At 70.1% G+C, this 55,939-nt stretch carries 57 protein-coding genes and 1 tRNA gene (1 of these 58 cut by a window edge); 22 read left to right on the top strand and 36 right to left on the bottom strand.

All coding sequences use genetic code 11. The features are described from left to right. The 4 genes from RT323_RS05970 to RT323_RS05955 all read right to left on the bottom strand — a co-directional run. Window positions 1-973: the 5' portion of a cobyric acid synthase gene (locus RT323_RS05970; RefSeq protein ID WP_313405860.1), read on the bottom strand. 524 nt of this gene lie to the left of the window's left edge; 973 of the gene's 1,497 nt are visible here — the first part of the coding sequence; its start codon is at window positions 971-973; the stop codon falls past the left edge of the window. Window positions 974-1,109: 136 nt separating this feature from the next. After that, the gene (locus RT323_RS05965; protein ID WP_313405859.1) at window positions 1,110-1,967 is read right to left on the bottom strand and encodes an SDR family oxidoreductase; all 858 of its coding nucleotides are present in this window, start codon (window positions 1,965-1,967) and stop codon (window positions 1,110-1,112) included. A 682-nt stretch (window positions 1,968-2,649) separates the two neighbouring features. Further along, a tRNA-Leu gene (locus RT323_RS05960) sits at window positions 2,650-2,735 on the bottom strand. A 62-nt stretch (window positions 2,736-2,797) separates the two neighbouring features. After that, window positions 2,798-4,060 (bottom strand): DUF445 domain-containing protein, encoded by a 1,263-nt coding sequence (locus tag RT323_RS05955; protein WP_313405856.1) that lies wholly within the window; start codon window positions 4,058-4,060, stop codon window positions 2,798-2,800. A gap of 78 nt (window positions 4,061-4,138) precedes the next feature. Between RT323_RS05955 and RT323_RS05950 the strand changes: the two genes are divergently transcribed. The 4 genes from RT323_RS05950 to hrpA all read left to right on the top strand — a co-directional run bounded on the left by RT323_RS05950 (window position 4,139) and on the right by hrpA (window position 10,077). Then, window positions 4,139-4,723, top strand: a complete 585-nt coding sequence (locus RT323_RS05950) for a DUF937 domain-containing protein (RefSeq protein WP_313405854.1) — start codon at window positions 4,139-4,141, stop codon at window positions 4,721-4,723. Window positions 4,724-4,833: 110 nt separating this feature from the next. Beyond that, window positions 4,834-5,730, top strand: a complete 897-nt coding sequence (locus tag RT323_RS05945) for a neutral zinc metallopeptidase (protein ID WP_313405852.1) — start codon at window positions 4,834-4,836, stop codon at window positions 5,728-5,730. Window positions 5,731-5,734: 4 nt separating this feature from the next. Continuing rightward, window positions 5,735-6,478 (top strand): CPBP family intramembrane glutamic endopeptidase, encoded by a 744-nt coding sequence (locus RT323_RS05940; protein ID WP_313405850.1) that lies wholly within the window; start codon window positions 5,735-5,737, stop codon window positions 6,476-6,478. Window positions 6,479-6,489: 11 nt separating this feature from the next. Next, window positions 6,490-10,077: an ATP-dependent RNA helicase HrpA gene (gene hrpA, locus RT323_RS05935; RefSeq protein ID WP_313405849.1), complete on the top strand. Its 3,588-nt coding sequence runs from the start codon at window positions 6,490-6,492 to the stop codon at window positions 10,075-10,077. Between the two features lies 1 nt (window position 10,078). Here the strand turns inward: hrpA and RT323_RS05930 are convergent, their stop codons facing one another. Next, window positions 10,079-10,441, bottom strand: coding sequence for an FKBP-type peptidyl-prolyl cis-trans isomerase (locus RT323_RS05930; protein WP_313405847.1), 363 nt, complete (start codon window positions 10,439-10,441; stop codon window positions 10,079-10,081). Window positions 10,442-10,460: 19 nt separating this feature from the next. Between RT323_RS05930 and RT323_RS05925 the strand changes: the two genes are divergently transcribed. Then, on the top strand, window positions 10,461-11,480 hold the full coding sequence (locus RT323_RS05925; protein ID WP_313405845.1) for a zinc-dependent alcohol dehydrogenase family protein: 1,020 nt from the start codon (window positions 10,461-10,463) through the stop codon (window positions 11,478-11,480). 15 nt (window positions 11,481-11,495) lie between these two features. On the opposite strand, the gene RT323_RS05920 is transcribed toward RT323_RS05925, so the two are convergent. After that, window positions 11,496-12,710, bottom strand: a complete 1,215-nt coding sequence (locus RT323_RS05920) for an acyl-CoA dehydrogenase family protein (RefSeq protein WP_313405842.1) — start codon at window positions 12,708-12,710, stop codon at window positions 11,496-11,498. A 14-nt stretch (window positions 12,711-12,724) separates the two neighbouring features. Continuing rightward, a complete protein-coding gene (locus tag RT323_RS05915; protein ID WP_313405839.1) occupies window positions 12,725-14,032 on the bottom strand; it encodes an acyl-CoA dehydrogenase family protein in 1,308 nt (435 codons plus the stop codon). A gap of 118 nt (window positions 14,033-14,150) precedes the next feature. Between RT323_RS05915 and def the strand changes: the two genes are divergently transcribed. Continuing rightward, window positions 14,151-14,756: a peptide deformylase gene (gene def / locus RT323_RS05910; RefSeq protein ID WP_313405836.1), complete on the top strand. Its 606-nt coding sequence runs from the start codon at window positions 14,151-14,153 to the stop codon at window positions 14,754-14,756. Window positions 14,757-14,759: 3 nt separating this feature from the next. Here the strand turns inward: def and RT323_RS05905 are convergent, their stop codons facing one another. Further along, window positions 14,760-15,035 carry a hypothetical protein gene (locus tag RT323_RS05905; RefSeq protein WP_313405833.1) on the bottom strand — a complete coding sequence of 92 codons (276 nt, stop codon included), beginning with the start codon at window positions 15,033-15,035 and terminating at the stop codon, window positions 14,760-14,762. A 73-nt stretch (window positions 15,036-15,108) separates the two neighbouring features. Beyond that, window positions 15,109-15,909, bottom strand: coding sequence for an RNA methyltransferase (locus RT323_RS05900; RefSeq protein WP_313405830.1), 801 nt, complete (start codon window positions 15,907-15,909; stop codon window positions 15,109-15,111). 18 nt (window positions 15,910-15,927) lie between these two features. On the opposite strand from RT323_RS05900, the gene RT323_RS05895 reads away from it, so the two are divergent. Further along, a complete protein-coding gene (locus tag RT323_RS05895; RefSeq protein ID WP_313405828.1) occupies window positions 15,928-16,455 on the top strand; it encodes a YbhB/YbcL family Raf kinase inhibitor-like protein in 528 nt (175 codons plus the stop codon). Between the two features lie 10 nt (window positions 16,456-16,465). Here RT323_RS05895 and RT323_RS05890 read toward each other — a convergent pair whose 3' ends face one another. From RT323_RS05890 to RT323_RS05870, 5 genes are read right to left on the bottom strand one after another with little or no spacing between them, the layout of a single operon-like run. Beyond that, a complete protein-coding gene (locus RT323_RS05890) occupies window positions 16,466-17,632 on the bottom strand; it encodes a hypothetical protein (protein ID WP_313405825.1) in 1,167 nt (388 codons plus the stop codon). Window positions 17,633-17,656: 24 nt separating this feature from the next. Continuing rightward, window positions 17,657-18,364 carry a lytic murein transglycosylase gene (locus RT323_RS05885; RefSeq protein ID WP_313405822.1) on the bottom strand — a complete coding sequence of 236 codons (708 nt, stop codon included), beginning with the start codon at window positions 18,362-18,364 and terminating at the stop codon, window positions 17,657-17,659. Next, window positions 18,361-19,446 (bottom strand): SPFH domain-containing protein, encoded by a 1,086-nt coding sequence (locus RT323_RS05880; RefSeq protein WP_313405819.1) that lies wholly within the window; start codon window positions 19,444-19,446, stop codon window positions 18,361-18,363. The genes RT323_RS05885 and RT323_RS05880 overlap by 4 nt, the downstream gene beginning before the upstream one ends. Continuing rightward, window positions 19,447-19,896, bottom strand: coding sequence for an NfeD family protein (locus RT323_RS05875; RefSeq protein WP_313405816.1), 450 nt, complete (start codon window positions 19,894-19,896; stop codon window positions 19,447-19,449). 11 nt (window positions 19,897-19,907) lie between these two features. Beyond that, window positions 19,908-20,711: an ABC transporter ATP-binding protein gene (locus RT323_RS05870; RefSeq protein ID WP_313405814.1), complete on the bottom strand. Its 804-nt coding sequence runs from the start codon at window positions 20,709-20,711 to the stop codon at window positions 19,908-19,910. Between the two features lie 50 nt (window positions 20,712-20,761). On the opposite strand from RT323_RS05870, the gene serB reads away from it, so the two are divergent. Further along, window positions 20,762-21,985, top strand: a complete 1,224-nt coding sequence (gene serB / locus RT323_RS05865; protein ID WP_313405811.1) for a phosphoserine phosphatase SerB — start codon at window positions 20,762-20,764, stop codon at window positions 21,983-21,985. 17 nt (window positions 21,986-22,002) lie between these two features. Here serB and RT323_RS05860 read toward each other — a convergent pair whose 3' ends face one another. Further along, window positions 22,003-22,218 (bottom strand): dodecin, encoded by a 216-nt coding sequence (locus tag RT323_RS05860; RefSeq protein WP_313405810.1) that lies wholly within the window; start codon window positions 22,216-22,218, stop codon window positions 22,003-22,005. Between the two features lie 43 nt (window positions 22,219-22,261). Here RT323_RS05860 and RT323_RS05855 point away from each other — a divergent pair, with 43 nt between their 5' ends. Then, complete coding sequence (locus RT323_RS05855) at window positions 22,262-22,543, top strand: DUF3099 domain-containing protein (protein ID WP_313405808.1); 282 nt, start codon at window positions 22,262-22,264, stop codon at window positions 22,541-22,543. Next, on the top strand, window positions 22,544-23,281 hold the full coding sequence (locus RT323_RS05850; protein ID WP_313405807.1) for an SURF1 family protein: 738 nt from the start codon (window positions 22,544-22,546) through the stop codon (window positions 23,279-23,281). Between the two features lie 4 nt (window positions 23,282-23,285). Here RT323_RS05850 and abc-f read toward each other — a convergent pair whose 3' ends face one another. From abc-f to RT323_RS05805, 9 genes are all read right to left on the bottom strand, one after another. After that, window positions 23,286-24,887 (bottom strand): ribosomal protection-like ABC-F family protein, encoded by a 1,602-nt coding sequence (gene abc-f / locus RT323_RS05845; RefSeq protein ID WP_313405806.1) that lies wholly within the window; start codon window positions 24,885-24,887, stop codon window positions 23,286-23,288. Between the two features lie 216 nt (window positions 24,888-25,103). Then, a complete protein-coding gene (locus tag RT323_RS05840; protein ID WP_313405804.1) occupies window positions 25,104-25,463 on the bottom strand; it encodes a metal-sulfur cluster assembly factor in 360 nt (119 codons plus the stop codon). Continuing rightward, the gene (gene sufU, locus RT323_RS05835) at window positions 25,453-25,917 is read right to left on the bottom strand and encodes a Fe-S cluster assembly sulfur transfer protein SufU (protein ID WP_313405802.1); all 465 of its coding nucleotides are present in this window, start codon (window positions 25,915-25,917) and stop codon (window positions 25,453-25,455) included. The genes RT323_RS05840 and sufU overlap by 11 nt, the downstream gene beginning before the upstream one ends. A gap of 1 nt (window position 25,918) precedes the next feature. Then, on the bottom strand, window positions 25,919-27,151 hold the full coding sequence (locus RT323_RS05830; protein ID WP_313405800.1) for a cysteine desulfurase: 1,233 nt from the start codon (window positions 27,149-27,151) through the stop codon (window positions 25,919-25,921). Window positions 27,152-27,153: 2 nt separating this feature from the next. Then, the gene (gene sufC / locus RT323_RS05825; RefSeq protein ID WP_313405798.1) at window positions 27,154-27,912 is read right to left on the bottom strand and encodes a Fe-S cluster assembly ATPase SufC; all 759 of its coding nucleotides are present in this window, start codon (window positions 27,910-27,912) and stop codon (window positions 27,154-27,156) included. Continuing rightward, complete coding sequence (locus RT323_RS05820; RefSeq protein ID WP_313405797.1) at window positions 27,909-28,235, bottom strand: non-heme iron oxygenase ferredoxin subunit; 327 nt, start codon at window positions 28,233-28,235, stop codon at window positions 27,909-27,911. The genes sufC and RT323_RS05820 overlap by 4 nt, the downstream gene beginning before the upstream one ends. Then, on the bottom strand, window positions 28,232-29,434 hold the full coding sequence (sufD, locus tag RT323_RS05815; RefSeq protein WP_313405795.1) for a Fe-S cluster assembly protein SufD: 1,203 nt from the start codon (window positions 29,432-29,434) through the stop codon (window positions 28,232-28,234). The genes RT323_RS05820 and sufD overlap by 4 nt, the downstream gene beginning before the upstream one ends. Next, window positions 29,431-30,867: a Fe-S cluster assembly protein SufB gene (gene sufB / locus RT323_RS05810; RefSeq protein ID WP_313405793.1), complete on the bottom strand. Its 1,437-nt coding sequence runs from the start codon at window positions 30,865-30,867 to the stop codon at window positions 29,431-29,433. The genes sufD and sufB overlap by 4 nt, the downstream gene beginning before the upstream one ends. Next, complete coding sequence (locus RT323_RS05805; RefSeq protein ID WP_313405867.1) at window positions 30,864-31,580, bottom strand: metalloregulator ArsR/SmtB family transcription factor; 717 nt, start codon at window positions 31,578-31,580, stop codon at window positions 30,864-30,866. Before RT323_RS05805 ends, sufB begins: the two co-directional genes overlap by 4 nt. A 94-nt stretch (window positions 31,581-31,674) precedes the next feature. Here RT323_RS05805 and RT323_RS05800 point away from each other — a divergent pair, with 94 nt between their 5' ends. After that, window positions 31,675-32,238, top strand: a complete 564-nt coding sequence (locus RT323_RS05800) for a hypothetical protein (RefSeq protein ID WP_313405791.1) — start codon at window positions 31,675-31,677, stop codon at window positions 32,236-32,238. 16 nt (window positions 32,239-32,254) lie between these two features. Continuing rightward, window positions 32,255-33,313, top strand: a complete 1,059-nt coding sequence (locus tag RT323_RS05795) for a DNA polymerase domain-containing protein (RefSeq protein ID WP_313405790.1) — start codon at window positions 32,255-32,257, stop codon at window positions 33,311-33,313. A 12-nt stretch (window positions 33,314-33,325) separates the two neighbouring features. Here RT323_RS05795 and RT323_RS05790 read toward each other — a convergent pair whose 3' ends face one another. Both RT323_RS05790 and RT323_RS05785 read right to left on the bottom strand, forming a co-directional pair. After that, a complete protein-coding gene (locus tag RT323_RS05790; protein ID WP_313405788.1) occupies window positions 33,326-34,024 on the bottom strand; it encodes a GAF and ANTAR domain-containing protein in 699 nt (232 codons plus the stop codon). 99 nt (window positions 34,025-34,123) lie between these two features. Continuing rightward, entirely contained in the window at window positions 34,124-37,507 is a 3,384-nt protein-coding gene (locus tag RT323_RS05785; RefSeq protein WP_313405787.1) for a M14 family zinc carboxypeptidase, read from the bottom strand. A gap of 124 nt (window positions 37,508-37,631) precedes the next feature. Here RT323_RS05785 and RT323_RS05780 point away from each other — a divergent pair, with 124 nt between their 5' ends. Further along, window positions 37,632-38,261: a DUF2510 domain-containing protein gene (locus RT323_RS05780; protein WP_313405786.1), complete on the top strand. Its 630-nt coding sequence runs from the start codon at window positions 37,632-37,634 to the stop codon at window positions 38,259-38,261. Here RT323_RS05780 and RT323_RS05775 read toward each other — a convergent pair. After that, window positions 38,258-39,346 carry an ATP-dependent DNA ligase gene (locus RT323_RS05775; protein ID WP_313405785.1) on the bottom strand — a complete coding sequence of 363 codons (1,089 nt, stop codon included), beginning with the start codon at window positions 39,344-39,346 and terminating at the stop codon, window positions 38,258-38,260. The two genes, RT323_RS05780 and RT323_RS05775, sit on opposite strands and share 4 nt — an antisense overlap. Window positions 39,347-39,377: 31 nt before the next feature. Between RT323_RS05775 and RT323_RS05770 the strand changes: the two genes are divergently transcribed. Genes RT323_RS05770 through RT323_RS05760 form a run of 3 tightly spaced genes read left to right on the top strand, consistent with a single transcriptional unit; the run spans window position 39,378 to window position 41,949 of the window. Then, entirely contained in the window at window positions 39,378-40,322 is a 945-nt protein-coding gene (locus tag RT323_RS05770) for an ABC transporter ATP-binding protein (RefSeq protein ID WP_313405783.1), read from the top strand. Beyond that, window positions 40,319-41,086, top strand: coding sequence for an ABC transporter permease (locus tag RT323_RS05765; RefSeq protein ID WP_313405781.1), 768 nt, complete (start codon window positions 40,319-40,321; stop codon window positions 41,084-41,086). Before RT323_RS05770 ends, RT323_RS05765 begins: the two co-directional genes overlap by 4 nt. After that, a complete protein-coding gene (locus RT323_RS05760) occupies window positions 41,077-41,949 on the top strand; it encodes a COX15/CtaA family protein (RefSeq protein WP_313405779.1) in 873 nt (290 codons plus the stop codon). The genes RT323_RS05765 and RT323_RS05760 overlap by 10 nt, the downstream gene beginning before the upstream one ends. Here the strand turns inward: RT323_RS05760 and RT323_RS05755 are convergent. From RT323_RS05755 to RT323_RS05745, 3 genes are read right to left on the bottom strand one after another with little or no spacing between them, the layout of a single operon-like run. Further along, window positions 41,843-42,379 (bottom strand): GNAT family N-acetyltransferase, encoded by a 537-nt coding sequence (locus RT323_RS05755; RefSeq protein WP_313405777.1) that lies wholly within the window; start codon window positions 42,377-42,379, stop codon window positions 41,843-41,845. The two genes, RT323_RS05760 and RT323_RS05755, sit on opposite strands and share 107 nt — an antisense overlap. Continuing rightward, the gene (locus tag RT323_RS05750; RefSeq protein ID WP_313405775.1) at window positions 42,376-42,747 is read right to left on the bottom strand and encodes a hypothetical protein; all 372 of its coding nucleotides are present in this window, start codon (window positions 42,745-42,747) and stop codon (window positions 42,376-42,378) included. The genes RT323_RS05755 and RT323_RS05750 overlap by 4 nt, the downstream gene beginning before the upstream one ends. Before the next feature lie 35 nt (window positions 42,748-42,782). Beyond that, the gene (locus RT323_RS05745; RefSeq protein WP_396172071.1) at window positions 42,783-43,727 is read right to left on the bottom strand and encodes a heme o synthase; all 945 of its coding nucleotides are present in this window, start codon (window positions 43,725-43,727) and stop codon (window positions 42,783-42,785) included. 68 nt (window positions 43,728-43,795) lie between these two features. Between RT323_RS05745 and tkt the strand changes: the two genes are divergently transcribed. Genes tkt through pgl form a run of 6 tightly spaced genes read left to right on the top strand, consistent with a single transcriptional unit; the run spans window position 43,796 to window position 51,764 of the window. Continuing rightward, on the top strand, window positions 43,796-45,979 hold the full coding sequence (gene tkt, locus RT323_RS05740; RefSeq protein ID WP_313405772.1) for a transketolase: 2,184 nt from the start codon (window positions 43,796-43,798) through the stop codon (window positions 45,977-45,979). Between the two features lie 16 nt (window positions 45,980-45,995). Continuing rightward, on the top strand, window positions 45,996-47,084 hold the full coding sequence (tal, locus tag RT323_RS05735) for a transaldolase (protein WP_313405771.1): 1,089 nt from the start codon (window positions 45,996-45,998) through the stop codon (window positions 47,082-47,084). A gap of 1 nt (window position 47,085) precedes the next feature. Then, a complete protein-coding gene (locus RT323_RS05730; RefSeq protein WP_313405769.1) occupies window positions 47,086-48,645 on the top strand; it encodes a glucose-6-phosphate isomerase in 1,560 nt (519 codons plus the stop codon). Continuing rightward, window positions 48,642-50,159, top strand: coding sequence for a glucose-6-phosphate dehydrogenase (zwf, locus tag RT323_RS05725; RefSeq protein WP_313405767.1), 1,518 nt, complete (start codon window positions 48,642-48,644; stop codon window positions 50,157-50,159). Before RT323_RS05730 ends, zwf begins: the two co-directional genes overlap by 4 nt. Beyond that, window positions 50,159-51,067 carry a glucose-6-phosphate dehydrogenase assembly protein OpcA gene (locus RT323_RS05720; RefSeq protein ID WP_313405765.1) on the top strand — a complete coding sequence of 303 codons (909 nt, stop codon included), beginning with the start codon at window positions 50,159-50,161 and terminating at the stop codon, window positions 51,065-51,067. Before zwf ends, RT323_RS05720 begins: the two co-directional genes overlap by 1 nt. 1 nt (window position 51,068) lies before the next feature. Further along, window positions 51,069-51,764, top strand: coding sequence for a 6-phosphogluconolactonase (gene pgl, locus RT323_RS05715; RefSeq protein WP_313405764.1), 696 nt, complete (start codon window positions 51,069-51,071; stop codon window positions 51,762-51,764). A gap of 58 nt (window positions 51,765-51,822) precedes the next feature. On the opposite strand, the gene RT323_RS05710 is transcribed toward pgl, so the two are convergent. The 6 genes from RT323_RS05710 to whiA all read right to left on the bottom strand — a co-directional run. Then, window positions 51,823-52,179, bottom strand: coding sequence for an RNA polymerase-binding protein RbpA (locus RT323_RS05710; RefSeq protein ID WP_396172069.1), 357 nt, complete (start codon window positions 52,177-52,179; stop codon window positions 51,823-51,825). Further along, on the bottom strand, window positions 52,176-52,412 hold the full coding sequence (secG, locus tag RT323_RS05705) for a preprotein translocase subunit SecG (RefSeq protein WP_313405761.1): 237 nt from the start codon (window positions 52,410-52,412) through the stop codon (window positions 52,176-52,178). The genes RT323_RS05710 and secG overlap by 4 nt, the downstream gene beginning before the upstream one ends. A 13-nt stretch (window positions 52,413-52,425) precedes the next feature. Then, window positions 52,426-53,223 carry a triose-phosphate isomerase gene (tpiA, locus tag RT323_RS05700; RefSeq protein ID WP_313405759.1) on the bottom strand — a complete coding sequence of 266 codons (798 nt, stop codon included), beginning with the start codon at window positions 53,221-53,223 and terminating at the stop codon, window positions 52,426-52,428. A gap of 76 nt (window positions 53,224-53,299) precedes the next feature. After that, the gene (locus RT323_RS05695) at window positions 53,300-54,511 is read right to left on the bottom strand and encodes a phosphoglycerate kinase (protein ID WP_313405758.1); all 1,212 of its coding nucleotides are present in this window, start codon (window positions 54,509-54,511) and stop codon (window positions 53,300-53,302) included. A 10-nt stretch (window positions 54,512-54,521) separates the two neighbouring features. Further along, complete coding sequence (gap, locus tag RT323_RS05690) at window positions 54,522-55,520, bottom strand: type I glyceraldehyde-3-phosphate dehydrogenase (RefSeq protein ID WP_313405756.1); 999 nt, start codon at window positions 55,518-55,520, stop codon at window positions 54,522-54,524. Between the two features lie 96 nt (window positions 55,521-55,616). Then, on the bottom strand, window positions 55,617-55,939 hold a 323-nt coding region (gene whiA / locus RT323_RS05685), incomplete at its 5' end, for a DNA-binding protein WhiA (protein ID WP_313405754.1).

Here is a 55,939-nt window from a genome sequence, read left to right as displayed (position 1 = left end):
GGACGACAGCCCGGTCGAGTCCACGCGAGCGCAGCCACGCCAGGTCCGAGACCGTCGCCCGTGTCCCCGGCAGGACGACCAGGTCCGCGTCGGCGAGATCGCGCGGGTCGGCGGTGAAGACGACGTCCACGTCCGGCTCGAGGCCGAGCGCATCGACGTCGGTGAAGTTGCTGATGCGCGGCAGCCGGATCACGACGACCCGCAGGGCCCGGTCGGTGCTCGTCCGGCGACCTTCGAGGTCAAGCGCGTCCTCAGAGTCCAGCCACACGTCCGGGCTCCACGGCAGCGTGCCGAACACGCGGCGACCGGTGGCGTCCTCGAGCTGACGCAGTCCCGGCGCGAGCAGGGACTCGTCCCCGCGGAACTTGTTGACCACGAATCCCGCGACGAGCGCCTGGTCGGCCGGCTCGAGCAGCGCCACGGTCCCGTAGAACGCCGCGAACACGCCGCCGCGGTCGATGTCCCCCACGACGACCGTGGGGATGTCCGCGTGCCGGGCCAGCCCCATGTTGACGTAGTCGCCGGCGCGCAGGTTGATCTCGGCCGGGCTGCCCGCGCCCTCGGCCACGACGAGGTCGTAGCGGGACGCGAGATCGTCATAGGCGGCGTGCGCGGCCTGCGCCAGGTGCGTGCGGCCGCCGATGAACTCTCGGCTGCTGATCTCACCCGCCGGCTCGCCCATCACGACGACGTGGCTGCGTCGGTCGCCCCCGGGCTTGAGCAGCACCGGATTCATCGCCGCCTCGGGATCAGCACCGGCGGCGAGCGCCTGCACCCACTGGGCCCGGCCGATCTCGGCGCCGTCCGCGCACACCATCGAGTTGTTGGACATGTTCTGCGCCTTGTACGGCGCCACCCGGATGCCGCGGCGAGCGAACGCGCGGCACAGGGCGGTGGTCACCAGGCTCTTGCCCGCGTCCGACGTCGTCCCGGCCACGAGGAGTCGGCCTGTTCCGGACGTCGGTGCGTGCACCCGTCAAGTATCCCGGTGGCGTCGCCCGGCCCCCATGGCAGGTGCGCGAGCCGGCCGGCCGTGCGCCGATGATGAGGCACCAGCGCCCATATATGGGCCTGAGCGACACATCGTTGCGAACGGTGCTTCGCGATCCCTAGCGATGGTGACGGCGGAGGTAGGTCTCGAGGTCAATGGGAGGTGTGCCGGTGATGGTCTCGACGTCACTGCTCACTCCGGCCATGACGTTGCTGGCGATCGCGGTGTAGGTGCTGACCCAGGCGTCGAGCTGCCAGTCGGGTGCTCCGAAAGCGGCGCGCGAGCGGTACGCCTCCTCGATGCTCTCGTCGTGGAAGGTGATGGCGCGGTCGCGCTCCCGCGCGAGTGTGGCGGCAACCTCTGCGAGGGTGAGTGCTTCGGGACCGGTGAGGTCATACGTGCGCCCTGCGTGCGTGGATGGGTCGACGAGGATCGTCGCAGCGGTGCGCGCCACGTCGGAGCGGGCGACGAAGGACGCACGGCCATCGCCAGCGGGCCCACGGATGACATCGTCATCGCCGACGAGGGCTTCCAGGAAGTCGATGTAGAAGCTGTCACGCAGGAAGGTCCACTTCATCGAGGAGGACTTGATGTGCTCCTCGGTGGCATGGTGGTCGCGGGCCAGCGTGAAGGTCGCATCGGGCGCTGCGGCCGCGAACGACGTGTACACAACGTGCTCGACCCCCGCCGCCTCGGCTGCATCGACGAACGAGCGGTGCTGGTCGAGACGATCGACGCTCTCGGAGGCCGAGACCATGAAGAGCACGGCCACACCGTCGAGTGCGGCAGTGGAGGCTTCCCGGTCCGAGTAGCTGAACTGGTGCACGGTGCTGTCCGGCAGCCTCGGCGCTCTCGCAGGAGTGCGTACGAGGAGTCGCTGGGCGACGCCGCGATCAGCCAGGTCGCGGGCGACGTACCCGCCGAGGGCTCCCGTGGAGCCGGTGACGGCAATGGCCGTGCTCGTGCTGCTGGCCATGGTCAAGTCCTCTCGATGGCCCCTGTCGGTACGAGTGATCTTGGCACCCGAGGAACTGTGCGGCGACGCGGTCCACGTCCAGACGGATGCTCATCGCGCTGGTGCGTGGGCAGGACGTGACGCAACGCGGACGGCGAAACCCGATGGCACCTGAGGTCATTCCGTGAGCGACGTGGCGACCAGAGCGACCCGGAGTCCCCTGCGTGTGCACACTGCGACACACCCATGATCGACCTGAAACGCGAAAACCCAGTCCGAAGTGCCCCCGAGGGGTGTGACGCCGTATGCGCCGGAGCCGTCGCAGCGCGCGTGCGCGAAAGCGGGCTCCTGATTCTGATCCCTTTCATGCGTCCGCCGACATGGGACATGTTCTGCGCCTTGTACAGCGCCATCTTCACGCCGCGGCGGGCGAACGCAGCACAGGGCGCTGGTCGCCAGGCTCTTGCGTGCGTCCGACGTCGTTCCGGCCACGAAGAGTCGGCCTGTTCCGGACGTCGGTGCTTGCACCCGCCACGTATCCCGGTGGCGCCAGCGGATCTTCATGGCAGGTGCGCGACCCGGCCGGTGGCCCGATGATGAGGCATCTGGGCCCATATATGGGCCTGAGCGACACATCATCTCGAACCACACGACGAGGGAAAGACAAGACCCCCTCACCGGCGAGAGTGAGAGGGTCCTGTTGTGTCCGAGGGGGGACTTGAACCCCCATGCCCGTAACCGGGCACTAGCACCTCAAGCTAGCGCGTCTACCAATTCCGCCACCCGGACAGGTGCGTTTTCCTGCAGCACTGAACTCTAGCAAACCCCTCCGGCAGGGGTGTGCACGGGGCTCAGAGCAACTGGGCGAGCGCGTGGATCACCAGCCCTGCCAGTCCGCCCACGACGGTGCCGTTGATGCGGATGAACTGCAGGTCACGGCCGACGAACAGCTCGATGCGCTCCGCGGTCTCGTCGCCGTCCCAGCGCTCGACCGTCGAGGAGATGACGGTCGCGATCTCGCCGCCGTAGTGGTTGACGACGTAGGCGGCAGCGTCTCCGGCGGCGCGGTCGACGCGCTCGGCCAGGGCCGGGTCGGACTGCAGCCGCTCCCCCAGCCGTGCGATCTCCTCGACGAACCGGCGGCGCAGCAGGCCGTCCTCCGCCCGGAGCGCCTCCACCAAGCCTCGCCGCAACGACTCCCACAGCCGAACCGCCGTGGTCGCCGCCTTCGGCTGCGCGAGAAGCCGCTGCTTCAGGCGCTCGGCACGCGCCATGGTGTCCGGATCGTGCTGCAGGTCGTCGGCCAGCTCGATGAGCCAATGGTCCAGCGCCTGCCGTGCGTCATGGTGCGGGTCGAGGCGGATGTCCTCGATCCACTCCATGGCTTCGCGGAACAGCCGCTCGGCGATCAGGTTGGTCGCCCAGGTCGGCGACCAGCTGGGCGCCCGCTGCTTGATCAGGTCGGTGATCCGCTCGGGGTGCTGGTGGAGCCACGCCGTCATCTCGTCCAGACCCAGGTCCACGAGTCCGGTGTGGGCACCTTCGTCCAGCACCTCCGCCAGCAGCTGGCCGATCGCCGGACTGAGCGGCTCCTCGGTCAGGCGCGGGATGATCATCTCGGTGATGACGGCGCTGACGTCCTCCTCCTTGACCCGTCCGAGCAGGTCGGACGTGACGCGCGACGCCTCGTCCACCAGGCGGTGCGCCCGCCCCGGCGTCATGATCCAGCGACCGACGCGCTCAGCGGGCTCGGCCGTGGCGATGCGGTCGCGGATGACGTCCTCGCGCAGGAAGTTCTCCGCGACGAAGTCCTGCAGGCTGGCCGCCAGTTGGTCCTTCTTCTTCGGGATCAGTGCGGTGTGCGGGATCGGCAGGCGCAACGGGTGTCGGAAGAGCGCCGTCACCGCGAACCAGTCGGCGATGGCGCCGACCATCGCCGCCTCCGACGCCGCGTTCACGTACCCGAGGACGCCGTCCTGACCGTGCGTGAGCGCGAACACGACCGCGGCGACGACCAGCAGCGACGTCGCCAACACGCGCATGCGCCGAAGCCCCTCCCGTCGGGCCTCGTCGTCACCCGAGAGCGGCAGCAGTGGAGTCATCTCGGCGGTCATGAGGCAACAGTAGGGAAAAGGACGGGCTACGCTCGCCGTGGCGGCCCACCAGCGACCGCACGGACGAAGGAGCACCCCATGGCCGGCCTCGACGAACTGCGCTCGATGATCCCCGTCGACGACATCGCGAAGAAGCTCGGCGTCGAGCCCGCCGTCGCCCAGCAGGGCATCGATGCGGCGCTCCCCGGACTCCTGGGCGGACTCGGTGCGAACGCCAAGGATCCGGCGAAGGCGGAGTCGCTCGAGAAGGCGGTCGCGGCCAAGAGCCCCACCCTCATCGACAACGGCGTGGACGTCGACTCGATCGACACGCAGGACGGCGAGATGATCGTCAAGAACGTCTTCGGCGACAAGACCGACGACGTCGCGGTGGCACTCGGATCCGCCGACGGTGCGCAGGACGCCGGCCTGGTCAAGAAGCTGCTGCCGCTCCTCGCGCCGATCGTCATGGCCTACCTCGCGCAGCAGTTCTCCGGCGGCGCGAAGAAGGGCGGCGGAGGCATCCAGGACGTGCTCGGCGGTCTCATCGCAGGCACGTCCTCCGGGTCGTCCGGTGGCGGGCTCGACGACCTCGTGGGCGGCCTCCTGGGTGGCCGGTCCGGCAAGTCCGGCGGAGGACTGGGCGATCTGCTCGGCGGCCTGCTCGGCGGTGGCAAGGGCTGACACCGGTTCCCGGCGTGCACGGATCGTCCTGACTCGACGAGTCCGGACACGGGGTCCGGAGCCGGCTTCCGTCGCGCGACAGTCGGCGCACTCCGCCTAGAATCTGGCGCATGACCTTCAACGAGGGCGCGCGCCTCGACACCAGCCAAGTCACCGGCGGCAAGGCTGGCGGAGTGATCGGCGGAGGCATCGGCGGCCTGGTCCTGATGCTGCTCATCGCGTTCCTCGGCGGCAATCCGCTCGGCGGCGGGTCCGCTTCGGGATTCGACGTCAACCAGGTCCTCACCGGCGGCTCCCAGTCCGGGTCCGTCGACGTCAGCGAGTGCCAGACCGGCGCCGACGCCAACCGGTCGGACGTCTGCCGCATCGTCGGCACGGTCAACAGCACGCAGGACTACTGGACCGACGCCCTTCCGGCCGACCTCAACCGCCAGTACCGCGAGGCGAAGACCGTCATCTACTCCGGCACCACCCAGTCGGCGTGCGGAACGGCGTCGGGCGCCACCGGCCCGTTCTACTGCCCCGCCGACGAGCGCGTCTACATGGACGCCTCCTTCTTCGACGAGCTCAGCAGCCGCTTCGGCGCCGACGGCGGCAACCTCGCCCAGATGTACGTCGTGGCGCACGAGTACGGCCACCACGTCCAGCACATCCTCGGCATCCTCGAGAAGGCCCAGGACGGCCGTTCGGGGCCGCAGAGCAACGGGGTCCGCGTCGAGCTCATGGCCGACTGCCTCGCCGGCGTGTGGGCCAACCACGCCGCCCAGACCCAGGACGAGCAGGGCAACACGCTCATCCAGCCGCTGACGCGGGCCGACATCGACTCGGCGCTCTCAGCCGCCGCGGCCGTCGGCGACGACCACATCCAGGAGACGCTCGGCGGCGGTCGCGTCAACCAGGACTCGTGGACGCACGGCTCGAGCGAGTCGCGCCAGAGCTGGTTCATCAGGGGCTACGAGTCCGGCACCATCAACCAGTGCGACACCTTCGCCACGAACGACCTGTGATCGCGTGACCCGGCGCCTGAGCGTCGAGGTCTGGATCGTCCTCGGCCTGTCCCTCGGCCAGTCGGCCGTCTACGCCCTCCTGAGCCTCGTCCGCAAGCTCAGCGAGGGCCGGCTGCGCGACTCCACGGCGGGCCTCAACCAGTCCCGCGACGTGGTCCCGTGGCTCGACCTGACCTACCAGGTCGCCGGCATCGGATTCGCGCTGGTGCCCGTCGCGCTCGCGCTCTACCTGCTGAACCTCGACCGCGACGCTCCCCCGGTCTTCGCGCGGCTCGGACTCGACCGCCGTCAGCCGTGGCGCGACCTGGCGATCGGCGCGGGACTGGCCGCCGTCATCGGCATCCCGGGCCTCGGGGTCTACTTCGCCGGTCGCGCGCTCGGCGTGACGGCCGAGATCGTCACCGCTCCCGACCTGCTGCACTGGTGGACGGTCCCCGTGCTGATCCTCGCGGCGCTGCAGAACGCGCTGCTGGAGGAGGTCATCGTCGTCGGCTACCTGATGACTCGCCTGCGCCAGCTCGAGTGGGGACTGCCGGCCGTCATCGCCGCTTCGGCACTGCTGCGCGGCGCCTATCACCTCTACCAGGGCTTCGGCCAGTTCGTCGGCAACGCCCTGATGGGCGTCGTGTTCGCGTGGTGGTTCCACCGGACCGGGCGCGTCATGCCGTTGGTGGTCGCGCATACGATCCTCGATGTGGTCGCGTTCGTCGGGTACGCCCTGTTCGCCGACGTCGTCGGACTGCGTTGAAGATGGGAACGATGAGACTCGAGTTCGACCCGGCGCTGCCGATCGCGGCACGCCACGACGAGATCCGCGACGCGATCCGCGACCACCAGGTCGTCGTGATCGCGGGCGAGACCGGCTCCGGCAAGACCACGCAGCTGCCCAAGATCGCTGCCGAGCTCGGCCGCACCAAGATCGCGCACACCCAGCCGCGCCGCATCGCGGCACGGTCCGTGGCCGCCCGCATCGCGCAGGAGTGCGACGTCGAGCTCGGTGCCGAGGTCGGCTACGCCGTGCGCTTCGACGACAAGTCCGGCGCGGACACCGTCGTCAAGCTGGTCACCGACGGCCTGTTGCTGAGCGAGCTGCAGCACGACCGGCGCCTCGAGCGATACGACACGATCATCATCGACGAGGCGCACGAGCGCTCCCTGGCGATCGACTTCCTGCTGGGCTACCTGCGCGAGCTGCTCCCCCGCCGCCCCGACCTCAAGGTCATCGTCACCTCGGCCACGATCGACGTCGAGCGCTTCGCGGAGCTGTTCACCACCCCGCAGCAGCGCGTCCCGATCATCGAGGTCAGCGGCCGCACGTACCCCGTCGAGGTCCGCTACCGTCCGCTCGACCAGGAGGACGACCTCGTCGACGGCATCGTCCGCGCCGTCCGCGAGCTGCCGCGCGACGGCGACGTGCTCGTCTTCCTGCCGGGCGAGCGCGACATCCGCGACACCGCCGAGGTGCTCGAGGGCAAGGGACTGGGCGACGTCGTCCCCCTCTACGGCCGCCTCGCCGCGCACGAGCAGCAGAAGGTCTTCCAGACGGGCCCGCGACGCCGCATCGTGCTGGCCACCAACGTCGCCGAGACCTCGATCACCGTGCCGGGCATCCGCTACGTCGTCGACCCCGGCCTGGCGCGCATCTCGCGCTTCAGCGCACGCCTCAAGGTCCAGCGACTGCCGATCGAGCGGATCTCGCAGGCCAGCGCCTCCCAGCGCGCCGGTCGCTGCGGCCGTGTCGCCGACGGCATCTGCATCCGGCTCTACGACGAGGAGGACTTCGAGTCCCGCCCCGAGTTCACCGACCCCGAGATCCTGCGCACCAACCTGGCCAGCGTCATGCTCCAGATGGCGTCACTCGACCTGGGCGACATCCGTGAGTTCGGGTTCCTCGACGCGCCCGACCACCGCGCGGTCGCCGACGGACTGGCGCTCCTGCGCGAGCTCGACGCGTTCGCTCCGCGGCGCGACGGATCCGACCGGATCACCCGACTCGGGCGCACCATGTCGCGTCTGCCGCTCGACCCACGCCACGCGCGCATGGTGCTGGCCGCCGACCGCCTGGGCGTCCTGCCCGAGGTGCTGATCATCGTCGCCGGCCTCTCGATCCAGGACGTCCGCGAGCGTCCGCTGGACAAGCAGCAGGCCGCCGACCTGCAGCACAAGCGGTTCACCCAACCCGACTCGGACTTCCTCACGCTGTTGACCCTGTGGCAGTACCTCCAGGAGAAGCGCGACGAGCTCTCGCACAGCAAGTTCCGCCGGATGTGCCACGACGAGTTCCTGCACTACCTGCGCGTCCGCGAGTGGGCCGACGTCAACGCCCAGCTGCGCCGGACCGCCCGCGAGATGGGGCTCAAGCCCGGCAAGGTCCGCCAGGAGCCCGATGCCGACGCGATCCACCAGGCGCTCCTGCACGGACTGCTCTCGCACGTCGGCCTGCGCGACTCCGAGGGCCGCGAGTACCTCGGCGCCCGCGGCGCGCGGTTCGCCGTCTTCCCGGGATCTGGGCTGGCCAAGAAGCCGCCGCGCTGGATCATGGCGGGCGAGCTCGTCGAGACGTCGCGCCTGTGGGCCCGTGACAGCGCTCGGATCGACCCCGAGTGGGTCGAGAAGGCCGGCGGCCACCTGTTGAAGCACCAGTACGCCGAGCCGCGCTGGTCCGCCCGACGCGGCGCGGCCGTCGCGACGCAGCGCTCGACGCTCTACGGCATTCCCGTCGTCGTCGACCGCACCGTCATGCTCGCGCAGCACGACGCCCACCTCGCCCGTGAGCTGTTCATCCGCCATGCGCTCGTCGGCGGCGAGTGGCGTACCCACCACAGGTTCTGGAAGCGGAACCAGGACCGGCTCGCACATGTCGAGGAGCTGGAGGAGCGCGTCCGCACCCGGGGCATCCGGGTCGACGACGAGACGCTCGTCGACTTCTACGACGCCCGCGTGCCGGCGGATGTCGTCTCGGTCCGGCACTTCGACTCGTGGTGGAAGAAGCAGCCCGACAAGTCGATCCTCGACTTCACCGACGACCTGTTCGCCCACCAGGTCGACGCGGACGCCTTCCCCACCTCGTGGACGTCGCAGAGCACCGACTTCGACGCCTTCGACGTCACCTACCGCTTCGACCCGCAGGCCGGTGACGACGGCATCACGATCACCGTGCCTGTCGACGACCTGCTGAACGTCGACGAGAACGAGTTCGCCTGGGGCATCCCCGGCCGGCGGCTCGAGCTGGTCACCGAGCTCATCCGGGGACTCCCCAAGTCGGAGCGTCGACGCTTCGCGCCGGCGGCCCAGACGGCCGAGCGCGTACTGCCACAGCTCGATCCGACCCGCGAGCTGCGCGCCGAGCTCGGCCGCGCGCTCGAGGTCGATCCCGGGCTGATCGACCCGGCCGGCCTGCCGTCGCACCTGCGGCCCACCTTCCGCGTCGTCGACGGCGAGAAGCAGCTGGCCCAGGGCAAGGATCTCGACGCCCTGCGCGCCGAGCTGGAGCCGCGCCTGCGACGCGACCTGCGCCAGCGCGCCCAGCGCAAGGAGCGCACCGGCATCAAGGACTGGGACTTCGGCGACCTCGACCGCACGCTCACCGCTGGTCAGGTCACCGGCTTCCCGGCGGTCGTCGACGAGGGCACGAGCGTCGCCCTGCAGGTCCTGCGCACGGCCGACGAGCAGCGCGCGGCCTCCATCCGTGGCCAGGCGCGCCTGATCGCACTGTCGACGGCCTCGCCCGTCATCACCATCGGCCGCGCGCTGTCCCTGCAGGACAAGCTGTTGCTGGCCACCTCACCGCAGGGCGATGCCGCCGCGGTGATCGAGGAATCGTGGCTGGCGGCCCTGGACCACTTGGTGGTCCAGCACGGTGGACCCGTGTGGGACGAGGAGGCCTACCGGGCCCTGCGCGAGAAGGCGCGCGCGGACGCGGTGCCGCTGGCCGAGCGCATCGTGCGCCAGGTGATCGCCGCCCTGCAGGCCCTGGGCCGGGTCACCCCCGGCAACGACGAGGCCGGCGAGGACGTGCGCGTGCAACTCTCGTGGCTGATCCATCCCACGTTCGTCCGCGAGATGGGAGCCGATCAGGTGGGCCGTCTTGCGACCTACTTGGGCGCGGCCGCCAAGCGACTCACGTCGACGAAGGACCCCAGCGCGGTCTGGGAGCTGGAGGCGCGGTTCCACGACCTGACCAAGGACCTGCGTCCCTGGCAGCGGCTCTCGGCACCCGTCCAGCGGGTGCGGTGGATGCTCGAGGAGCTGCGCGTCAGCGTGTTCGCCCAGGAGCTCCGGGCGGTGGGACCGATATCGGCCCAGCGCGTCAGCAAGGCGCTGGACGAGCTGGGCCGACAGGTCTAGCTCAGCCGACGCCGATCAGGTCGATGACGAAGACCAGGGTCTTGCCGGAGAGGCGGTGCCCACCACCGGCGGGGCCGTAGGCCAGCTCGGGCGGGGCGATCAGCTTGCGACGGCCGCCGACCTTCATGCCGGGGATGCCCTGCTGCCAGGCTCCGATGAGCTGCGGCAGCGGGAAGCGTGCGGACTGGCCGCGGTCCCAGGACGAGTCGAACTGCTCGCCGGTCTCGAAGTCGACACCCACGTAGTGGACGTCGACCACACCGCCGTTGACTGCCTCGGCACCCTCACCGACGGTGACGTCCTCGATCACGAGGTCGGTCGGGGCGGGGCCGGGGGTGAAATCGACTTCGGGCTTTTCACTCATGTCTGCCATCCTTGCACGCATGCGCGCTACCGTCCTTCACTCCCCCGGCGACATCCGACTCGACACGATCGAGGACCCCGTCCTCGAAGCCGACACGGACGCCATCGTCCGCACCGTGGCCGCCTGCGTGTGTGGCAGCGACCTGTGGCCCTACCGGGGACTGAACAAGCCCCAGACCGAGCCGAGCCAGATCGGCCACGAACTGGTCGGCATCGTCGAGAGCGTCGGCAGCGACGTCTCCAACCTCGCCGTGGGCGACTTCGTCATCGCACCATTCATGTACAGCGACAACACGTGCGTGCACTGCCGCAACGGCGTCCAGACCTCGTGCGTGAACGGTGGTGGCTATGCCGGCTGCCAGGCCGAGCTCGTGCGGATCCCGCAGGCCGCCGGCACGCTCGTGACGGTCCCCGGCGACGTGGACGATGCGATGCTGCCGCACCTGCTCGCCCTGAGCGACGTCTTCCCGACCGGCCACCACGCGGCCGTCAGCGCCGGCGTCACGCACGGCTCGACCGTCACCGTGGTCGGCGACGGTGCCGTCGGCCTGTCCGCCGTCCTGGCCGCCAAGCGGCTCGGTGCCTCCACCGTCATCGCGATGTCGCGCCACGCGGACCGCCAGGAGATCGCGACCCGCTTCGGCGCCGACCACATCGTGTCGAGCCGCGGCAAGGACGGCGCCGCCGAGGTCCGTGAGATCCTCGGCGGCATCGGCGCCGATGCCGTGCTGGAGTGCGTCGGCACGGCCGAGTCGATGAAGCAGGCGTTCCTGTCCCTGCGCCCGGGCGGAACGGTCGGCTACGTCGGAGTCCCGCACGGGGTCGAGCTCAACGTCCCCGCGATGTTCGGTCGCAACCAGGCGTTGGCCGGCGGCGTCGCGCCGGTGCGCAACTACCTCGACGAGCTGTTGCCCGAGGTGCTGGACGGCAGCCTGCAGCCCGGGGCGGTCTTCGACCGGACGTTCGCGCTGGACCAGGTCGCCGACGCGTACAGGGCGATGGACGAGCGGACCGCGATCAAGGCGCTGCTGCGCCCCTGATCGCGGCCCGGCCGCTCACCTGAGCTGCGAGCTGTTCAGGCCCAGCAGACGTCGCGCGACGATGAGCTGCTGGATCTGCTGCGTGCCCTCGAAGATGTCGAGGATCTTGGAGTCACGCGCCCACTTCTCGAGGAACTCGGTCTCGCTGTAGCCGATCGATCCGGCCAGCTCGACGCACTTGAGCGTGATCTCGTTGCCGGAGCGGCCGGACTTGGCCTTGGCCATCGACGCCTGCAACGAGTTCGCCTGACGGTTGTCGGCCATCCAGGCCGCCTCCAGCGTGAGCAGGAGCGCGGCCTCCCAGTCGGCCTCCATCCGCAGGAACTCGGCCACGGCGTGCGGCTGGGTGGCGGGCGTGCGGTCGTAGTCGATCACCATGCCCGCCTGCTCGATGAGCTCGCGCATGACCTCCAGCGACGCTCGGGCGCAACCGACGGCCATGCCGGCGACAAGCGGGCGCGTGTTGTCGAACGTGGCCATCGCACCGGCGAAACCCTGCTTGGTGTCGATCTCGGGGCTGCCGAGCAGGTTCTCGGCCGGGACGCGGCAGTTGTCCAGGACGATCACGGCAGTGTCCGAGGCGCGGATGCCGAGCTTGTGCTCGAGCCGCTCGACCCGGATGCCGGGCAACGACTTGGGCACGACGAACGACTTCACCGCGGCGCGGCCGAGCTCCTTGTCCAAGGTGGCCCACACGACGACCGAGTCGGACCGGTCCCCCGACGTCACGAAGATCTTCTCTCCGTTGAGGATGTAGTGGTCACCGTCCTTGATGGCCGTGGTCCTGATGGCGGCCGAGTCCGAGCCGAAGCTGGGCTCGGTGATCGCCATCGACGCCCACGTGCCCTTGAAGCGCTCGAGCTGCTCGTCGGTGGCGACCGACGCGATGGCCGAGTTGCCCAGGCCCTGACGCGGCATCGACAGCAGCAGGCCGACGTCGCCCCAGCACATCTCGATGACCGAGAGGACCGAGGACATGTTGGAGCCGTTGCGAACCTTGCCCTTGTCCTTGGCGGACTCCTTGACGCGCACGCCGGCCGCGCCGGCACCGGTGCCCGTCCCGGACTCGTTCATGCCGTCGATGAGCGACGCGAGGAGATCGAGCTCCTTGGGGTAGCTGTGCTCGGCGAGGTCGTACTTGCGGGAGTTGGCACGCAGGAACTCGTTGGCGACGTCGTGCGCCTGCTGGACGAATCCGCGGAACTTCTTCGGGGTGTCGAGGTAGATCATGAGTCGTTCGGTCCTCAGACGAGGACTGCTCCTTCCATCACGCCGACGGCACGCAGGTCGCGGTACCACCGTTCCACCGGGTGTTCCTTCACGAAGCCGTGACCGCCGAGCAGCTGCACGCCGTCGGTGCCGATCTTCATGCCGTACTCGCTCGAGAGGCGACGGGCGAGCGCCGCCTCGCGGGCGAACTCGACCCCCTGCTCGGCACGCGACGCCGCCTTGAGGGTGACGAGGCGCATCCCCTCGAGCTCGATGGCCATGTCGGCGACGGTGAACGCGACGGCCTGGCGGTACGCGATCGGCTCGCCGAACGCCTCGCGGGTGACGACGTACTCCTTGACGTACTCGAGCACGGACTTGCCCGCGCCGAGCGCGAGTCCCGCCCACGCGAGCCGCGAGAGGCGGATCATCGAGCGGTAGTCGTCGGCCGTCCCGAGGATGGCGTCCGCGGGGACGTGCACGTCGTTCAGCTGCAGGCGCGTCAGCCCGGCGGCCCGCAGGCCCATGCCGGGGTCGGCGGCGACGGTCAGGCCGTCCGTGTTCGCCTCGACGATGACCATCGACGGGCCCTGGCCCTCGACGTCGGCGGCAATGACGAACAGCTCGGCCTCGGCGCCACGCACGGCCCCGGACTTGATGCCGTTGAGGACGTAGCCACCCCCCTCGCGCTTGGCCACGGTGGTGAGGGCGAACGGGTCGAACAACGGCTGCGGCTCGGTCACCACGAGGGCCGCGACGGGCACGTCGCCCTCGGTGAACGACGGCAGATAGGTCTGCTGCTGGCCCTCGGTGCCCCACAGCGAGATCGCGGTGGCGACCGCCGAGGGCGCCATGCACGCGACGGCCTGGCCCATGTCGCCGTGCGCGAGGGCCTCGGCGACCAGCACACCGGTGACGGCGGACCGCTCCTCGGCCAGCCCGCCGAGGGACTCGGGGATGTTGATCAGCGAGAGGCCGAACTCGCCGGTCTGGGCGAGCACCTCCTTGGGGGTGTCGTCGGCCGTCTCGGCCGCCTCGGCGCCCGGGCGCAGCACCTCGGCCGCGAAGTCGGAGATGACCTCGACGATCATCTGCTGGTCCTCGGTGGGCGTCAGGTCGAAGACACCCGCGACGCTGGTGGAGGCCGGGCGGTCGCCCTGGGCGCTGCCCGCCACCTTCTTGAAGGTGCGCTGAGCCGCGCCGATCGCCTGGAATCCGCTGCGGGTGCCGCCGTGGACCGCCCGCTCGGCCACCTTGCGCAGCCCCAGCTTGTCGAGCGTCTCGGAGGCGGCCAGCTTGTTCAGGACGCGAAGCCCGTAGGCCATGGGGTCGGTGCCCGCCACGTTCACTCCCTCGGTACGTTTGGGAAACTGTCGTTTACAGTTTCACATACCGAGAGTATCTGACCGCTCCCAACGCCGCCAGTGATTTCGCGTGTCGCGTCCTTCGATACCCTGAAGCGTGCCTGAAACGCCCTCCGCAGAGCAGTCCCGCCCCCTTCCCGACGGCGGCTCCGTCCGTCCTATCACGCGCTGGGGAACGCCCGTCATGCATCACGAGCTGCGCGACGTCACCGAGTTCGACGACGAGCTGCGCACGCTCGTGGCCGACATGGTCGCCACGATGTACGCCGCCGAGGGCGTGGGCCTGGCCGCCAACCAGGTCGGTGAGGACGTCAAGGTCTTCGTCTTCGACTGCCCCGACGACGCACAGCAGCGGATCACCGGCGTCGTGTGCAACCCGGTCCTGCGCCTGCCCGACGGCGCCGACCGCAAGCTCGACGTCCACGACGAGGGCTGCCTCTCGCTGCCCGGCGCGTTCACCGAGTGTGCGCGCCCGGATCACGCCTGGGTGACGGGCTTCGACGAGCACGGCGAGCCCGTCCAGTTCGAGGGGACCGGTCTGCTCGCCCGCTGCCTGCAGCACGAGACCGACCACCTCTTCGGCACGGTCTTCGGCGACCGCGTCCCCGAGAAGGCGCGCAAGAGGCTGTACAAGCAGCACAAGCAGCTGGCCGACGAGTACCCCGATGACTGGCCCGTCGGCGAGGAGCCCGACGAGGACTGACGCTCACCGCTCGCGCTTGGGGAACACCTCACGCGCCAGCGCCTGGACATCGCGGTCCAGATGGGTCAGCTTCACGTCGACGCGTTCGAACTGCGCGTCCACCCGCTCGAACCGGGCGTTCATCTCGCCGCGGAGACCGCCGATCTCCGCGCGCAGCCCGCCGATCTCGGCTCGCAGCACCCGGACGAACCATCCGGACATCATCGCGTTCATCGCGAAGATGGCAGACCCGAAGACCCCGATGAGGGTCCACACCTGCGGCTCGGTCAACTCGATCACTCACCCATCGTGTCATCGTCGAGGCCCACGGTGCCAGAGCTCTCGGACACTGAACGCGTCCTCCACAGGGCCGTCAGGCGCGGCTGAAGTGCCAGCAGGCGATCGCCGTCGAGGCCGCGACGTTGAGCGAGTCGATGCCGACCGCCATCGGGATGATCACCCGGTGGTCGGACTCGCGCTGCCAGTGATCGCTCAGTCCCGGCCCCTCCGACCCGACGATCACCGCCGAGCGCTCGGCCGGCCGCACCGCATCGATCGGGACGGCATCGTCGGCCAGGGTCATCGCGTACGTCGTGAACCCGTGCTCACGCAGTAGCGCCGGCAGCCCGTACCAGTCGTCGATGCGCGCCCACGGGAGCGAGAAGACCGCACCCATCGCGACCTTGATCGACCGCCGGTACAGCGGGTCGGCGCACCGCGGCGACAGCAGCACGGCGTCGAAGCCCAGCGCCGCCACGTTGCGCATGATCGCGCCGATGTTGGTGTGGTCGACGAGATCCTCGGCCACCAGGACGCGCGTCGCCCGGGCGAGGACCTCGCTGACGGCACGCTCGGGCGGGCGGTGCATCGCCGCGAGGGCGCCACGGTGCACGTGGAAGCCGGTGACCCGCTCGATCGTCTTCTCGTCGAGCAGGAAGGCCGGCGCGTCGGTCGAATCGAGCACGGGCGCGAGCGTCTCGGTCCAGCGCGGGGCGAGCAGCAACGACTTGGGCGTGTGGCCCGCGGCGACGGCCCGCTCGATCACCTTGGCACCCTCGGCGATGTAGATGCCGCGCTCGTGCTCGACGCTCTGACGCAGCTGCACGTCACGCAGGTCCACGTAGTCGCGGAGCCGTTCGTCGCGCGGGTCGTCGAGTGCGATGAGGTCGGCCACCGCACTAGGTTAGGGGGCATGAGCCTCGACCGACCCGTGACTCCCGACCCGTACCCGCTGCTGCCCGCGGCCGCCACGTTCAACGTCGTCAGCGACGACGTCACCGACGGCCAGTCGCTCAAGCCCGATCAGGTCAACGCCCACGGAGACACCTCTCCCCACCTCGCGTGGAGCGGCGCTCCCGAGGGCACCAAGTCGTTCGTCGTGACCTGCTTCGATCCCGACGCGCCGATCGTGTCCGGATTCTGGCACTGGGTCGCCGTCGACATCCCCGCCGACGTGACCGAGCTGGCCACCGGCGCCGGCGCGAGCGACGAGACACTGCCCGGGGGCGCGTTCCACGTGCGCAACGACGGCGGCGGCCTCAACTTCATGGGTGCCGCTCCCCCGGAGGGCGACCAGCCGCACCGTTACTACTTCGTCGTGCACGCCGTCGGCGAGGAGACCCTGGGCGTCGACGCGTCGGCCTCCCCCGCCGTCGTCGGCTTCAACCTCGCGTTCAAGACGCTGGGCCGCGCGATCATCCACGGCACCTGGCAGCACTGAGCGCGGGCGGTCAGCGGCGCCGGGCGGTGAATCCCTCACTGACCCGGCAGCCGCCGGCCGTGGAATAGGTGTAGCGCGCCTGCGTCATCTTCTTTCCGACGACCCGGCCGCGCAGCGTGGCGGTGTACCAGACGTTGCCCTTCCGGTACTTCTTGATCGCGTCGACGTATCCGTGGCGCGGGACCTTCACCGTGGGGAACGTCAGCGAGACGTTCCGGTAGGTCGGGAACGTGCCGTAGCCGCCGCACTGCATCCGCATGTTGATGCCGCGGAAGCCGGTGATGCGGCCCTTCCTGACCTTGAAGGTGAAGGTCTTGTCCGTGCTGCGCCACGCGCCCGCACGCGGCTTCGCCGGCGCCTTCACGGCGCGAACGCGGACGATCCGACTGGTGCTCACACCCGAGCCGCTCGCGGTGATCCGCACTGTGGCCCGCTTCTTCCGCGACATCAGGCGCAGCGGCACCTTGACGGATGCCTCCGCCCCCGGCGCCAGCGTGCCGGCGTTGCGGCGGACGGTCTTCATCCCCTTCCCACGCGCCGTGACGACGACGTTGCGCGCGCGGTACTCGCCCGTGTTCTTCACGACGAACGTGTGGTCCTGCGCGACTCGGCGGACCAGGCGGACCTGTTTCTGCGCCTTGTCCAGCAGACGCGGCTGCGCGACGGTCAGGCGCGGTTGCGCGTACTGGTTGGTGAGCGAGCCGCCCATCGCGTCGACCGTGGCGCCCGAAGCACGATCGATGGTCATCACGACCGCGCAGTCCCAGTTGCGCGGGCTGGGGAGGTCACGCTCCCAGACCCAGTACTTCCTGCCGTTCGGGACGACCCCGTCGTCATAGTGCCCGGTCAACTCGCATGAGTTCCCTGCCACGACGCCCAGGTGCGCGCGAACCGCTGTGTCCGGATTGGACGACGGGTCGCCTTTCACCCATGCGTCCGTCTCGAGGATGATGTCACCGTCCTCGTCGTAGTGGACGTAGACGTTCGCGCGCTGGAGCTGACGGTTCGCTGGAGTCCCACTGACGGGATAGCCCGGCAGGGACCTCGTCAGGACGGCCGTCTTCTTCTCGAGTCGTCGTTCAGGGGCGGCGTGCGCTGTTCCGGCGCCGAGCGCCGGCAGGACGGCCACGACGAGCGCGGTAAAGAGCAACGAAACGGACAGTCTCCCCGGGTACATGGCCCGACCCTAAGCCACTCTCGCCTATCTGGCGTAGCTGTTGGCGATGCCGCGCACCTTGCCGACGTACGCCATCGAGTTGTTGTAGGCGTACACCGCCTTGACCCAGCCGTCGCCCGAGAGGTCGCGCTCGCGGTCGCACAGGTGGTTGGCGGCGCCGAGCGCGGCGTCGTCGATGTCGTGTGGGTCGGCGTCGCCGTCACTGTCCGCGTCGGCGCCGTACTGCTCCCACGAGGACGTGAGGAACTGGAACGGGCCGACGGCGCGGTCCCACTCCTCGTCCCCGTGCAGCGCCGTCGACTCCTTCGTCGCCTTGATCGCCCGCGTGCCGTTCTCCCCGTTGAGCGGCGGGCCGATGATCCGCTTGCTGGGCACGCCGGCCGCGTCGAGGCCTGCCCCGCCCAGTGTCCCGTGGGCCGACTCGACCGAGCCGACCCCCGCGAGCGTGTTCCAGCGCAGGTTGCACTTCGGCTGCGCCTCGCGCTGGCTGATCTCGGTGCGGGCGTACGCCTGCATCGCCCGCACCGGGATCTGCCGGCTGGCGGCGGTCTCGGTCACCCACGCCTCGTCGGGCTCGGTCGTCGAGCCGTCGGCCAACGGGACCTCCTCGGCCTGCTGCGCCGGCGGTCCGCTGAGCGGATCGTCCTCCGTGCGGTCGACGAGCAACCACGCGACGACGATCGCCGCCGTGGCCAGCACGGCGGCCCCCAGGAGCCAGATCCGGGCCGTCACGCCGTGGGCGGCTGGTCCGTCGGGGGCTCGTCCTTGGTCGAGACCGGGGACTCGGCCTGCTTCGCCGCGCGGATGGCCTCCTCGACGGCGCTGCTGGTCGTCTCGGGGCTGGACGAGTCGGTCACGACGGGCTCGTCGAGGTCGACCCGCTTGCGCGAGCCGCCTCCGTCGGTCGGGATCGAGCCGACGACGTTGCCGATCTGGCTCAGCGCCGCGGTGACCTCGGCCGGGATGATCCACGTGGAGGCGTTGTGGCCCTGCGCGATCTTCGGAAGCGTCTGCAGGTACTGGTACGAGAGCAGCTTCTGGTCGGGGTTGCCGTCGTGGATCGCCTGGAAGACGGTCTCGATGGCGCGGCCCTCACCCTGCGCGGTCAGGATCGCCGCGGTCTTCTCACCCTCGGCGGTCAGGATCGCCGACTGCTTGTCGCCCTCGGCACGCAGGATGGCCGCCTGCTTCTGGCCCTCGGCGGACAGGATCGCCGACTGGCGCTCGCCCTCGGCCGTGAGGATCGCCGCGCGCTTGTCGCGCTCGGCCCGCATCTGCTTCTCCATCGCGTCGATGATGGTCGGCGGCGGGTCGATGCTCTTGAGCTCGACCCGGCTGACCTTGATGCCCCAGCGACCCGTCGCGGCGTCGAGCTCGGCACTCAGCGTGCGGTTGATCTGGTCACGGCTGGTGAGCGCGTGCTCGAGCGTCATACCGCCGATGATGTTGCGCAGCGTGGTGGTCGTGAGCTGGTGGATGCCCTCGATGTAGTTGACGATCTCGTACGTCGCCGAGACCGGGTTGTTGACCGTGTAGAGGATGACGGTGTCGATCTCGACCGTCAGGTTGTCCTCGGTGATGACGCCCTGCGGCGGGAAGGAGACGACCTGCTCGCGCTGGTCGACCCGGTACTTCACGCGGTCGAGGAACGGCACGATCAGGTGCGGCCCGGGCGTCAGGGTCGTGCGGTACTTCCCCAGTCGCTCGACGACACCCGCGAAGTTCTGCGGGATGATCTTCAGGCTCATCGCCGCGGTCACGATCAGCAGGACCACCAGCAGGATGAAGAAGATCAGCAGGGCATTGGCGAACATTCAGCTCTCCTTCCGGACGACGCGGGCGATCGCACCGTCGATGGCGGCGACGAGCAGCTCGTCGCCGGGTTCGTAGATCGCCTCGGGGTCGACCGGGCGGGCGGTCCAGTGGACGTCGCCGATCAGGACGCGGCCGGCGTGGCGGTTGACGCGCTCCTCGACGATCGCCAGCTGGCCGACCAACCCCTGTTGGCCGACGGGCAGCGACGGGCCGTCGTGGACGCGCGCCGCGATGCGTGGCCGGACGAGCGCCAGCAGCGCGACCGAGATCACGCCGAACAGCGCCAGCGGGATGGCGAGCGGGGCACCGAAGCCGGCCGCCAGCGCGGCGGAGAAGGCAGCGATGCCGAACATCAGGAAGATCAGCTCGCCGCTGGCCAGCTCGATCAGGCACATGAGGACGCCCAGCGCCGCCCAGGTCACCCAGATGTCGTCACCGAACCAGTCCATGTCCCACTCCCCTAGTTCGCCCGGCGTCGCACCGGGGCGCGCCGCGCCGTGAATCGGCCTGCATCGTGTGTGACCTCGAGCCGCTGGCCGAAGGCCTCGGAGAGGTTCTGCGAGGTCAACGTGTCGACGATCGGCCCGGCCGAGACGACGCGTCCGCCCGACAGCAGCAGGGCGTGCGTGAAGCCCGGGGCGATCTCCTCGAGATGGTGCGACACCATGACGAGGGACGGACCGCGATTGTCCGAGGCGAGCGCCTCGAGGCTGGCGATGAGGTCCTCGCGGGCGCCGACGTCCAGGCCCGCGGCCGGCTCGTCGAGCAGGACGACCTCGGGGTCGGTCATCAGGGCGCGCGCGATCAGGACACGCTTCTTCTCGCCCTCGGACAAGGTGCCGAACGTGCGGTCGGCCAGGGCGGCGATGCCGAGCTCGGCCAGCATCGCCATCGCGCGCTGGTGGTCCTGCTCGTCGTACTCCTCGTTCCAGCGCCCGAGGACGGCGTAGGCGGCCGAGAGGATGAGGTTGCGGACCGACTCGCCGGGCGGGACCAGCTCGGCGATCGACGCACTCGTGTGGCCGATGCGGGGCCGGAGCTCGAAGACGTCGACGGCGCCCAGTCGCTCGCCCAGGATCTCGGCGGTGCCGGAGGTGGGGTGCATGTTCGCGGAGGCGACCTGCAGCAGCGTGGTCTTCCCCGCGCCGTTCGGGCCGACGATCACCCAGTGGTCGCCGGGCAGGACACGCCACGACACCTGGTCCAGCAGATTCTTGCCCGAGCGCATGATGGTGACGTCGGTCAATTCGAGAACGGCGGTCACATGACCAACCTATCGGTACGGGACAATCGCGTGCCGATACCCTCGACACGATGAGCACGCCAGTCCCGGGACACGTCCCCACGCTGCAACTGACCGCCCCCACGGTGCTGGTGACGTTCAGCGGCCCCGACCGCACGGGCGTGTCCAGCCGAGTCTTCTCCGTCCTGGCCGAGCACGAGGTCGAGGTGATCGACGTCGAGCAGCTCGTCGTTCGTGGACGACTGGTCCTGAGCGTGCTGGTCACCGAGCCGCCGGACTCCGCCGCGTTCGAGGCCGATCTGGCCACGGCCGGCTCCGAGCTGGGCCTCGAGGTCGAGTCCGTGCGCGGCAGCGGCGACAACCGTCCACGCCGGGTCGGCCGCTCCCAGGTCGTCGTGCTCGGCGCCCCGCTGATGCCCGGGGCGATGGCGGCCCTCACCCGCGGCATCAACCGACTCGGCGGCAACATCGACCGCATCGTGCGGATGGCGCGCTACCCCGTCACCGCGATCCGCATGGAGGTCTCGGGCGCCGATCCCGACGCGCTGCAGTCCGAGCTGGCGTCGATAGGCCACGAGCACGGCACCGACGTCGCCGTGCAGGAGCACGGCATCCTGCGGCACGCCCAGCGCCTCGTCGTGATGGACGTCGACTCCACCCTCATCCAGGGTGAGGTCATCGAGATGCTCGCCGCTCACGCCGGGTGCCAGGACGCCGTGGCGGAGGTCACCGACCGCGCGATGCGCGGCGAGCTCGACTTCGCCGCCTCCCTGCACGAGCGCGTCGCCCAGCTGGCCGGGGTGCCGGCCTCCGCATTGGACGAGGTCTACGAGAACCTGTGCTTCACCCCGGGCGCCCGCACGATGATCCGCACGCTCAAGCGCCTGGGCTATCGCTTCGCGCTGGTCAGCGGCGGCTTCACCCAGATCATCGAGCGGCTCGCCGCCGACCTGGGCATCGACTACTTCGCGGCCAACGAGCTCGAGGTCGTCGACGGCCGGCTCTCCGGCAAGGTGCTTGGCCGGGTCGTCGACCGGGCGGGCAAGGCCGAGTCGCTGCGCGACTTCGCGGAGCAGGCGGGCATCAATGTGCGCAACACCGTGGCGATCGGCGACGGCGCCAACGACCTCGACATGCTCGCGGCGGCGGGACTGGGCATCGCGTTCAACGCCAAGCCGCTCGTGCGCGACCAGGCGCAGACGTCGGTGAACGTGCCGTACCTCGACGCGATCGTGTACCTCATGGGGATCACCCGCGAAGAGGTCGAGGCGGCCGACGCCGCCGATCGCAGCTGACCCTCAGCGGGCCAGGATCACTCGTCGTCCTCGAGGCGGAAGCCGATCTTCAGCGTGACCTGGTAGTGCTCGACCTCGTCGTCCACGATCTGGCCGCGGATGCCGACGACCTCGAACCAGTCGAGGTGACGCAGGGTCTGCGACGCGCGGGCGATGCCGCTGTCGATGGCCTCGCTGACGCCCTGGGGCGACGTGCCGACGATCTCCGTGACGCGATAGGTGCGGTTGCTCATGCCGTCATCGTCCCACGCGTGGAGCACGGCGTAGAGTTGAGTCATGGCGCGCCGCGAATCCGAAGAGGTCCACTCGATCACGAGTGCGAGCGCCCCTCACAGCGCGCAGGTCGACCACCGCGAGCGCAACTACCTGATCTCGATGGCCATCCGCGTCGCCTGCTTCCTGGGCTTCGTCGCCGTCGACCACTGGAGCCGCTGGCTGCTGCTCGTCGGCGCCGTCCTGCTGCCGTACGTCGCCGTCGTGATCGGCAACTCCGCGATCCGCAACGCCGGAGACGGCCCGTCGCCCTTCGACGCCGACCGGAAGCAGCTGGACAGCTAGGTGTACCGGTTCCTCCTGAGCCCGCGTTGGATCGGGCTCGCGATCTTCGTCGTGGTCATGTTCGTGACGTGCTTCCGGCTCGGCCAGTGGCAGTACGACCGCTACCACGAGCGCCAGGACGCCAATGAGGTCACGCGCGGGAACTACACGGCCCAGCCGATCCCCGTCGAGGACGCGCTCGCCGACGGGTGGTCGTCCGACCTCGCGTGGCGCACCGTGACGGCGACGGGCACGTTCGACCCCCAGCACGAGGTCACGGTCCGGTTCGCCCACCGCGACAGCCGCACGGGCGTCGAGGTCGTCACTCCGCTGCGCCTGGACACCGGCGAGACGGTCCTGGTCCAGCGCGGCTGGTCAAAAGCCGACAACTCCGGTGGCGCCTCCGAGGAGATCATCCCGCCACCGGCCGGCCAGGTGACCGTCAGCGGCTGGCTGCAGCCCGACAGCACGGCCGACGGCGACGCCACGACCCCGCGTGACGGCGAGGTACGCGCCATCGACAGCGAGAGCTGGGACGACCTCCTGGGCGCCGAGCCGATGCCGGGATTCATCGCCATGACGGCCCCCGAGCAGGACGGCCTCGAGATGGCGAAGAAGCCCGACCTGAGCTCGGGCCCCAGCTTCTTCTACTCGATCCAGTGGTACTTCTTCGCCGGACTGGCGCTCTTCGGCTACTTCTGGTTCGCCCGCACCGAGGTGCGCGAGCGACGCCAGGCCGCCGCGGTCACGACGGCCTGACGGCTCAAGCGAGGCTGACCAGGTCGGCGTACGTGTCGGACCAGAGGTCCTCGTCGCCGTCGGGCAGGAGCAGCACACGGTCGGGCTCCAGCGCGTGCACGGCGCCCTCGTCGTGGGTGACCAGGATGATCGCGCCCTCGTAGGAGCGGATCGCCGCCAGCACCTCCTCGCGCGAGGCGGGGTCCAGGTTGTTGGTGGGCTCGTCCAGCAGCAGGACGTTCGCCGACGACACGATCAGGCTGGCCAGGGCGAGACGGGTCTTCTCACCGCCGGACAGCACCCCCGCCGGTTTCGCCGTGTCGTCGCCGGTGAACAGGAACGAGCCCAGGACGCTGCGCGCCTCGGTGTCGGTCAGGTGCGGAGCCGCCCGCTGCATGTTCTCCAGGACCGACCGGGAGGTGTCGAGGGTCTCGTGCTCCTGGGCGTAGTAGCCGATGCGCAGGCCGTGCCCCGGGATGATCTCACCGGTGTCGCTCTTGTCGACGCCAGCCAGCAGGCGCAGCAGGGTCGTCTTGCCGGCGCCGTTGAGGCCGAGCACGACGACGCGACTCCCCCGGTCGATCGCCAGGTCGACATCGGTGAAGATCTCGAGCGAGCCGTAGGACTTGGACAGTCCCTCGGCCATGAGCGGCGTCTTCCCGCACGCGGCCGGCTTGGGGAACGCGATCTTGGCGACCTTGTCGACGGCACGGACCTCCTCGAGGCCGGCCATCATCTTCTCGGCCCGCTTGAGCATCTGCTGGGCCGCGGTGGCCTTGGACGCCTTCGCGCGCATCCGGTTGCCCTGGTCGATGAGGCGCTCGGCCTGCTTCACGGCGTTGGCGCGCTCGCGCTTGCGGCGGGCCTCGTCGGCCTCGCGCTGCTTGAGGTAGGGACGCCAGCCCATGTTGTAGATGTCGATGACGCCACGGTTCGCGTCGAGGTAGAAGACCTTGTTGACGGTCTCCTCCACCAGGTCGACGTCGTGGCTGATGATCACCAGTCCACCCGAGAAGTTCTTCAGGAAGCCGCGCAGCCACACGATGGAGTCGGCGTCCAGGTGGTTGGTCGGCTCGTCGAGCAGCAGGATGTCGGCGTCCGAGAACAGGATCCGCGCCAACTCGATGCGACGGCGCTGACCACCGGACAAGGTGCTCAGCGGCTGGTCCAGGACACGCTCGGGCAGGCCGAGCGCCATCGCGATCGTCGCCGCCTCGGACTCGGCCGCGTAGCCGCCGCCCGCGCCGAACTCGGCGTCCGCGCGGGAGTAGCGGCGCATCGCGTCCTCGGCGATCGCCGAGTCCTCCGACGCCATCTCCTTCTCGGCCTGGCGCATCCGGCGCAGCGCCTCGTCGAGGCCGCGGGCGGCGAGGATGCGGTCGCGGGCCGTGACCGAAGGGTCACCGACGCGCGGGTCCTGCGGCAGGTAGCCCACCGTGCCCGTGCGCGAGATGGTGCCCTCGGCAGGCTCGCCGCCGGCACCGGCCAGCATCTTCGTCAGGGTGGTCTTGCCCGCGCCGTTGCGGCCGACGAGCCCGATCTTGTCGCCCTTGGCGACCTGGAAGGAGACGTCGGACATCAGGACGCGCGCGCCGAAGCGCAGCTCCACGTTGGAAGCGGTGATCATGGAAGAGCCTTCGTGAGGGTTGGACGTGGCGAGGACGCGGGGTCGAGCAGGTGCTCGGGCGTCACTCCAGCCGGATCATGTCCACCGAGTCAGTCTAAGCGGCGGTGCCGCGGGACACGAAATCCCGGCGCCCCAAACCACATTTGGACGCGCATCCACGCTCGTGCGCTCGAGTGGCGTGGATCCGCGTCCAAAAGTGGAGAGGGCGGGCGGCAGTCAGCCGATGTTGAAGCCGAGGGCGCGCAGCATCTCGCGGCCGTCGTCGGTGATCTTGTCCGGGCCCCACGGCGGCATCCAGACCCACTCGATCCGGAAGTCGTTGACGAGGCCGTCGAGGGCCGCGCGGGTCTGGTCCTCGATGACGTCGGTCAGCGGGCAGGCCGCGGACGTCAGCGTCATCTGCAGGACGAGGTTGCTGTGCTCGTCGGTGTGAACGCCGTACACCAGGCCCAGGTCGACGACGTTGATGCCCAGCTCGGGGTCGACGACGTCCTTCATCGCCTCCCAGACGTCATCGTCGCTGGTGGCTCCGGGCTGGACGGTGACGTCCGGCAGGTCGCTGTGGTCAGTGGTCATGGGAATCCTCCTTGGCCGCGGCTTGCGCGACGGCGTCCTTCCAGGCCATCCAGGCCAACAGGGCGCACTTCACGCGCGCGGGGAACTGGGCGACACCGGCGAAGGCGATGCCGTCCTCGAGTACGTCTTCATTCGGCTCGACCTGGCCGCGGCCCTGCATGAGCTCCTGGAACACGTCCAGGGTGGCCAGGCCGTCCTGGACCGACTTGCCGACGACGAGTTCGTTCAGGACCGACGCCGAGGCCTGGCTGATGGAACAGCCCTCGGCGTCGTACGAGATGTCCTCGACGAGGTTGCCGGCCACGTGGACCCGCAGGGTGATCTCGTCACCGCAGGTCGGGTTGACGTGGTGGACCTGCGCCTCGAACGGCTCGCGCAGGCCGGCACCGTGGGGGTGCTTGTAGTGGTCCAGGATGATCTCCTGGTACATCGCATCGACATTGGAAGCGTCCATGTCAGGCTCCGAAGTACGACTGGGTGTGGCGGATCCCCGCGACGAGCGCGTCGATCTCGGCCTCGGTCGTGTACAGGTAGAACGACGCCCGGGTCGTGGACTGGACGCCGAAGTGCTGGTGCAGCGGCTTGGCGCAGTGGTGACCGGCGCGCACGGCGACGCCCTGCGAGTCGAGCAGCTGCGACACGTCGTGCGGGTGGACGCCGTCGACGGTGAAGCTGATCGCTCCGCCGCGGTCGACCGGGTCCTTGGGTCCGACGATCGTCACGCCGGACAGCTCGTTCATGGCCTCGAGCGCGTACGCCGTGATCTGCTGCTCGTGCGCGGCGACGTTCTCCATGCCGAGCGCGGTCAGGTAGTCCACGGCGGCGCCGAGCCCGACCGACTGCGCGATCGGCGGCGTGCCGGCCTCGAAGCGGTGCGGCGGCGCCGCGAACGTCGTGGCCTCCATCGACACCGTCTCGATCATCTCGCCGCCACCCAGGAACGGCGGCAGCTCGGCCAGCAGGTCGTAGCGACCCCACAGCACGCCGATGCCCGTGGGACCGACCATCTTGTGACCGGTGAAGGCCACGAAGTCGGCACCCAGCTCGGCGACGTCGACCGGCAGCTGCGGCACGGCCTGCGAGGCGTCGATGACGACGAGCGCCCCGACCTCGCGAGCCCGTCGGACGATCTCGGCGACCGGGTTGATCGTGCCGAGCATGTTCGAGACCCACGTGACCGCGACGACCTTGGTGCGCTCGGTCAGCGTGTGCGAGTCGAGGTCGAGGCGACCCTCGGGCGTGACGCCGTACCAGCGCAGGTCAGCGCCGACGCGCTGCGACAGCATCTGCCACGGCACGAGGTTGGAGTGGTGCTCCATCTGCGTCACCACGACCTCGTCACCGGCGCCGATGCGACCGGAGTCGCCCAGCACGCGCGCCACCAGGTTGAGCGCCTCGGAGGCGTTCTTGGTGAAGATCACCTCGTCGCGACTCGGCGCGCCGATGAACTCGGCCACCTTGTCGCGCCCGAGCTCGAACGCCGCGCTGGCCTCAGCACCGAGCTGGTGCATGGCCCGCGCCACGTTCGCGTTGTGCTCGAGGTAGTGGCGCTCGATCGCCTCGACCACCTGACGCGGCTTCTGCGACGTGTTGGCGCTGTCCAGGTACACGAGCGGACGATCGCCCGCCAGTGTCCTGGCGAGGATCGGGAAATCCTTGCGAACCGCCTCGACGTCGTAGCCGGTCATGATCAGACGGCCGCCTTGGTGAACTTGTCGTAGCCCTCGGCCTCGAGCAGCTCAGCGAGCTCGCGCCCACCGGTCTGGGCCAGGCGGCCGGCGACGAAGACGTGCACGTAGTCGGGCTTGATGTAGTTCAGGATGCGCGTGTAGTGCGTGATCAGCAGCACGCCGCGGTCACCCTGGTCCGAGTAGCGGTTGACGCCGTCGGAGACGACGCGCAGGGCGTCGATGTCCAGGCCGGAGTCCGTCTCGTCGAGGACCGCGAACTTCGGGTTCAGCAGCTCGAGCTGGGCGATCTCGTGACGCTTCTTCTCGCCACCGGAGAAGCCCTCGTTGACCGAGCGCTGCGAGAACGACGGGTCGAGCGTCATCCGCTCGAGCGCGGCGTTGACGTCCTTGACCCACGTGCGCAGCTTGGGCGCCTCGCCGTCGATGGCCGTCTTGGCCGTGCGCAGGAAGTTCGCGACGGACACGCCGGGGATCTCGACCGGGTACTGCATCGCGAGGAACAGGCCGGCGCGGGCGCGCTCGTCGACGCTCATCTCGAGGATGTTCTCACCATCGAGCAGCACCTCGCCCTGCGTCACCTTGTACTTGGGGTGACCGGCGATCGAGTAGGCCAGCGTGGACTTGCCCGAGCCGTTCGGGCCCATGATGGCGTGGACCTCGCCGGAGTTGATGGTCAGGTCGACGCCGCGGAGGATCTCCTTGGGGCCGTCCTCGGTCTCGACGGAGACGTGGAGGTTCTTGATCTCCAGGGTGCTCATGCGTTTTCTCCTTGGTTGGGGAGGTCGACCCACACGGTCTCTCCCTCGATCTTGGTCTGGTAGACGGGGACGGGCTCGGTCGCCGGCGGCGTGAGGGCCTTGCCGCTGCGCAGGTCGAAGCGCGACCCGTGCAGGAAGCACTCGATCTCGCAGCCCTCGACGTCGCCGTCGGACAGCGGGATCTCGGCGTGCGAGCACCAGTCCTTGATGCAGTAGACGGTGTCGCCGTCGCGCACGAGGGCCAGGTCGTGGCCCTCGAACTCGATGCCGAGGGCCGCGCCCTCGGGGACGTCGGCGAGCTTGGCGACCTGCTGGAACGTCATGCGCCCACCGCCGCGGGGTTGCCGACGACCGCGGCCAGCTCCTCCTCGATGGCCGCCAGCAGGCGGTCCTGGAGGTCCTCGACACCGATCCGGCGGATGATGTCGTTGAAGAAGCCGTGGACGACGAGGCGCTTGGCCTCGGTCGGGTCGATGCCCCGGCTCTGCAGGTAGAACAGGTGCTCGTCGTCGAAGCGGCCGGTCGTCGACGCGTGACCCGCGCCGGCGATGTCGCCCGTCTCGATCTCGAGGTTGGGCACCGAGTCGGCGCGCGCGCCGTCGGTGAGCACGAGGTTGTCGTTCTGCTCGAACGTGTCGATGCCCTCGGCGACCTTGCGGATCAGGACGTTGCCGATCCAGACGGTGTGCGCGTCCTGGCCCTGCAGCGCGCCCTTGTACTCGACGTTGCTGCGAGTGCGCGGTGCCGTGTGGTCGACGAACTGGCGGTGCTCGAGGTGCTGGCCCGCGTCGGCGAAGTAGATGCCGAGCAGGTCGACGCTGCCGCCCGTGCCGCGGTAGTCGACGTTGGTCGACGAGCGGACGAGGTCGCCACCGAGCGTGAACTCGAAGAAGCGCACGGCGGCGTCGCGGCCGACGCTGATGCCGTTCTGGACCGCGTGGACCGCGTCGTCCTCCCAGTCGACCAGGTTGACGACGTCGAGCTGCGCACCGTCGCCCACGACGTACGTGACGTTCGTGGCGTAGGTGGCCGAGCCGAGGTGGTCGAACGTGATCGTGGCCTTCGAGAAGGGCGCGACCTTGACGACGATGTGGCCCCAGACGGTCTGGTCGACGGACGAGCCGGTCAGCGTGATGCGCGCGGGGGCGTCCAACTCACCGTCGATCGACAGCAGCGTGGCACCGCCGGCGTTCTGGACGGCCAGCGCGGCCAGGCGGTCGAGCGGCGCGATGCCGCCGATGGCCTTGGCCTCGTCGGTCGTGATCGTCGTCAGCGTGGCGCCGGCGGGAAGCTCTTCCTTCCAGTCCAGGCACGCGTCCGACGGCGCACCGTCGAGCAGGCCGCGCAGGCGCTTGAGCGGCGTGAACCGCCAGATCTCCTCCAGGCCCGTGGGCTTGGGGTGATCGGCCACGTCGAAGGACGGCTCGGGATGCAGGTGGGACTGGACGTGGTCCAGTTCCAGCGCCGCAGCCATCGAGTCAGCCATGTGCTGGTCAGCACCAGCGGGAGTCAAGGTCGTCATCCGACAGCACCCTCCATCTGCAGCTCGATCAGTCGGTTCAACTCCAGCGCGTACTCCATCGGCAGCTCACGGGCGATGGGCTCGACGAAGCCGCGGACGATCATCGCCATGGCCTCGTCCTCCTCCATGCCGCGCTGCATGAAGTAGAAGAGCTGGTCGTCGCTGACCTTGGAGACGGTCGCCTCGTGGCCCAGCGTCACGTCGTCCTCGCGGACGTCGACGTACGGGTACGTGTCCGAGCGGCTGATCTGGTCGACGAGGAGCGCATCGCACTTGACCGTGCTGGCCGAGCCCTCGGCGCCCTCGTTGACCTGCAGAAGGCCGCGGTAGGACGTACGGCCACCGCCACGGGCGACCGACTTGCTCAGGATCGAGCTGGAGGTGTTCGGGGCGACGTGCACCATCTTGGCGCCGGTGTCCTGGTACTGGCCCTCGCCGGCGAAGGCGATCGACAGCGTCTCGCCGCGCGCGTGCTCACCCATGAGGTAGACCGCGGGGTACTTCATCGTGACCTTGGAGCCGATGTTGCCGTCAACCCACTCCATCGTGGCGCCGGCCTCGCACGTGGCGCGCTTGGTCACGAGGTTGTACACGTTGTTCGACCAGTTCTGGATCGTCGTGTAGCGGACGCGGGCGCCCTTCTTCACGATGATCTCGACGACCGCGGAGTGCAGCGAGTCGGTCTTGTAGATCGGCGCAGTGCAGCCCTCGACGTAGTGGATGTAGGAATCCTCGTCGGCGATGATCAGCGTGCGCTCGAACTGGCCCATGTTCTCGGTGTTGATCCGGAAGTAGGCCTGCAGCGGGATGTCGACGTGGACGCCCTTGGGCACGTAGATGAACGAGCCGCCGGACCACACGGACGTGTTCAGCGCGGCGAACTTGTTGTCACCGACCGGGATCACGGTGCCGAAGTACTCCTCGAACAGCTCGGGGTGCTCCTTGAGCGCCGTGTCGGTGTCGAGGAAGATGACGCCCTGCTGCTCCAGGTCCTCACGGATCTGGTGGTAGACGACCTCGGACTCGTACTGGGCCGCGACGCCGGACACGAGGCGCTGCTTCTCGGCCTCCGGGATGCCCAGGCGGTCGTACGTGTTCTTGATGTCGTCGGGCAGGTCGTCCCACGTGGTCGCCTGCTTCTCGGTCGACCGGACGAAGTACTTGATGTTGTCGAAGTCGATCTCGTCGAGCTCGGCACCCCACGTGGGCATGGGCTTGCGGTCGAAGAGCTTGAGGCCCTTCAGGCGCAGGTCCAGCATCCACTGGGGCTCGTTCTTCTTGGCCGAGATGTCGCGCACGACGGCCTCACTCAGACCGCGCTTGGCGTCGGCGCCGGCGTCGTTGGCATCGTGCCAGCCGAACTCGTAGTTGCCGACGTCCTTCAGACCCGGGTTGAGGTCCTCGATCGAGGTCGTGTCGTTGGTGGTCGTCATGAAGACTCCCCTTCGGTTGATGACACAGCATTGGATGACAGAGCGTGGGTGGTCGGGGTGGCCCGCGGCAGGTACGTCGTGCACACGCCGTCGCCGTGGGCGATCGTGGCCAGACGCTGGACGTGAGAGCCCAGCAGCTCGCCGAAGATCTCGGTCTCGGCCTCGCACAGCTGCGGGAACTCCTCGGCGACGTGGGCCACCGGGCAGTGGTGCTGGCAGATCTGCTCGCCGAGCGGGGTGGAGATGGTCGAGGCGGCGAAGCCGTCGGCCGTGAGCGCCCGGGCCAGGACGGCGGGCTGGTCCTCGACCGGAACGTCGACCAGGAGGCGCTCGTACCGCTCGCGGAAGTCGGCGAACCGGTGACGGGCGAACGCGACGACCGCGTCGTCCCCGCCCGTCTCGTGCAGGTAGCGCAGCGCCTGGGCGGCGAGGTCGTCGTAGGCGTGGTCGAACGTGTCGCGTCCCGCATCGGTCAGCGCGAAGACCCGGGCGGGGCGGCCGCGGCGACGCTCGCCGTGGATGCGCTCCTCGCGCGACTCGACGAGGCCGTGCTCGAGCAGCGACTCGAGGTGGCGTCGCACGGCGGCCGGGGTCAGGCCCAGGCGCTCGGCCAGGGCCGACGCGGTGCTGGGACCGTTGCCCAGGATGCTCTCGGCGACGCGTTCGCGCGTGCTGAGGTCGTCGACGGACGACACCTCATGATTCACGCGCATGTATTTCACAACGCCATTGTGACGTTAATGATTCCCCCCGTTCAACGAAGGCTCCCCTCAGTGAGGCGCGCCTCACCGCCCTACGCTGGTGATCATGCACTCCGGGGGGAACCGAATCGCGACGTCCGCACTCGTCCTGTCCGCCGTCCTGCTGCTCGGCGCCTGCGGCGACGACGACTCGTCCGAGCCGTCGCCCGCTGCCGGATCTGGTTCCAGTGCCTCCACCGGCGCGCCCAGCAGTGCCCCCGGTCCCACGTCCACGCGCGACGACGAAGCGCGTGTCCTGGCGGTCCTGGAGGCGTACTGGGACGAGCGCATCCGGGTCGAGACCTCCGGCGACTTCGCCTCGGCCGACTACGGCTCCATCATGACGGACGAAGCCGCCGAGCCGACCCTGGAGCGCTACCGCCAGCTGGCGACCGGCAACTTCCGGCGTGTCGGGAAGCCCGAGCTGCGCGATCACTCCGCCGTCGTCACCGGGGACACCGCGGTCGCGTCGGTGTGCGTCAACGAGGACGAGTGGGGTGCCCGGGCCGATGCCGAGATCGTCGAGATCGAGCCCGCGGGCTGGTACGCCGAGAGCCACCGGCTGCGGAACGTCGACGGGACGTGGCTCATCGTCGGTGACGCCGGGACACCCGACGGATTCGCCTGCTGACGCGTAGGGTCGGCTCATGGCGACACCCGCTGTCGAGATCGAGGCCGGGGGGCGGACCGTACGCGTCTCCAGCCCGGACCGCGTCATCTACGAGGCCACCGACCGCACGCCCGCGATCTCCAAGCTCGAGGTCGTGGAGTACTTCGTCTCCGTCGAGGACGGACTGATGCGGGCGCTGCGCGAACGCCCCACTACCCTGGAGCGCTGGCCCAAGGGCTACCGCGAGGACATGGTGATGGCGACGCGCGCCGACGGCCACGGCGACGCGTTCTACCAGAAGCGCGTGCCCAAGGGCGCTCCGCCGTACCTGGAGACGGTCCGCATCCACTTCCCCTCGGGGCGCCGCGCGGACGAGATCTGCCCGACCGAGATCGCCGTCGCCGCGTGGGCCGCGCACATGGGAACGCTGACCTTCCATCCGTGGCCCGTCCGGCGCGCGGACGTCGACCGTCCCGACGAGCTGCGGATCGACCTCGACCCGCAGCCGGGCACGGACTTCCGCGACGCGCAGCGGGTGGCGAAGGTCGCCAAGGAGCTGCTCGAGGAGATCGGGATCCGCGGATTCGTCAAGACCAGCGGCAACCGGGGCGTCCACATCTTCGTGCGGATCGAGCCGCGCTGGACCTTCACCGACGTCCGCCACGCGGCGCTGGCCTTCGGCCGCGAGCTCGAGCGCCGCGACGACGGCGTCACCACCGCGTGGTGGAAGGAGGAGCGCGGCGAGACCATCTTCGTCGACTTCAACCAGAACGCGCGCGACCGCACGATCGCCAGCGCCTACAGCCTGCGCCCCAAGCCCGGCGCCCCCGTGTCCACTCCCCTGACCTGGGACGAGCTGTTCGACGTCGACGACCCGCGCGCGTTCAACCTCACGACCGTGCCGGACCTGCTGGCACAGCGCGCCGACCCGTGGTCGCAGATCGACGACGTCCAGCACTCGCTGCAGACGCTGCTCGACTGGTACGACCGCGACGAGACCGAGGGCCTGGGCGAGATGCCGTACCCGCCGGACTACCCGAAGATGCCGGGCGAGCCGCGCCGCGTGCAGCCCAGCAAGGCCCGCCACGACGCCTGACGGCCATGGCGGTCAGGCCCCGGCGGGACTGTCCGTGCGCCCGAGGCTGGAACGGGTCCGCACGATCTCGTGTGCGATGTCGACGAGGCGGATGTTCTCGTCCTGCGAGCGCCGGCGCAAGAAGGCGAAGGCGACCTCAGGGTCGAGGTCGTACGCCTGCATCAGGACACCCTGTGCCTGACCGATCACGGTGCGGCTGTCCAGGGCCGCCTGCAGGCTGACCTTCGACTGCGCGTTGGCGTACGCCACGGAGGCGTGCAGGGCGAGCAGCTCGAGGACGTCGAGGTCCGCCCGGGTGAACGCGTCCCGCCGGGTGTCGTAGACGTTGAGCGAGCCGAGGCGGCGCTGCGAGGTCTCCAGGCGAGCGCTGATGACGGAGTGGTAGCCCAGCGCGGCGGTCCGCTGACCCCACCGCAGCCACCGGCCGTCCGTGGCGGTGTCGGAAACGAGGAACGAGCCGGTCTCCGTGCGGAGCGCGTCCAGGCACGGACCCTCGTCCAGCTCGCCTTGCAGCGCGTGTGCCTCGGTCACCTGCTCGGACGTGCCCACCGGTGTCTCGATGCGTCCCTTGGAGCGCAGCAGCAGGATGCCCGAGTCCTCGCCGTTCACGGCCGACCGCGCATACTCCGCGATCCGCTCGATCGCGCGGGTCGGCTCCTGGTGGACCTCTTCGGCCATCTCGACGAGCAACTGCTCGATTCGGCGCTCCATGATGTCCTCTCCACACGGCACGGCAGGGCTGTCGTCATCGTGTCACGAAAGCGGCGAGCCGCCCCGCCGAGGAGTCGGTGGGGCGGCTCGCTCGAGCGGTCAGCGGCCGCGGACCGTGATCCGCATCGCCTTCTTCGCCGACTTCACGTCGGCGTTGCCCAGGTAGGACACCGTCACCCACTTCGTTCCGGCGGCGAGTCTCGGCAGTCGCACCGTCGCCCGGCCGTCGGCGTTCACCCGCACGACCCAGGACCGCGAGCCGATCCGGATGACGGCCTTGCCGCGGGTCGAGACCCGCGGTGCTGTCACACGAACCACGATCCGCGCCCGGTCGCGCGTCGTGACCTTCTTCGGCGTGACCTTGACGGCGACCCTCGCCGTCGCCTTGGTCACCCGCAGGATCACCGGCATCGACGAGCTCGCAGCCACGTCACCGACACCCCGGTACGTCGCCGTGATCACCTTGGCGCCCACCCGGGGGAAGGCCCCCATGGCGACAGAAGCGGCGCCGGCCCGGTCCAGCGTGACCGTCCGGTGGCGGACACCGTCGACCATGATGTCGACGCGACCTGTCCCGGCCGACACGTCGCCGTCGCGGTCGACCTCGACCTCGACCCTGGCCCTGGCGCCCGCGCGACCCGCTTCGACCCTCGTCGGCGAGACGTCGAGGTCGACCGAGGCGCTCGGGACGCCCGGGGCTGCCTCGACCTTCAGCGCGACCGGCAGGGACGTGCTGGCCGCCAGCTCGGCACTGCCCCCGAAACGTGCCGTCACCAGGTGACGACCTGCTTCGGCGATGGCCGGCAGGGCGACCTCGGCCCGTCCCGTCGCGTCGATGTCGGCCGAGGCGACCGCCTCGTCGTCGACGTACACCGTGACGACGCCCTCGGGATCCGGCTGGTCGCCGGCACCGGTCGCCGTCACCTCGATCGATGCCGTGACGCCCGTCTTCCCCGCACCGATCGTGTCGCGGTCGAGCGACAGCTCGGTCGCGGACGCCGGGAGCGGCTCCTCGTAGCCCACTTCGGCCACCCACGTGCGGTAGTTCCCCTCACGTCCGGGGACGAAACCGCGCTCGACGTTGCCCCGGCTGTCGACCGCGATCCAGCGGATCTCGGCTCCCTCGGCGACGGGCAACCGCTCGCCGCCCTCACGCAGGCCGGCCGCGGCGTACATCGTCGAGTTCAGGTTGGGCACGGTGCCGTCGGTCGTGTAGAACACGCTCGCCGGCTCGTTGGTCGAGAACGCGACGTTGACCTTGCCCTCGACGGTGCTCGAGCTGACCGTCACCTCGCTCGTCGGCGACACGTCGTCCGTGTCGTGGTCGCGAGCGATGCGCAGCATCTCGATCAGGCCGTTGGAGAACTCCATCGCCTCCTGGTGCGCGCCGGCACCGGTCGGGGTCGCGGCTTCGAACGGCGGCTGGAAGGTCGTGCCGACCTCGAAGTCCCACGCGTAGATCCCGTACTTGTACCAGAGCATGTCGCCGGAGTTGCCAGCCGCGGAGTACAGGGTGTCGACGACGCGACCCGTGCGCGCCGGGGTCACCGACAGGCCACGGTGGCGCTTGATCGCCGTCAGGATGCGCGAGGACGCGCCCTGGAAGAGCGACTCCTCCTCCAGGGTCGGCTCGGGCGCGGTGATCCGGCCCGGCACGCGGTAGGCGGCGGGTGACCACATGAAGTAGTTGCCCGAGCTGTGCACGTTCATCGACCACTTCATGTTGGGACGCGCCGCGACCCAGTCGACGTTCTCCGACTCGGGCTCACTCAGCTCGGACGGACCCGCGTAGGTTCCGCTGGTGCAGTTGGCCGAAGCACCCGAGTAGCCGTCGAAGAGGCTGTACTCGTCGTAGTTGCGGTTCACGTCGACACCCCACGAGTTGCGAGCGTTGGCGTCGGTGTTGCCACCAGCCTCGCAGTGGTTCGTCATGTTCTTGCGCTGCGAGTTGAAGTCGTAGAACGAGTAGTGACCACCGTCGGGGTTGACCGACGGGAGAACCCAGATCTCGAGGTTGTCCACGAGCTCACGCGTGGGCGCGTGCGTCTCGTAGTTGCGCAGCAGGCGTTCGGCCGTCTCGATCGTCACGAGCGGCGGCACCCACTCACGGGCATGCTCCTGCGCGTAGAAGAAGACGCCCGGCTTGGAGCCGTCGCGCACCTTGCCGATCTTGATCGCGGACACCGGGTGCGGGTCGCGCGAGACGTAGTCCGGTGCCGTGAGGCCGTCGGTCAGGGTGGTGTCCGCCGTCGCCGGAACGACGCCGACGCCCTCGTTGCCCCGGTAGGTGGAGGCCGAGACGAGCTCGGCGGCCTCGGAGTCGGCGTTGATGGCGGCGGCCACGTCGGCCGCGGTGCTGGTCGCGGTGCCCTCGGCATCGGTGGCCGCGGTCACCGTGATCGCGCGCTCCTCGACCGTGACGTCGAGCGACGCGTCCGGGGTCGCCGGATGCACGACGTCGACCGTGATGCCGTTGCCGCCCTCGGAGCCGTAGGACTTCGAGTCGATCGCGACCCGGTTCGAGTCGTTCGCGCCGATCACGGCCTGGGCAGCACGCCGGTAGCCGTTCGTCCTGTTCGGCAGCTCGACGATCTCGGCCAGCGCCGGGTAGTCCTCGGCGAGCTGCTGGATGCGCTCGTACAGCTGGGTCGGGTCGAGGTAGGAGCCGACGAAGTCCTGCTGGTACCCCTCGCCCTTGAACGGATCCTCCTCGTCACCGGTGGGCAGCCAGTCCGTCACCTTCGCGATGGCGACGTCCCCGGTCGGGCTCGTGATCCTCACGCGGTCCGGACGGGTCGTCACGACCTGCTCGCCCGTCGTGGGGCTCGCGCCGCGGTGGTAGAGGTACACGCCCGCATCGACGAAGCGCGTGATGCTCTGGGTGCCGCCGGTTCCGAACTCGGTGCCGGGTCCGCTGTCCCGCTCGACCGTCAGCGCGTCCGACGCGTCCTGGCCGTTGGCCCACTTGGCCTCGACCGACAGCACGGGGACGCCGAATGACGTGAAGTACTGGGCGCGCGTGATCCTGACGTCGGAGACGTCCGGATGGGTCGCCTCGTCCTCGAAGGCCTCGTTCGCCGCGGCGGCCTCCCGAACCGTCGCGTCGCGCTCGGCGAGGGCCTCATCGGTGTCCTCGGGTGTGTAGAGCGTCTCGCCGGTGTCGAAGCCGGCCTTGCGCAGCGCCGCGAGCTCGTTCGGGGTGACGATGGCCTGGACCTCAAGGCCGTCGGGCCGACGTTCGACGCCGTGGTCGAGGTCGACGCCCGTCTCGACGAGGCGATCCAGCTCGGCGGTGTCGGGGACCGTGATCTCAACGACGGAGGGAACCTCGTCGGGCAGCCGCTCGAGGGTGACATCGGAGGTGGATGGGGTCGGCGAGGACGCCGTGGCGCTGGGGAGGGTGCCGGCAGCGATGAGGCCTGGGGCCGTCAACGCCAGGGCGAGGGCCACCGCCTTCCTGCGCAGCGAGAGTGATCGGGGCATGAGAGCTGGTCCTGTCGTGAGCAGAGGAACGGTGGTCACACCGTAGGGGTGACGGGCGTCACATGACCACCATCAGTTTCTCTTGCCCCTCCAGTCAGCCCGGCCCACCCGTATCCTCAGTGCCGTGACCCAGGACTCCGCTCCCGCCGGCTGGTACGACGACCCCGCCGGCAGTGGTGGTCGCCGGTACTGGAACGGCAGCACCTGGACAGATCGCGTCCAGCAGGGCGGTGCCGCCCGGCGCCCTTCGGCGTCCGCCCCTCGCACCACTAACCGCGAGCGCGTGCCCGAGGGCCACATTCGACTGAACGGCCAGCATGTTCGGCTCGACCAGACGAGCCTTCCGTCCACGTCCCGCCAGATCGGCCGCGGTCCGGTCGTCGGCGTCGCGGTCGCGATCGGCGTCGTGCTGTTGCTGGTCGTGTCGTCCGTCTTCGCGACGGACGGCGAGGTCGATCTGGGCGACTGGGGCGGGGCCGACGCCGCCCTGTACACGGTCGAGGTCGACTCTCGGTCCGGCACGGGCGTGGACGTGATCTGGTCCGACGGCACCGACACGTTCCAGGAGACCTCCGCCGACCCGGGCTGGAGCACCGACATCGATACGGCCTACGGGCCCGTCGAGGTGTGGGCCTCTGCGAATGACGGCCGGGACCTGGCGACATGCCGGATCATCGACGCCGAAGGAGACGTCCTGGTGGAGACCACGGCGGTCACGCCGGGCGCAACGGCGACCTGCCGCTGGGAGGACTAGAGCAGGACGTCCGCCAGGTCGTAGTGCGCGACCTCCTCGAGCTGCGCGTACGTGCACGAGCGCGGGTCGCGGTCGGGCCGCCAGCGCTTGAAGCGGGCCATGTGGCGGAACCGGGCGTGGTCGCCGTCGCCCTCCATGTGCTCGTAGCCGACCTCCACGACGAGGTCCGGACGCAGCGGGACGAACGACAGGTCCTTCGTCCCGGTCCAGCGGCTCTGGCCGCCGGGCAGCCGGCCCGAGGCCTGCGCCGCCTCGTCCTGCCACTGGTCCCACGGATGCGTCTCGTCCTCGGCCAGCCTCAGCGGCTGGAGCTCGTCGATCAGCTCGGCGCGACGCTCCTGCGTGAACGACGCCGCGACGCCCACGTGCTGGAGACGCCCGTCCTGCGCGTAGATGCCCAGCAGCAACGACCCCAGCAGCGGACGCTCGGAGGTCGAGTTCTTGTGCAGCCGATAGCCAGCCACCACGACGTCGGCCGTGCGGGCGTGCTTGACCTTGATCATCGTGCGCCCGTTCGGGGTGTACGCGGAGTCGACCTGCTTCGCGATGACGCCGTCCAACCCGGCGCCCTCGAACGTCGCGAACCACTCCTCGGCTTCGTCGGGATCCTGCGTCACCCGGGTCACGTGGACCGGCGGCTGCGCGGACGAGAGTGCCTCGACCAGCGCGGGACGACGCACCGAGAGCGGCTCGTCGAGGAACGAGCGGTCCGCCAGGGCGATGAGGTCGAACGCGACGAACGAGGCAGGCGTCTCGCGACTGAGCATCGTGACCCTCGACTCGGCCGGATGGATGCGGTTCGACAGCAGGTCGAAGCTCAGTCGGCCGTCCTGGGCGATGACGATCTCGCCGTCGAGGACGCACCGTGACGGAGTGTTGGCACGGACGGACTCGACCACGTCAGGGAAGTAGCGGGTCAGCGGCTTGCCCGACCGGCTGGCGATCTCGACTTCGTCCCCGTCGCGGAAGACGATCGCCCGGAAGCCGTCCCACTTCGGCTCGAACATCCATCCTTCACCGCGGGGAACGGCCTTGGCGGACTTGGCGAGCATCGGCGCCAGCGGTGGCATCACGGGCAGGTCCATGGGACCAAACTGCCACACCTAGAATGTTCCAGTGCCCTCCACGACGTCGACGCCAGCGGTGGAGGTTCGCGACCTCGTCATGCACTACGGCCGCCGCGACACGGTCGTCCGGGCCGTCGACGGGCTGAGCCTCACCGTCGCGCCGGGCACCGTCACCGCGATCCTCGGCCCGAACGGTGCCGGCAAGACCACGACCATCGAGACGTGCGAGGGGTTCCGCCGTCCGCAGTCGGGCACCGTGCGCGTCCTGGGCCTGGACCCCGTCGCGGACGCGGCCGCGCTGCGACCGCGGGTCGGCGTCATGCTGCAGTCCGGAGGCGCCTGGCTGGGCGTCAGGGCCGAGGAGATGCTGCGACACATGGCGGCACTCCACGCCCACCCCCTGCCGGTCGACGCGCTGGTCGAGCGGCTCGGCATGTCCGCGTTCGCTCGCACGCCCTACCGCCGGCTGTCCGGAGGCCAGAAGCAGCGGCTCTCGCTCGCCATGGCGATCGTCGGGCGTCCCGAGCTGGTGTTCCTCGACGAGCCGACCGCCGGACTCGACCCGCAGTCGCGCCGCGCCACGTGGGACCTCGTGGCCGAGCTGCGGGACCAAGGGGTCACGACCGTCCTGACGACGCACTACATGGACGAGGCGCAGGAGCTGTCCGACTTCGTCCACATCGTCGATGCCGGCCGCGTCATCTCCTCGGGCACTGCCGCCGAGCTGGTCGCCGACGGTGCTCGCAACACGATCCGCCTGCGTGCCCGCGCCGGACTCGATCTCGAGTCGCTCGCCAAGGAGCTGCCGCCCGAGTCCGCGGTGACCGAGCCCAGCGCCGGTCACTACGTGCTGTCCACCAGCGTCGATCCCGCGGTCCTGCACCGCGTGACCGGCTGGTGCGCCGCCCACGACGTCCTGCTCGAGTCCGTGCTGGTCGAGCAGCAGACCCTCGAGGACCGCTTCCTCGAACTGACCGGACGGGAACTGCGATGAGCCTGGACCTCTCCCCCGCTCCCGGCGCCGCCGCGCCCCTGCGACGGCTGCTCACCCAGACGGGGATGGAGCTGCGGTTGACATTGCGCAACGGCGAGCAGCTGCTGCTCACGTTCGTGATCCCCGTGCTGCTGCTGGTGGCGGGCTCGCGCTCCGACCGGCTCGTCGGGGGCGATCGTCCCATCGACGTCGTGGCACCTGGCGTGCTCGCCCTGGCGATCCTGTCGACCTCGTTCACGTCCCTGGCCATCGCCACGGCGTTCGAGCGGCGGTACGGCGTCCTGAAGCGGCTCGGCGCCACTCCCCTGTCCCGCGGCGGGTTGCTCGGCGGCAAAGTGTTGGCAGTCGTGCTGCTGCAGCTGGGTCAGTTCGTCGTCCTGGGTGCGCTCGCGCTGGCCCTCGGCTGGCGACCCGGTGGCGGAGTGACCGCGTGGCTGTGGCTCGTCGTCCTGGCCGTGCTGGCCACGATCGCGTTCGGCGGCCTCGGCCTGCTGATGGCCGGCACCCTGCGCGCCGAGGCCACGCTGGCCCTCGCCAACCTGGTCTACGTGCTGCTGCTCGTGGGCGGTGGCGTCCTGCTGCCCCTGGATCGCTACCCGGCCGCGCTGCAGGGCGTGCTCTCGGCCCTGCCGTCGGGGGCCCTGGGCGAAGGGCTGCGGCAGGCCTTCGTGACCGGCTCGCCCGGTACGTTCAACGTGGTGGTGCTCGCCGTGTGGGCCGTCGTGGCCGCGGCCGCCGCCGGAAGGTGGTTCCGATGGGAATGAGCGCGACCTCGCGACGCACGGTGTCGCGGGCCACGGTCGAGAAGTGGGCGTGGGCGAACCTCGTCGCCAACATCGCGATCATCCTGACCGGCGGCCTGGTCCGGCTGACCGCGTCCGGCCTGGGCTGTCCCACCTGGCCCCGCTGCACCGACGAGTCGTTCGTGCCCCACGGCGCCCTCGGTTGGCACGGCGCGATCGAGTTCGGCAACCGCATGCTGACCTACGTCCTGGTCGTCGTGGCCATCGGTGCCGTCGTCGCCACCTGGCGCTGGACCGGCGCCACCCGGACGCAGCTGCGTCTCGTGCTGGGCATCGCCATCGGGATCCCCTTCCAAGGCGTCATCGGCGGCATCACCGTCCTGACCGACCTCAACCCGTGGGTCGTCTCGCTGCACCTGCTGCTGTCCATGGCGCTCGTGGTCGCCGCGACGGTGTTCCTGGTCAGCCTGCGCGGCGGGGAGGGCACCGTGGATCCTCGCGCAGCCTGGGTCGTGCGCGCCGCCTACGTCGTCCTGCTGGCGGCGATCTACCTGGGCACGATCGTGACCGGCAGCGGCCCCCACGCGGGTGACGCCGACGCCCCGCGCAACGACCTCGATCCCGCGTGGTGGAGTCGTACGCACGCGATCAGCGTCTGGGTGTTCGTGGCCCTGACGGTCGTGGCGATCGTCATGCTGCGTGGTCAGGCACGGCGCGTGGGGCTGCTCGTGCTGGTCGCCGGGATGGCCCAGGGGCTCATCGGCTACGTCCAGTACTTCACTGATCTGCCGATCGCCCTGGTGGCGGCCCACCTGATCGGCGCGGCCGCCCTGCTGGCGCTGGCCACGTGGTGGTGGCTGACGGCGCGACCCGTCGCATCGTGAGGGTGCCCTCGGCGTCCGGCGTGCGGGTCTCGAGCTCGAACCCGCAGCCGCGGTAGAAGGCGATCGCCGGGGCGTTCTGCGCCATCACCCGCAAGGTGACGTCCCGGTCCCCCGCCTCGCCCACCACGGCGTCGACGAGACGGCGACCCAGGCCGGAGTGACGCGCCTCGGGCGCCACCCACATCGAGATCAGCTCGGGGTCCGGGTCGCCCACGACGCCGACCATCGCCACGTCGCGACCGTGCTCGTCGACGGCCAGCAGCACGCGGCGGGTCGAGATCGCCTCGCGCCACTGCCGCTCGGGCGCCTGCGCGCCCAGGACGTGGGCCGAGCAGGCGAACGCGTCGGGGTCCTCACCGAGCGCGCGCACCCGCACCTGACGCCACCGCGCCCAGTCTTCGGGCGCCAGCGGCTCGATGCGGAAGGTCACGCAGCGGGGCCGGTGTCGTGGCTGACGCGGCGGCGCATCGCCCAGGCGCCGACGATCACCAACGCGGCGCCCAGCGCCGTGCCAGCCGTGACGAGGAGCCAACCGACGACGAACAGGCCGGAGTCGTCGTCGCCGGACCAGTCGCTCCAACAGGCGGCCGCGACGCCCATGACCGCCGAGACGACGAAGGGCAGCAGGTCCGTCGAGCGAGCCAGCCAGCCGCAGGCGACGCCGACGACGAGCAGCACGACGACCAGACCAGCCACCTGGGCGACGGTGTACTGACCGTCGCCGTCGGTGCCCAGGAAGATCCACCACGCCGCGAACGTGGCGACGGCCGGCAGGAGCCAGGAGACGAGAGCGCGCATGGTGCGAGCCTACGGCCCGACGGGGCCGTTGCGCGTCACCCGATGAACGGGTCGATCGCGGCGGCGACGAACAGCAGCGCCAGGTACGCGTTCGAGAAGTGGAACAGGCGCATCGGCTTGATGACCGAGAGCTCCTCGGTCTCGCGGGCCCGGGCGCGCAGGTCGTAGGCCTCGAGCAGGAACACGATGCCCAGCAGGATCGCCATCGACGGGAAGAACCAGCCCGTGTCGGCGACCGGCCACACCAGGATGGACGTCGCGACGGTCGCCCACGTGTAGCGGACGATCTGTCGGCCGACCTCGGCCGACGGGGCGACCGAGGGAAGCATCGGGACGTCGGCGGCGGCATAGTCCTCGCGGTACCGCATCGCGAGCGCCCAGAAGTGCGGCGGCGTCCAGAAGAAGACGACGAGGAACAGCAGGACCGGCGTCCACGCGAGCTCGTTCGTGACGGCGGTCCAGCCGATGAGCGGCGGGAAGCAGCCGGCGGCGCCGCCCCAGACGATGTTCTGGGTCGTGCGGCGCTTGAGGATCATCGTGTAGCCCACGACGTAGAAGACGTTGGCGGCCAGCGCCAGCGCCGACGAGAGCCAGTTGACGGCCAGGCCGAGCCACAGCGTCGAGACGACGCCCAGCGCGAGTCCGAACCACAGCGCGTTGCGCGTGCCGACCTGGTGGCGCGGCAGCGGGCGGCGGGCCGTGCGCCGCATCTTCTGGTCGATGTCGGCGTCGACGACGCAGTTGAGCGCGTTGGCCGAGCCAGCCGAGAGCGCGCCGCCGACGAAGGTCGCCAGGACGAGCCCCAGGTCGGGCACGCCCTTCTGCGCCAGGAACATGACGGGCACGGTGGTCAGCAGCAGCAGTTCGATGATGCGAGGCTTGGTGAGCGCCACGTAGGCCGCGATCACGTCACGACGACTCGGGCGAGCGACGAGGGTGTCGTCCTCGGTCGCATGGGGTAGGACGGTCACATGGCACAGTCTATCGCTCGGCGGATAGGCTCGAGACCAGACCTCGTGCGACCAACGTGAACCCCAGGAGTGCCGCGGTGACCAACGCCCCCCGATCCACCGAACCGACGATCGACTGGTCGGAGGTGGACGACCGCGCCGTGGACACCGCCCGCCTGCTGGCCGCGGATGCCGTCCAGAAGGCCGGACACGGCCACCCGGGTACCGCGATGAGCCTGGCGCCCGCGGCGTACCTGATCTACCAGAAGCTCATGCGCCACGACCCGGCCGATCCCTCGTGGCTGGGCCGCGACCGGTTCATCCTGTCGTGCGGGCACTCGAGCCTGACCCAGTACATCCAGCTGTTCCTCGCGGGCTACCCGATGACGCTCGACGACATCAAGAGCCTGCGCACGTGGGGAAGCCAGACTCCCGGCCATCCCGAGTACGGCCACACCCCCGGCGTCGAGGTGACGACCGGCCCGCTCGGCCAGGGCGTCGCGAACGCCGTCGGCATGGCGATGGCCGCTCGTCGCGAGCGGGGCCTGCTCGATCCGTTCGCCGGCCCGGGCGAGAGCCCGTTCGACCACCACGTCTACGCGATCTGCTCCGACGGCGACCTGCAGGAGGGCGTCTCGTCCGAGGCCTCGTCGCTCGCGGGCCTGCAGGAGCTGGGCAACCTCACCGTCCTGTACGACGACAACAAGATCTCCATCGAGGACGACACGGACGTGGCGTTCACCGAGGACGTCGCGTTGCGGTACGAGGCGTACGGCTGGCACGTCCAGACCGTCGACTGGACCCACGGCGGAGGCGAGTACCGCGAGGACGTCCACGCCCTGGCCGACGCGTTCGCCGCGGCCAAGTCCGTGACCGACCGTCCCAGCATGATCGTCCTGCGCACGATCATCGCGTGGCCCGCCCCGAACGCCCAGAACACGGGCGCCGCCCACGGCTCGGCCCTGGGCGAGGACGAGATCAAGGCCACCAAGGAGCTGCTCGGATTCGACCCGGACGCCGACTTCGCGGTCGACGACGAGGTGCTCGAGCACTCCCGGGGCGCCCTCGAGCGCGGTGCCGCGGCACGTGAGGAGTGGCAGACCCGCTTCGACCTGTGGGTCGCCGCCAACGGCGAGCGCAAGGCCCTGCTCGACCGGCTGCTCGACCGCGAGTTGCCCCAGGGCTGGGACGCGGACCTGCCGGTCTACGAGCCGAACGAGAAGGGTGTCGCCACCCGCGTCGCCTCGGGCGACTTCCTGTCGGCCGCCGCGCCGCACCTGCCCGAGCTGTGGGGCGGCTCGGCCGACCTCGCCGGCTCGAACAACACCACGCCCAAGGACCAGCCGTCCTTCCTGCCGCCGCAGAACTCCACCAAGAAGTTCTCCGGCGACTACTACGGCCGCGTGCTGCACTTCGGCATCCGCGAGCACGCGATGGGCTCGATCATGAACGGCATCGCCCTGCACGGCCCGACGCGGCCGTACGGCGGAACCTTCCTGGTCTTCAGCGACTACATGCGTCCCGCGGTGCGCCTGGCCGCCCTGCAGGAGCTGCCCGTCACCTACGTGTGGACCCACGACTCGATCGGCCTGGGCGAGGACGGACCGACGCACCAGCCGGTGGAGCACCTCGCCGCGCTGCGCACGATCCCCGGCCTCGACGTGGTCCGCCCCGCCGACGCCAACGAGACCGTCGCCGCGTGGACCACGATCCTGCAGCGCCACCACCGCCCGGCTGCACTCGCGCTGAGCCGCCAGAACCTGCCGGTCTTCCCGCGCGACGGCGAGTTCGCCCCGGCGTCCCAGACCGCCAAGGGCGCCTACGTCCTGCTCGACTCCCCCACCGAGCTCGGCCGCGAGGTCCCCGACGTCGTCCTCGTGGCGACCGGGTCCGAGGTCCAGCTCGCGGTGGAGGCGCGCCGACAGCTCGCCGAGGAGGGCGTCGCCGCGCGCGTCGTCTCGATGCCGTGCCGCGAGTGGTTCGAGGAGCAGGACGCGGCGTACCGCGACAGCGTGATCCCGCCGCAGGTCCGTGCGCGGGTCGCCATCGAGGCCGCCGTGGCCTTCGGATGGCGCGAGATCGTCGGCGACGCCGGCCGCATCGTCTCGCTCGAGCACTTCGGCGCCTCGGCCTCGTTCAGCGAGCTGTACGACCGGTTCGGCATCACCGCGGCTGCCGCCGCCGAGGCCGCGCGCGAGTCCATCGAGGCCGCGCGCCACGAGGGCGGCGTGCCCGTCTTCGCCCGCCCCAGCGGACCGGTCCTTCCCGACACCACCCACTGACGACCAGGAGATCGACATGACCGAACGACTGAAGCAGCTCAGCGACGCAGGGGTGTCGATCTGGCTCGACGACCTCTCTCGCGAGCGGATCGAGACCGGCAACCTCAAGGAGCTCGTCACCAGCGGGCACGTCGTGGGCGTCACGACGAACCCGACGATCTTCGCCTCCGCGCTGGCGAAGGGCGAGCGCTACGAGAACCAGGTCGCCGAGCTGCGTGGTTCCGGTGCCGACCTGGACGCCGCGGTGTTCGCCCTCACGACGCACGACGTCCGCGAGGCCTGCGACATCCTGCGCCCGGTCTACGACGCGACGAACGGCGTCGACGGCCGGGTCTCGATCGAGGTCGAGCCCGGACTCGCGAAGGACACCGACGGCACGGTCGCGATGGCCGAGCGCCTGTGGGCCGAGATCGACCGCCCGAACGTCATGATCAAGATCCCGGCCACCCGCGAGGGCCTGCCGGCGATCGCCGCCTCGATCGCGAAGGGCATCAACGTCAACGTGACGCTGATCTTCTCGCTCGAGCGCTACCGCGGCGTGATGGACGCCTACCTCTACGGCCTCGAGCAGGCCGCCGCCGAGGGACGCGACCTGTCGATGATCCACTCGGTGGCGTCGTTCTTCGTGAGCCGCGTCGACGCCGAGGTCGACGGGCGCCTGCCCGACGACAGCCCGCTGCGCGGCAAGGCGGCGCTCGCGAACGCGCGGCTCGCCTATGCCGCGTTCGAGGAGGTCTTCGCAAGCGACAGGGCCCGCGACCTGCTCGGCAAGGGTGCCAACGCCCAGCGGCCGCTGTGGGCCTCGACGGGCGTGAAGGACCCGGCGTACCCGGACACCATGTACGTGAGCGAGCTGGTCGTCCAGGGCACCGTCAACACGATGCCCGAGAAGACGCTCGAGGCGTTCGCCGACCACGGCGAGGTCACGGGCGACACGGTCAGCGGACGCGCCGCCGAGGCCCAGCAGGTGATCGACGACCTCGAGGCGCAGGGCATCTCCTACGACGAGGTGGTCGAGAAGCTCGAGGTCGAGGGCCTGCAGAAGTTCGACGCCTCGTGGGCCGAGCTGCTCGACACCGTTCGAGCCGAACTGCACCGGGACTGACATGACCTACCGACTCCGCATCCACACACCGCTGGACGGAGCGGTGTCCGAAGCCGTGGACCAGCTCGTCACCGAGCGGTTCGCGTCGCGGCTGTTCGACCAGGACGGCACCCTGTGGGGCCCCGAGGCCGAGTCCGAGGCCTCGATCCGGCTCTCGTGGGTGAACCTGGCCGAGTCGTCGCGTCCCCTGGTCACGCGCATCGAGCAGCTCCGCGAGGAGCTGCACGGGCGCGGGATCACGCGTGTCGTGCTGTGCGGCATGGGCGGGTCGTCGCTGGCGCCCGAGGTCATCTGCGCGGCCGACGGCGTGCCGCTCGACGTGCTCGACTCGTCCCAGCCCGACATGGTGCGCTCGGCGATCCACGACCTCGAGTCGACGGTCGTCGTCGTGTCCAGCAAGTCCGGTGGCACCGTCGAGACCGACAGTCACCGGCGCATCTTCGAGCAGGCGTTCACCGACGCCGGGCTCGACCCGGCCGACCACCTGGTCATCGTCACCGACCCGGGCTCCCCGCTCGACGAAGAGGCGACGGCGGCCGGCTACCCGGTGTTCCGCGCCGACTCGCACGTCGGCGGACGCTACTCGGCACTCACGGCCTTCGGCCTGGTGCCCAGCGGCCTCGCCGGTGCCGACATCTCGCGCCTGCTCGACGACGCCGGCGAGATCGACGAGCCGCTGTCCGTCGACGACCCGCAGAACCCGGGGCTGCGCCTGGGCGCGGCTCTGGGGATCGCCGCCCGCAACGGCGTCGACAAGGCCGTCCTGGTCGACCACCAGGACCACAACGTCGGCGACTGGACCGAGCAGCTCGTGGCCGAGTCCACCGGCAAGGAGGGCACCGGCATCCTGCCCGTCGTCGCCCTCTCCCCCGCCGACCCCCTCACCGACGACGAGATCGTCGTGCACCTCGGCACGGACGACCTGCCCGACCACCCGTGGGCCGTCTCGCTCAACGGATCGCTGGGCGACCAGTTCCTGATCTGGGAGGTGGCCACCGCCGTCGCGGGCCGCCTGCTCGACATCAACCCGTTCGACCAGCCCGACGTCGAGAGCGCCAAGGCTGCGGCCCGCGAGCTGCTGGGCGGCGGCTCGCAGCTGCCCGGCCCGGACGCCGTCGACGGATCGATCGAGCTGTTCGGCTCGTCTGCCGAGTCCGTGGGGCAGGCCTTGACCGACCTGCTCGACGAGGTCGGACAGGACGGCTACCTCGCCCTGCAGTTCTACCTCGACCGCTGGGCGCTCTCGGGACTCGAGAAGCTGGCGCCCACGCTGGCCAAGCGCCTGGGACGCCCCGTCACGTTCGGCTGGGGACCTCGCTTCCTGCACTCCACCGGTCAGTACCACAAGGGCGGCACGCCGATCGGCGTGTTCCTGCAGGTCACCTGCGAGCCCGCCGAGGACCTGCCCGTCCCGGGCCGCGACTTCACTCTCGGACAGTTCATCGTGTCGCAGGCCCAGGGCGACGCCCAGGTGCTGCGCGAGAAGGGACGACCCGTGCTCCGACTGCACCTGCGCGACCTGGAGCCCGGGCTCGCCACGATCAAGGACGCCCTCGCGTGAGCCCCAACCCGCTGCGCGACCCGCGCGACCGCCGCCTGCCCCGCATCGCCGGACCGTGCACGATCGTCATGTTCGGTGTCACGGGTGACCTGGCCCGCAAGAAGCTGATCCCCGCGATCTACGACCTCGCCAACCGCGGCCTGCTGCCGCCGGGCTTCGGCCTGGTCGGCTTCGCGCGTCGCGACTGGGGCGACGGCACGTTCGCGTCGCTGCTCAGGAAGGCCGCCAAGGCCGGTGCCCGCACCGAGTGGAGCGAGACCGTCTGGAAGCAGCTGGCCGCGGGCATCAAGTTCGTCCCGGGCCAGTTCGACGACGACGACGCGTGGGAGGAGCTGGCGAAGACCCTGACGAAGCTCGACGAGCGCCAGGGCACCGGCGGCAACCACGCCTTCTACCTCTCCATCCCGCCGGGGCTGTTCCCCACCGTGGTGTCGAAGATCGACGAGCACGGCCTGGCCAAGCCCGGGGCCGGCTGGCGCCGGGTCGTCATCGAGAAGCCCTTCGGGCACGACCTCGAGTCGGCCAAGGAGCTCAACCAGCTCATCAGCAACGTCTTCGAGTCCGAGTCGGTCTTCCGCATCGACCACTACCTGGGCAAGGAGACGGTGCAGAACATCCTGGCCCTGCGCTTCGCGAACCAGATGTTCGAGCCCGTGTGGAACGGCAACTACGTCGACCACGTCCAGATCACGATGGCCGAGGACATCGGCATCGGGTCACGTGCGGGCTACTACGACGGCATCGGCGCTGCGCGCGACGTCATCCAGAACCACCTGCTGCAGTTGTTGGCGCTGGTCGCGATGGAGGAGCCGGTCGCCTTCGACGCCGCCAGCCTGCGCGCCGAGAAGCAGAAGGTGCTGCGCAGCGTCCGCCTGCCCGACGACCTCGACCACCACACCGCGCGGGCCCAGTACGTCGAGGGCTGGGCCGGCGGCCAGCCGGTCGTCGGCTACCACGACGAGGAGGGCACCGACCCCAAGTCGCTCACCGAGACGTTCGCGGCGCTGCGACTGGACATCGAGACCCGCCGCTGGGCCGGGGTCCCCTTCTACCTGCGCACCGGGAAGCGACTGGGCCGGCGCGTCACCGAGGTGGCCGTCGTCTTCAAGAAGGCACCCCACCTGCCGTTCGAGAACATCGATGTCACCGAGCTGGGCCACAACGCCCTCGTGATGCGCATCCAGCCCGACGAGGGCGTCACCATGCGGTTCGGCGCCAAGGTGCCGGGCACGACGATGGAGATCCGCGACGTCAACATGGACTTCGTCTACGGCGGCTCGTTCGTCGAGAGCAGCCCCGAGGCGTACGAGCGGCTGATCCTGGACGTGCTGCTGGGCGACCCGCCACTGTTCCCCCAGCACCGCGAGGTCGAACTGTCCTGGCAGATCCTCGACCCGGTGATCGAGCACTGGTCGCGCAAGCGCTCGATCGACACGTACGCCGCCGGCACGTGGGGGCCGCAGTCCGCGATCGACATGCTGGCCCGCGACGGCCGCGTCTGGAGGCGACCCTGATGGACCTGACCCTCGAGGACACGAACGCCTCGTCCGTCGCCAAGGCGCTGACGAAGGGCCGATCCCTGGCGGGCAGCCCGGCGATGGACATGGCGCTTACCCTGCTGATCGTCACCGACGACGACAACGTCGCCGAGGCCATGCGGGCCGCCACCGTCCTGCAGCACGAGCATCCCTCGCGCGTCCTCGGGGTGATCCTGGGCGACGGCCGAGGGAAGCCGCGACTCAATGCCCGCGTCCGGGTCGGGGCGGGCTCGCCCGGCGAGTCCGTGCTGCTGAGGATGTCGGGTCCCCTCGTCAAGCACGCCGAGTCGGCCGTGCTCCCGCTGCTGCTGCCCGACTCCCCCGTCGTCGCGTGGTGGCCGGGCGTCGGCCCGCTCGAGCCGTCGCTCGACCCCATCGGGCGGCTGGCGCGGCGCCGCCTCACCGATGCCGAGCGCACGCCCGCGCCGGTGCAGTGGCTGCACAAGCTGGCGCCGGGCTACGAGCCCGGTGACACCGACCTGGCCTGGACCCGCCTGACGCTGTGGCGGGCACTGCTGGCGGCGGCGTTGGACCAGACGTCGGGCAGCGCGACCGGCGGCCGCATCCTGGCCGACGACATCAACCCCGTGGCGGTCCTGCTCAAGGCGTGGCTCGAGTGCCGTCTGGGCGTGCCGATCGAGTTCGTCGACGACGACTCCGGGTCGCAGATCCAGCGCGTCACCCTGTTCACCGACGTGGGCGACATCGACATCCGCCGCACGGACGAGATGTCCTGTGAGTTCAGCGTGCCCGGGTCCTCCCCGCGCGTGGTGCCGATCCGGCGCCGTGAGATCGCCGAGCTGCTGGCCGAGGACCTGCGCCGGCTGGACGCCGACGAGATCTACGGCGAGACCCTGCAACACCTCGACAACGGAGTGAGCTGACATGGCGATCGAGGTCTTCGACACACCCGACCTGCTGGCCCAGGCCGTCGCGCGACGGCTCGCGACCCGCGTGACCGAGGGCGTCAGTGCCGGCCGCACGCCCACGATCGTGCTGACCGGCGGATCCATCGCCACGCGGATCTATGCCGAGCTCGCGCACGACGCCGACTGGCGCGCCGCCGAGTACTGGTGGGGCGACGAGCGCGTCGTCCCCGAGGGCCACGAGGACCGCAACGACCGACAGGCGCGCGAGGGGTTCCTGGACCGGTTCGACGTCCCGGCCGAGCACGTGCACGCGATGCCCGCCCATGGCTGCGACGAGTCGATGGCGCAGGCCGCCGATGCGTACGCGCAGACGCTGCCCGAGGAGCCGTTCGACGTCGTCCTGCTGGGAGTCGGCCCCGACGCCCACATCGCGTCGCTGTTCCCCGGCCACCCGCAGGTGCACGAGACGCAGCGGCGCGCCGTGGAGGTGTTCGACTCCCCCAAGCCGCCCCCGCAGCGCATCACGCTGACGTACCCGGCGCTCAACCGCACCCGGGCAACGTGGTTCGTCGTCGCGGGCGAGGACAAGGCCGAGGCTGTCGCCAAGGCGATCGGCGGCGCCCCGATCGAGCAGGCCCCGGCCGCCGGCGCCCGCGGGCTCGAGGAGACCGTCTGGTTCCTCGACCGCGCCGCGGCGTCGAAGCTGTCCTGACCCCCGGCACGACGAAGGCCCGCCACCGTGACGGTGGCGGGCCTTCGCGCTGACGGACTCAGAAGATGATCTCGCCGGTCTTGCGCTTGGAGCGCAGGGTGTCGAGGGCTTCCTTGAGGATGTCGGCGGCCTCGGTCTCGGAGCGGCGCTCCTTCACGTAGGCCAGGTGCGTCTTGTAGGGCTCGATCTTCGGCGCGTCCGGCCGGTTGTCCGAGTCCATGCTGGCGGGCATGCCGCACTTGGGGCAGTCCCACTCGACGGGGACCTCGGCCTCGACCGAGAAGTTCAGCGTCATCGAGTGGTCGTTCGTGCAGAAATAGGTGATGGCCTGACGCGGGGCGGCTTCGCCACGCTCGGCCTCGCCCATGGGGCCCGAGCCGATGCGGCTGCCGCGAATGGCACCGGCCGCCATCAGTTGCTGACCTTCAGCAGGAGCCCGAGCGCGAAGATGCACACCGCCCAGACCACCGCCACGCCGATCGTGATGCGGTCGAGGTTGCGCTCGGCGACGGAGGAGCCGCTGAGCGAACTGGAGACGCCACCGCCGAACATGTCGGACAGTCCGCCGCCTCGCCCCTTGTGCATGAGCACGAGGACGATCATGAGCACACTGCTCAGGGCGAGCAGTACGGAGAACGCGATGATCACGTCTCTCCCTTCGTCAGGACCCCGCGAGGTCGGGCATGTCGTGGAATCGGGCGATCCCGGCGAACTCCTCCGCGACCAGGCTGGCCCCGCCGACGAGTGCTCCGTCGACGTCGGGCTTGGCCATGATCGCGGCCACGTTCGCCGCCTTGACCGATCCGCCGTAAAGGATACGGGTCTGGTCCGCCGCCTCGGTACCCCAGGTCTCGGCGAGTCGCCCGCGGATGGCCGCGCACACCTCCTGGGCGTCCTCGGGCGTCGCCACCTCGCCGGTGCCGATGGCCCACACGGGCTCGTACGCGACGACCAGGCCCGCGACCTGCTCGGCCGTGAGACCGGCCAGCGAGCCGTCGACCTGACCGAGCGTGTACGCGACGTGCTCACCTGCTTGGCGGACCTCGAGGCCCTCGCCGACGCACACGATCGGCGTCATGCCGGCCGCGAGCGTCTTGACCGCCTTGGCGTTCACGAGCTCGTCGGACTCGCCGTGGTGCTCGCGGCGCTCGGAGTGCCCCACGACGACGTACGAGCAGCCGAGCTTGGCCAGCATCGCCGCCGAGATCTCGCCGGTGTAGGCGCCGCCGTCGTGCGCGGACACGTCCTGGGCGCCGTAGCCGATCGGCAGCTTGTCACCGTCCACGAGCGTCTGGACGCTGCGCAGGTCGGTGAACGGCGGGACCACGACGACCTCGCTCTTGGCGAAGTCGTGCTTCTTGTCCGACAGGGTCCACGCCAGCTTCTGGACGAGGACCACCGCCTCCTGGTGGTTCAGGTTGGACTTCCAGTTGCCCGCCATCAGCGGTGTTCTCGTCATGCCGCCACCGCCTTGGAAACAGCACAGTCTGGCAGTGCCGGCATGCCCGATGTCATGTTCACTCGCTGGCGCTCGCTCATGACCCCTCCTCCAGGACGGACAGGCCCGGCAGCGTCTTGCCCTCGAGGTACTCGAGGCTGGCGCCGCCGCCGGTCGAGATGTGGCCGAACTGGCTGTCCTCGAAGCCCAGCTGGCGCACCGCCGCGGCGGAGTCACCGCCGCCGACGACCGACAGCCCGTCGACCTGGGTGAGCGCCTCGGCCACCGCACGCGTCCCGGACGAGAACGCCGCCATCTCGAACACGCCCATGGGGCCGTTCCAGAAGACCGTGCGCGCCCCGCGGACGACCTCGGCGAACGCGGCCGACGAGTCGGGTCCGATGTCCAGGCCCATCTGGTCGTCGGGGATCGCGTCGATCGCCACGGTGGTGGCCGGTGCGTCGGCCTTGAACTCGGGAGCGACGACGACGTCCGTCGGCAGCACGATCGATACGCCCATCTCGTCGGCGCGGTCGAGGTAGCCCTTGGCCACGTCGATCTGGTCCTGCTCGAGCAGCGACGTGCCGACACCGTGACCCTGCGCCGCGAGGAACGTGAAGACCATGCCGCCGCCGATCACGAGGGTGTCGGCCTTGGTCATGAGGTGATCGATGACGCCCAGCTTGTCGGACACCTTCGAGCCGCCCAGCACGACCGCGTACGGCCGCTCGGGGGACGCGGTGAGTCGCTGCAGGACCTCGACCTCGGCCTGGACCAGTCCCCCGACCGCGGAAGGCAGTCGCGAGGCGATGTCGTAGACGCTGGCCTGCTTGCGGTGGACCACGCCGAAGCCGTCGGACACGAAGACGTCGGCGAGCTCGGCGAGCCGGTCGGCGAACGCACCACGCTCGGCGTCGTCCTTGCTGGTCTCGCCCGCGTTGAAGCGGACGTTCTCGAGCAGGGCGACGTCACCGTCGTTGAGCTCGGCGGCCGTGCGCTGGGCGTCGACGTCCACCGTGTCCGCCGCGAAGCGGACCGGCTGTCCGAGCAGCTCGCTCAGGCGGGCGGCAACCGGCGCCAGCGAGTACTGCGGGTCGGGCTCGCCCTTCGGCCGGCCCAGGTGCGCCACCACCAGGACGCGCGCGCCCAGGCCGATCAGCTTCTGGATCGTCGGCACGCTGGCGCGCACCCGGCCGTCATCGGTGATGGTGGCACCGTCGAGCGGCACGTTCAGGTCGCTGCGGACCAGGACGCGCTTGCCCTTCAGGTCACCGCCCACCTCGTCCAGCAGATCGTCGATCGTCTTCACGGACAGGCCCTCAGAGGGACGAGCCGACGAGGGACGAGAGGTCGACGAGGCGGTTGGAGTAGCCCCACTCGTTGTCGTACCAGCCCACGACCTTGACCTGGTCGCCGATGACCTTGGTCAGCGGCGCGTCGAAGATGCAGGAGGACGGGTCGGTCACGATGTCGGTCGAGACGATCGGGTCCGTGTTGTACTTCAGGAACCGCGAGCCCTCGGCCGCGGCGCGGACGATCTCGTTGATCTCCTCGACCGACGTCTCACGGCTGGCCGTGAAGGTCAGGTCGGTGGCCGAGCCCGTCGGAACCGGCACACGCAGCGCGTAGCCGTCGAGCTTGCCCTTGAGCTCGGGCAGCACGAGCGAGACGGCCTTGGCCGCACCCGTCGAGGTGGGGACGATGTTCAGGGCGGCGGCGCGGGCGCGACGCAGGTCCTTGTGCGGGGCGTCCTGCAGGTTCTGGTCCTGCGTGTAGGCGTGGATCGTGGTCATCAGGCCACGCTCGATGCCGATGCCGTCGTTGAGGGCCTTGGCCATGGGCGCGAGGCAGTTCGTGGTGCACGAGGCGTTCGAGATGATCGTGTGCGAGGCCGGGTCGTACAGGTCGTCGTTGACGCCCATGACGATCGTGATGTCCTCGTTCTTGGCCGGGGCCGAGATGATGACCTTCTTCGCGCCGCCGTCGAGGTGCGCCTTGGCCGCCGTGGCGTCCGTGAAGAAGCCGGTGGACTCGACGACGATGTCGACGCCGACCGAGGCCCAGTCGAGCTTCGCCGGGTCGCGCTCCTCGAAGGCGGTGATCTTCTGATCGCCCACGTGGATCGCCGTGTCGTCGAAGTTCACGTCGGCGTCGAGGCGGCCCAGGATCGAGTCGTACTTGAGCAGCGTGGCGAGCGTCTGGTTGTCCGTCAGGTCGTTGACGGCCACGATCTCGATGTCGGACCCGGCGGCACGCGCCGCACGGAAGAAGTTGCGGCCGATGCGGCCGAAACCGTTGATACCTACGCGAACAGTCACGGGAAACTCCTGAGGTGCCGGGTGGGACTCGCTTACGCCCTCACCCTACCGAGGCCGTCCCCCGCTGGACACCGGGTATCGGCCGGGCGAGACGGCTCAGCCGTCGGCGAGCTGGTCGGGGTTGAGCCCGGCCTCGGTGTCGTCGATGCCCAGGTCGTGGGCCCGCTTGTCCGCCATCGCCAGCAGGCGCCGGATGCGGCCGGCGATCGCGTCCTTCGTGAGCGCGGGCTCGTGCAGCTGGCCGAGCTCCTCGAGGCTGGCCTCACGGTGCTGGACGCGCAGCTGGCCGGCCAGGCGCAGGTGGTCGGGGACGTCCTCGCCGAGGATGTCCAGGGCGCGCTGGGCACGGGCGCCGGCAGCGACGGCGGCCCGCGCTGAGCGACGCTGGTTCGCGTCGTCGAAGTTCGCCAGGCGGTTGG

The sequence above is a fragment of the Aeromicrobium sp. genome (assembly GCF_032084975.1).
In the GTDB taxonomy this organism is placed as follows: Bacteria; Actinomycetota; Actinomycetes; order Propionibacteriales; family Nocardioidaceae; genus Aeromicrobium.
This window is presented reverse-complemented; position numbering and strand designations above follow the sequence as displayed.

What these genes read in the sequence shown, in the direction of transcription:
- RT323_RS05765 (WP_313405781.1), top strand. Translation starts at nt 40,319, where the DNA reads ATGAGCCTGGACCTCTCCCCCGCTCCCGGCGCCGCCGCGCCCCTGCGA.
- RT323_RS05895 (WP_313405828.1), top strand. Translation starts at nt 15,928, where the DNA reads ATGAGCCTCGACCGACCCGTGACTCCCGACCCGTACCCGCTGCTGCCC.
- sufD (WP_313405795.1), bottom strand. Translation starts at nt 29,434, where the DNA reads ATGACGACCTTGACTCCCGCTGGTGCTGACCAGCACATGGCTGACTCG.
- hrpA (WP_313405849.1), top strand. Translation starts at nt 6,490, where the DNA reads ATGAGACTCGAGTTCGACCCGGCGCTGCCGATCGCGGCACGCCACGAC.
- RT323_RS05925 (WP_313405845.1), top strand. Translation starts at nt 10,461, where the DNA reads ATGCGCGCTACCGTCCTTCACTCCCCCGGCGACATCCGACTCGACACG.
- RT323_RS05875 (WP_313405816.1), bottom strand. Translation starts at nt 19,896, where the DNA reads ATGGACTGGTTCGGTGACGACATCTGGGTGACCTGGGCGGCGCTGGGC.
- RT323_RS05805 (WP_313405867.1), bottom strand. Translation starts at nt 31,580, where the DNA reads ATGCGCGTGAATCATGAGGTGTCGTCCGTCGACGACCTCAGCACGCGC.
- RT323_RS05830 (WP_313405800.1), bottom strand. Translation starts at nt 27,151, where the DNA reads ATGACCGGCTACGACGTCGAGGCGGTTCGCAAGGATTTCCCGATCCTC.
- RT323_RS05880 (WP_313405819.1), bottom strand. Translation starts at nt 19,446, where the DNA reads ATGTTCGCCAATGCCCTGCTGATCTTCTTCATCCTGCTGGTGGTCCTG.
- RT323_RS05795 (WP_313405790.1), top strand. Translation starts at nt 32,255, where the DNA reads ATGGCGACACCCGCTGTCGAGATCGAGGCCGGGGGGCGGACCGTACGC.
- sufU (WP_313405802.1), bottom strand. Translation starts at nt 25,917, where the DNA reads ATGGACGCTTCCAATGTCGATGCGATGTACCAGGAGATCATCCTGGAC.
- RT323_RS05840 (WP_313405804.1), bottom strand. Translation starts at nt 25,463, where the DNA reads ATGACCACTGACCACAGCGACCTGCCGGACGTCACCGTCCAGCCCGGA.
- abc-f (WP_313405806.1), bottom strand. Translation starts at nt 24,887, where the DNA reads ATGATCACCGCTTCCAACGTGGAGCTGCGCTTCGGCGCGCGCGTCCTG.
- RT323_RS05720 (WP_313405765.1), top strand. Translation starts at nt 50,159, where the DNA reads ATGGACCTGACCCTCGAGGACACGAACGCCTCGTCCGTCGCCAAGGCG.
- RT323_RS05800 (WP_313405791.1), top strand. Translation starts at nt 31,675, where the DNA reads ATGCACTCCGGGGGGAACCGAATCGCGACGTCCGCACTCGTCCTGTCC.
- tpiA (WP_313405759.1), bottom strand. Translation starts at nt 53,223, where the DNA reads ATGACGAGAACACCGCTGATGGCGGGCAACTGGAAGTCCAACCTGAAC.
- RT323_RS05820 (WP_313405797.1), bottom strand. Translation starts at nt 28,235, where the DNA reads ATGACGTTCCAGCAGGTCGCCAAGCTCGCCGACGTCCCCGAGGGCGCG.
- RT323_RS05965 (WP_313405859.1), bottom strand. Translation starts at nt 1,967, where the DNA reads ATGGCCAGCAGCACGAGCACGGCCATTGCCGTCACCGGCTCCACGGGA.
- RT323_RS05750 (WP_313405775.1), bottom strand. Translation starts at nt 42,747, where the DNA reads ATGCGCGCTCTCGTCTCCTGGCTCCTGCCGGCCGTCGCCACGTTCGCG.
- RT323_RS05730 (WP_313405769.1), top strand. Translation starts at nt 47,086, where the DNA reads ATGACCTACCGACTCCGCATCCACACACCGCTGGACGGAGCGGTGTCC.
- RT323_RS05955 (WP_313405856.1), bottom strand. Translation starts at nt 4,060, where the DNA reads ATGACCGCCGAGATGACTCCACTGCTGCCGCTCTCGGGTGACGACGAG.
- RT323_RS05920 (WP_313405842.1), bottom strand. Translation starts at nt 12,710, where the DNA reads ATGATCTACCTCGACACCCCGAAGAAGTTCCGCGGATTCGTCCAGCAG.
- RT323_RS05890 (WP_313405825.1), bottom strand. Translation starts at nt 17,632, where the DNA reads ATGTACCCGGGGAGACTGTCCGTTTCGTTGCTCTTTACCGCGCTCGTC.
- RT323_RS05775 (WP_313405785.1), bottom strand. Translation starts at nt 39,346, where the DNA reads ATGGACCTGCCCGTGATGCCACCGCTGGCGCCGATGCTCGCCAAGTCC.
- sufB (WP_313405793.1), bottom strand. Translation starts at nt 30,867, where the DNA reads ATGACGACCACCAACGACACGACCTCGATCGAGGACCTCAACCCGGGT.
- RT323_RS05930 (WP_313405847.1), bottom strand. Translation starts at nt 10,441, where the DNA reads ATGAGTGAAAAGCCCGAAGTCGATTTCACCCCCGGCCCCGCCCCGACC.
- pgl (WP_313405764.1), top strand. Translation starts at nt 51,069, where the DNA reads ATGGCGATCGAGGTCTTCGACACACCCGACCTGCTGGCCCAGGCCGTC.
- RT323_RS05950 (WP_313405854.1), top strand. Translation starts at nt 4,139, where the DNA reads ATGGCCGGCCTCGACGAACTGCGCTCGATGATCCCCGTCGACGACATC.
- serB (WP_313405811.1), top strand. Translation starts at nt 20,762, where the DNA reads ATGAGCACGCCAGTCCCGGGACACGTCCCCACGCTGCAACTGACCGCC.
- RT323_RS05790 (WP_313405788.1), bottom strand. Translation starts at nt 34,024, where the DNA reads ATGGAGCGCCGAATCGAGCAGTTGCTCGTCGAGATGGCCGAAGAGGTC.
- RT323_RS05760 (WP_313405779.1), top strand. Translation starts at nt 41,077, where the DNA reads ATGGGAATGAGCGCGACCTCGCGACGCACGGTGTCGCGGGCCACGGTC.
- tal (WP_313405771.1), top strand. Translation starts at nt 45,996, where the DNA reads ATGACCGAACGACTGAAGCAGCTCAGCGACGCAGGGGTGTCGATCTGG.
- RT323_RS05945 (WP_313405852.1), top strand. Translation starts at nt 4,834, where the DNA reads ATGACCTTCAACGAGGGCGCGCGCCTCGACACCAGCCAAGTCACCGGC.
- RT323_RS05855 (WP_313405808.1), top strand. Translation starts at nt 22,262, where the DNA reads ATGGCGCGCCGCGAATCCGAAGAGGTCCACTCGATCACGAGTGCGAGC.
- sufC (WP_313405798.1), bottom strand. Translation starts at nt 27,912, where the DNA reads ATGAGCACCCTGGAGATCAAGAACCTCCACGTCTCCGTCGAGACCGAG.
- RT323_RS05785 (WP_313405787.1), bottom strand. Translation starts at nt 37,507, where the DNA reads ATGCCCCGATCACTCTCGCTGCGCAGGAAGGCGGTGGCCCTCGCCCTG.
- RT323_RS05860 (WP_313405810.1), bottom strand. Translation starts at nt 22,218, where the DNA reads ATGAGCAACCGCACCTATCGCGTCACGGAGATCGTCGGCACGTCGCCC.